Genomic DNA, 56,555 nt, shown 5'->3' with positions numbered 1-56,555 from the left:
CTTGAATTGAGCCGCCAGGGCGACCGCTACCGGGTCGAAGCCTATGCGGTAGAACCGCTGCCCGCCAACGCGGTGGCCGAGAAGAATATTGCCGAGCTCGAAGGCGTGGGCCAGGCACTCACGCGCGTGTTGCTCAAGGCCCGGACCGGCCTGAGGAATGTCGCGGTGGCCGTGGCCGGGTCGGCGGTGATCACCAAGACCATCGAGATGGACGCCGGACTTTCCGATGACGACATGGAAAACCAGCTGAAGATCGAGGCCGACCAGTACATCCCTTATCCGCTCGACGAAGTGGCCATCGACTTCGAGGTCCAGGGCACGTCCGCGCGCAACCCCGAGCGAGTGAACGTGCTGCTGGCAGCCTGCCGCAAGGAAAACGTCGAAGTCCGCGAAGCGGCCCTCGCGCTGGCCGGGCTGACCGCCCGGGTGGTCGATGTCGAAGCCTACGCACTGGAACGCGCCTTCGGTTTGCTGACCGGGCAGCTGGCCGCTTCCCAGGCGCAACTGACCGTGGCCGTGGTCGACATCGGCGCAACCATGACCACCCTCAGCGTCCTGCACAACGGCCGCATCATCTACACCCGCGAACAATTGTTCGGCGGGCGCCAGTTGACCGAAGAGATCCAGCGTCGTTACGGTCTGACCTTCGAGCAGGCGGGCCTGGCCAAGAAGCAGGGCGGTCTGCCGGACGATTACGTCAGCGAAGTCCTGCAGCCGTTCCGTGATGCGCTGGTGCAGCAAGTGTCCCGTTCCTTGCAGTTCTTCTTCGCCTCCGGCCAGTACAATGCCGTCGATCACATCCTGTTGGCCGGCGGCACCGCATCGGTGCCAGGCCTGGATCGCCTGATCGAACAGCGCCTCGGCACGCCGACCCAGGTGGCCAACCCCTTCTCGAACATGGCCCTGAGCAGCAAGGTCAATGCCGGTGCGCTGGCCAGCGATGCACCGGCGCTGATGATCGCTTGCGGACTGGCACTCAGGAGTTTCGACTGATGGCGCGGATCAACCTTTTACCCTGGCGCGAAGAGCTGCGCGAGCATCGCCGCAAGCGTTTCCTGCTGGCGCTGGCCGGTGTGGTGGTGGGGTCGGTCGGGGCCGTACTGATTGCCAGTCAGGCCATCACTGGCGCCATCGATCGCCAGATTGCCCGCAACGATTACATCAGCCAGCACATTGTCGGGGTCGACGAGCGGATCAAGCAGATCAGTGATCTCAAGGCCCGCCGCCAGCAACTGCTGGAACGCATGCGCATCATCCAGGACCTGCAGGGCAATCGCCCGATCAGCGGGCGTATCTTCGACCAGTTGGCGCGAACCCTGCCAGAAGGGGTGTATTTCACCGAGGTGAAAATGGAGGGCAAGACCCTGTCCATTGTCGGCGCGGCAGAATCGAACAACCGCGTATCCGACCTGATGCGCAACCTGGATGCGTCGGACTGGTTCGATGCACCCACCCTGACGGAGGTCAAGGCGACCACTGCAGGCCAACTGGATCAGGCCAATGTCTTCCAGTTGACCGTTCGTCAGACCCAGCCTGCTGCCGTGGAGGCTGTTCAATGAGCCTGGGGGAATGGTTCGAGGGTCTGCGCAAGATCGATATCAATGACCTGGACACCAACAACATGGGTTCCTGGCCTCCCGCCATCAAGGCCGTGGTTGGCATCCTGTTGATGGCCCTGGTGCTTGGGCTGGGTTACAACTTCTCCGTCAGCGATCTGGAAAATCAGCTGCAGCTCAAGCGTGAGGAGGAGTCGACGCTCAAGGAGCAGTTTGCCACCAAGGTGCACATGGCCGCGAACCTGGAGCTGTATGTCCAGCAGATGAAGGAGATGGAGAATTCCTTTGGCGTGCTGTTGCGGCAGTTGCCCAGCGATACCGAAGTGCCCGGCCTGCTGGAGGACATCACCCGAACCGGGTTGGGCAGCGGGCTGGAGTTCGAGGAAATCAAGCTGCTGCCCGAAGTCACCCAGCAGTTCTACATCGAACTGCCGATCCAGATTACCGTCACGGGTGCTTATCACGACCTCGCCACCTTCGTCAGCGGGGTGGCCGGCTTGCCGCGAATCGTCACCCTGCATGACTTCGAGATCGCACCGGTCGACCCCGAGGGTGGTCCGAAATTGCGCATGAGCATCCTGGCCAAGACCTATCGCTACAACGACAAGGGGCTGCAAAAATGAGCCCGATCCGTACAGCTCTTATGATCGCGACGCTGGTTGTCCTGGCAGGATGTGGCAATGGCGGTGATTTCCACGACCTCGATGCCTACATGAACGAAATGCGTCTGCGCGCGCCTGGCAAGATTGAACCAACGCCGACGTTCCGGTCTTACCCCACGTTCACCTACAACGCGTCGAATCTGCGAAGCCCGTTTTCCCGGCAGGTCAGGGCCGATCTGGCGGGTCGGCAACAGGGTTCGCGCAACGTCAAGCCCGACCCCAGTCGGGTGAAACAGTACCTTGAAGGTTTCAACATCGAGCAGTTTGAAATGGTCGGCACCCTCTCCAATGCCACGGGGTCCTTTGCGCTGCTGCGCGGGGCGGGTGGTGTGCATAGGTTGAAAGTCGGTGATTACCTGGGGCGTAACGATGGACGGATTGTCGCCATCAGCAGCTCGCAAGTCGATGTGGTCGAAATCGTTCCCGATGGCCAGGGCGCCTGGCTGGAGCGGCCGCGGACCATTCCTTTGAAAGAGCACTCATAGTGGAACTCGAATAATGAACAGGATTTTCGCAACCTTCGGAATTTCGCTATGGATAGCGTTGATGTCACCGATGGTACAGGCGGCCAACCTCAAGGCGCTGGACGTGGCGGCGCTGCCGGGTGACCGTATCGAGTTGAAATTGTCTTTCGATGGGGCGCCCCCACAGCCCGAGGGCTATACGACCGAACAGCCGGCAAGGATTGCCCTGGACCTGCCCGGCGTCGTCAGCCAGCTGGCGAGCAAGACCCGTGACCTGGGCAGCGGCAATGCCCGCAGCGCCACAGTGGTCGAAGCCAAGGGGCGCACCCGGCTGATCATCAACCTGACCCAGTTGACGCCCTACACCGCCAGGGTCGAAGGTCATCAGGTGGTTGTGGTGATCGGGCGGGGTGCCAATACCCAGGCCGCTGCCCCCGCCGCCAGGCCCTCGCGGGCCGCCACGGCCACGGCGGCGCCGGCCAGAAACCCTGCGCCGGTGAGCAAGGCGATTCGCGGCGTGGATTTCCAGCGCGGCACCCAGGGCGAGGGCAACGTCGTCATCGACCTGTCCGATCCGTCCATCGCCCCGGACATCCAGGAGCGCGAGGGCAAGATTGTTCTGGGCTTCGCCAGGACCCAGCTGCCGGAACCCTTGCGGGTGCGCCTGGACGTCAAGGATTTCGCCACGCCTGTGCAATTCGTCAACGCCAGCGCCACGGGCGACCGGGCGAACATCGTCATCGAGCCCAGCGGGGCGTTCGACTATTCGACCTATCAGACCGACAACAAGCTGACCGTCAGCATCCGCCCGATGACTGTCGATGATTTGCAGAAGCGCAACGCCGAGCGTTTTGCCTATAGCGGCGAAAAGCTCTCGCTGAATTTCCAGGACATCGACGTGCGCTCGGTGCTGCAACTGATCGCCGACTTCACCAACCTCAACCTGGTCGCCAGCGATACGGTGCAGGGCGGTATCACCCTGCGCCTGCAGAACGTGCCCTGGGATCAGGCGCTCGACCTGGTGCTCAAGACCAAGGGGCTGGACAAGCGCAAGATCGGTAATGTGTTGCTGGTGGCCCCGGCCGACGAGATTGCCGCCCGCGAGCGCCAGGAGCTGGAGTCGCAAAAGCAGATCGCCGAGCTGGCGCCGTTGCGTCGGGAGCTGCTGCAGGTCAATTACGCCAAGGCGGCGGATATCGCCAAGTTGTTCCAGTCGGTGACCAGTGCCGAGGCAAAGGTCGACGAGCGTGGATCGATCACCGTCGACGAGCGGACCAACAACATCATTGCCTACCAGACCCAGGACCGTCTCGACGAACTGCGAAGGATCGTTGCGCAACTGGATATCCCGGTGCGCCAGGTCATGATCGAGGCCCGGATCGTCGAAGCCAACGTCGACTACGACAAGAGCCTGGGCGTGCGCTGGGGTGGCTCGGTGCAGAACAAGGGTAACTGGAACACGTCCGGTGTCAGCAATGGTGCCAATGCCTCGTCGACCATCGGCACGCCGGGCAGCACCAGCACCAATTCGCCGTTCGTCGACATGGGCACTTCGGCCAACACTTCGGGGATCGGCATCGCCTTCATCACCGATAACGTGCTGTTGGACCTCGAACTGACCGCCATGGAAAAAACCGGCAACGGCGAAATCGTCTCCCAGCCCAAGGTGGTCACGTCCGACAAGGAGACCGCGAAAATCCTCAAGGGTACCGAGATTCCTTACCAGGAGGCCGCTTCCAGCGGTGCCACCTCGGTATCGTTCAAGGAGGCCTCGCTGTCGCTGGAAGTGACGCCGCAGATCACGCCGGACAACCGGATCATCATGGAGGTCAAGGTCACCAAGGACGAACCGGACTACCTCAACAAAGTGCAGGATGTACCGCCGATCAAGAAAAACGAGGTCAACGCCAAGGTTCTGGTCAACGACGGCGAGACCATCGTGATCGGTGGGGTTTTCTCAAATACTCAGAGCAAGGTCGTAGATAAGGTGCCATTTCTTGGCGATGTGCCGTATCTTGGCCGCCTTTTCCGGCGTGACGTGGTTTCGGAGAAAAAATCCGAGCTGCTGGTCTTTCTCACTCCGCGTATCATGAACAATCAGGCGATTGCTGTGAGTCATTGATTCTGTGCGAAATTTGATTCTTGTTGGACCGATGGGGGCTGGAAAGAGCACCATCGGCCGGTTGCTGGCCAAAGAGCTGCGCCTGCCGTTCAAAGATTCCGATAAGGAAATTGAATTGCGCACGGGCGCGAATATCCCGTGGATTTTCGACAAGGAAGGCGAACCGGGCTTCCGCGACCGCGAGCAGGCGATGATTGCCGAGCTGTGTGGCTGCGATGGCGTGGTGCTGGCGACCGGCGGCGGTGCCGTCATGCGTGAAGCCAATCGTCGGGCGCTGCATGCCGGTGGTCGGGTGGTGTATCTGCATGCGTCGGTCGAGCAGCAGGTCGGTCGCACGGCCCGGGATCGCAATCGACCCCTGCTGCGTACCGCCGATCCGGCCAAGACCCTGCGGGATTTACTGGAGTTGCGCGATCCGCTGTACCGGGAGATTGCTGACCTGGTGGTGGAAACCGACGAGCGACCACCGCGAATGGTCGTACTCGACATTCTCGAGCGCCTGAACCAGCTACCGCCCCGTTAAAGCGCAGCGCGAAATGCGCTATCCTCGGCGTCCTGCCGCGACCACCGGGTTGTGGCGCACGGCTACCAAACGGCGTCACACCAGCAGATGCCGTGGACATTCGATAACAACAGGCAGGACGCCTGATTCCATCTTCACTGTGGGGACACATGCAGACACTCAAGGTCGATCTAGGCGAGCGCAGCTACCCGATTCACATTGGCGAAGGTTTGTTGGATCAACCCGAGCTGCTGGCCCCGCATATTCGCGGACGGCAAGTGGCGATCATCTCCAACGAAACCGTTGCGCCGCTCTATCTCGAACGTCTGACCCGCAGCCTGGCACAGTTCTCGGTCATTTCGGTGGTGTTGCCCGATGGCGAAGCCTTCAAGAACTGGGAAACCCTGCAACTGATTTTCGATGGCCTGTTGACCGCGCGCCATGATCGCCGCACCACGGTCATCGCCCTCGGCGGCGGCGTGATCGGTGACATGGCCGGCTTTGCTGCCGCCTGCTACCAGCGTGGCGTCGACTTCATCCAGGTCCCGACCACGCTGCTGTCGCAGGTCGACTCGTCGGTGGGCGGCAAGACCGGGATCAACCATCCGCTGGGCAAGAACATGGTCGGGGCTTTCTATCAGCCGAATGTGGTGCTGATCGATACCGCCTCCCTCAATACCTTGCCGGCCCGCGAGTTGTCCGCCGGCTTGGCGGAGGTCATCAAGTACGGGCTGATTTGCGACGAGCCGTTCCTGGCCTGGCTGGAAGAGAATATCGACCGCCTGCGCGCCCTGGACCAGGTCGCGTTGACCTATGCGATCGAGCGTTCCTGCGCGGCCAAGGCGGCCGTGGTCGGTGCCGATGAGAAGGAAACCGGCGTTCGTGCCACGTTGAACCTCGGCCACACCTTCGGCCACGCCATCGAAACCCACATGGGGTATGGTGTGTGGCTGCATGGCGAGGCCGTCGCTGCTGGCACCGTAATGGCGTTGGAGATGTCCGCGCGCCTGGGCTGGATCAGCGAGCAGGAGCGCGATCGCGGCATCCGCCTGTTCCAGCGAGCCGGCCTGCCGGTCATCCCGCCAGAAGAGATGACTGAAGCCGATTTTCTCGAACACATGGCAATTGACAAGAAAGTGATCGACGGTCGTTTGCGCCTGGTGCTGCTGCGCCACATGGGCGAAGCGGTGGTGACCGACGATTATCCGAAAGAGGTTCTACAGGCCACGCTGGGAGCGGATTACCGCGCCCTGGCTCAGCTTAAAGGTTGATAAGATCCCGATGACCAGTTTGCATGCCGACGAGGCTTTCCTCGGCCATTACCAGTTAAGTCACGACCCTTTCGCGCCACGGGTGCCTGGCTTCAAGTTTTTCCCGGCCCAACGCAAGCCGGTGCTGGGCCAATTGCACCACCTGGCCCGCTACAGCCAGTTGTTGCTGGTGGTCACCGGGCCGCAGGGCAGCGGTAAAACCCTGCTGCGCCAGGCGCTGGTGGCCAGCACGAACAAGCAGTCGGTGCAGAGCGTGGTGGTTTCCGCGCGCGGTGCCGGCGATGCGGCGGGCGTGCTGCGCCAGGTGGCGCAGGCGCTGAATGTCGAGCAGGCCGAGATCGGCCCGATCCTGGCTCAGGTCGTGCAGTTGGCGCTGACCGGACAGGAAGTCTACTTGCTGGTGGATGACGCCGAGCAGCTCGACGAATCCGCGCTGGAGGCCTTGATGGAGCTGGCGGCGGGTGCTCCCGAGGGGCGACCGCACGTGTTCCTGTTCGGCGAGTCATCGCTGATTGCCCAGCTTGAGTCGTTGAACCTCGAAGAAGAGCGCTTTCACGTCATCGAACTGCAGCCTTACACCGAAGAAGAGACGCGCGAGTATCTGGACCAGCGGCTTGAGGGCGCGGGGCGCGGCGTCGAACTTTTCACCGCCGATCAGATCTCTGATATTCACGAAAGCTCCGACGGTTGGCCTGGCAACATCAATCAGGTCGCCCGCGATGCAATGATCGAAGCCATGATTGCCAGCCGCTCAGCGGTGAAGCGTCCAACGATGGGGTTCAACATGCCGAAGAAACACGTATTGGCGATTTCCGCCGTCGTCGTGGTTGCGGTGGCCGCCGCCTGGTTGATGCCAGGTCGCAGCAAGGCACCGACCACCGGCGCACCCGCCAACGAACAGGCGCAACTGCCACTCGGCCAGGGTACGCCGCAACCCAACGGTGGCGGTGCGCCCGCCGTTGAATTCGCCGGTAACTCGCAACCGATGCCATTGCCGTTGGTCGGTAATTCGCAACCGGTCATGCGCGGCCCGCTCGCCGAAGCGGCCGGCGGTATTACCGAAGGCGACGATGGCGTGCCGGTCGAGGGCTCCAGCAACACGCCGCCGACCGTGACCACCACCGCGCCGCCTGAAGGTGTCCCGGCAGGTCCTGCACCGACACCGACCGCCAAGCCGTTGCCTGCGCCGACCCAGGTGGCAACCGCCAAGCCGGTGCCGACCGCCCCTGCCGCCAAGCCGGCGCCTGCTCCAGCCAAGCCAGCCGCTGTCGCCACGGCCAAGCCGGCCGAGAAACCGGTCGCCACCGCCAAGGCGGCAGGCGGCTCCTGGTACGCCGGCCAGCCGACCAGCAATTACGTGGTGCAGATCCTGGGCACCAGTTCCGAAGCGACCGCGCAAAACTTCGTCAAGGAGCAGGGCGGCGAGTACCGTTATTTCAAGAAAGTCCTCAACGGCAAGCCGCTTTATGTGATCACCTACGGCAACTTCGCCAACCGCGATGCAGCCGTATCTGCCATCAAGGCCTTGCCAGCGAAGGTTCAGGCTGGTAAACCTTGGCCTCGGACTGTCGCCAGCGTCCAACAGGAACTGGCTGCAACTCGCTGATGATTCGGCGGCCTTACCCAGGCCGCCTCTCCCGGCACCTCAAAATTTCTGCAAGCGCGCGCGCTGGCCCTGGAGGCCGCGTGCCTTGTGGTGTCTGCGTCACAGTAGTCTTTGAGTCAGTGCGGTCGAAATTAAAAAAGTTTTGACTAGCACAGCATATCGTTTTAAACCTTTCACAAATGCGACATAGATTTGCGACATTTCGTCGTCAAATTTGTGAGCCTCCGTGTCGGTGTGTACAATGACCTCCCTTTTGCCCCTGCAAAGCTGGCGTACGTTCGGCGCGGATGGCAAGTGGTTGAATTGAAAAGAAATTTGCTTCGTCAAGAGGCAGCCTGGTGAGAAAGTGTCTATGAAAGCAGGTCTGTACCAACCAGATGAATTCAAGGATAACTGTGGTTTCGGCCTGATAGCCCATATGCAGGGCGAGCCCAGTCATACCCTTTTGCAAACGGCCATCGAGGCCCTGACCTGCATGACCCACCGCGGTGGGATCAACGCCGACGGCAAGACCGGTGACGGTTGCGGTCTGCTGATTCAAAAGCCGGATGTGTTCCTGCGCGCGACCGCCCAGGAAGCCTTCGGCGTCGAACTGCCCAAGCAATATGCCGTGGGCATGGTCTTCTTCAACCAGGACCCTGCACGCGCCGAAGCCGCTCGCGAGAACATGAACCGCGAGATCCTGGCCGAAGGCCTGACGCTGATCGGCTGGCGCAAAGTGCCGATCGATACCAGCGTGCTCGGCCGCCTGGCCCTTGAGCGCCTGCCGCAGATCGAGCAGGTATTCATCGGCGGTGAAGGCCTGAACGACCAGGACATGGCGGTCAAGCTGTTCAGCGCCCGTCGTCGTTCGTCCGTTGCCAACGCCGCTGACGTCGATCACTACATCTGCAGCTTTTCCCACAAGACCATCATTTACAAAGGCCTGATGATGCCGGCGGATTTGACCGCCTTCTATCCGGACCTCAGCGATGAGCGCCTGCAAACCTCGATTTGCGTTTTCCACCAGCGCTTTTCCACCAACACCCTGCCGAAATGGCCGCTGGCTCAGCCATTCCGCTTCCTCGCTCACAACGGCGAGATCAACACCATTACCGGCAACCGCAACTGGGCCCAGGCCCGTCGCACCAAGTTCACCAATGATCTGATGGATCTGGAAGAACTCGGCCCGCTGGTCAACCGCGTCGGTTCCGACTCATCGAGCATGGACAACATGCTCGAACTGATGGTCACCGGTGGCATCGACCTGTTCCGTGGCGTGCGGATGATCATTCCGCCAGCGTGGCAGAACGTCGAAACCATGGACCCGGACCTGCGCGCGTTCTACGAATACAACTCGATGCACATGGAGCCGTGGGACGGTCCGGCCGGCGTGGTCATGACCGACGGTCGCTACGCCGTGTGCCTGCTCGACCGTAACGGTCTGCGCCCGGCGCGCTGGGTCACCACCAAGAACGGTTTCATCACCCTGGCTTCGGAAATCGGTGTCTGGAACTACCAGCCTGAAGACGTGATCGCCAAAGGTCGTGTCGGTCCTGGCCAGATCTTTGCCGTAGACACCGAAACCGGGCAGATCCTCGACACCGACGCCATCGACAACCGCCTGAAGTCCCGTCATCCGTACAAGCAATGGCTGCGCAAGAACGCCCTGCGCATCCAGGCCACCATGGAAGACAACGACCACGGTTCGGCTTTCTACGATGTCGACCAGCTCAAGCAGTACATGAAGATGTACCAGGTCACGTTCGAAGAGCGCGACCAGGTACTGCGTCCGCTCGGCGAGCAGGGCTACGAAGCCGTGGGTTCGATGGGCGACGATACGCCGATGGCCGTGCTGTCCCAGCGCGTGCGCACGCCGTACGACTATTTCCGCCAGCAGTTCGCCCAGGTCACCAACCCGCCGATCGACCCGCTGCGTGAAGCCATCGTCATGTCGCTGGAGATCTGCCTCGGTGCCGAGCGCAACATCTTCCAGGAGTCGCCGGAACACGCCTCGCGCGTGATTCTCAGCTCGCCGGTCATTTCCCCGGCCAAGTGGCGCTCGCTGATGAACCTCGATCGTCCGGGCTTCGAACGCCAGATCATCGACCTCAACTACGACGAGAGCGTCGGTCTCGAAGCGGCCGTGCGCAACGTCGCCGATCAGGCCGAGGAAGCCGTGCGGGCCGGTCGTACCCAGATCGTCCTGAGCGACCGCCACATCGCACCGGGCAAGTTGCCGATCCACGCGTCCCTGGCGACCGGCGCGGTGCACCACCGCCTGACCGAAAAAGGCCTGCGTTGCGATTCCAACATCCTGGTGGAAACCGCGACCGCTCGCGATCCGCACCACTTTGCCGTGCTGATCGGTTTCGGCGCCTCGGCGGTGTACCCGTTCCTGGCTTACGAAGTGCTGGGCGACCTGATCCGTACCGGTGAAGTGCTGGGCGACCTCTATGAGGTGTTCAAGAACTACCGCAAAGGCATCACCAAGGGCCTGTTGAAGATCCTGTCGAAGATGGGCATCTCGACCATCGCCTCGTACCGTGGCGCTCAGCTGTTCGAAGCCATCGGCCTGTCCGAAGAAGTGTGCGACCTGAGCTTCCGTGGCGTGCCAAGCCGCATCAAGGGCGCGCGTTTCGTCGACATCGAGGCCGAGCAGAAAGCCCTGGCGGTCGAAGCCTGGAGCCCGCGCAAGCCGATCCAGCAGGGCGGCCTGCTGAAGTTCGTCCACGGTGGCGAGTACCACGCGTACAACCCGGACGTGGTCAACACCCTGCAAGCCGCTGTGCAGCAGGGCGACTACAGCAAGTTCAAGGAATACACGACGCTGGTGGACAATCGTCCGGTGTCGATGATCCGCGACCTGTTCAAGGTCAAAACCCTGGACACGCCGCTGGACATCAGCGAGGTCGAGCCGCTGGAGTCGGTGCTCAAGCGCTTCGATTCCGCAGGCATCTCCCTGGGCGCCCTGTCGCCGGAAGCCCACGAAGCCCTGGCCGAAGCCATGAACCGCCTCGGTGCGCGTTCCAACTCCGGTGAAGGCGGCGAAGACCCGGCCCGCTACGGCACCATCAAGAGCTCGAAAATCAAACAGGTCGCCACCGGCCGCTTCGGTGTGACCCCGGAATACCTGGTCAATGCCGAAGTGCTGCAGATCAAGGTTGCCCAGGGCGCCAAGCCCGGCGAAGGCGGTCAACTGCCAGGCGGCAAGGTCAACGGCCTGATTGCCAAGCTGCGTTATGCGGTACCGGGCGTGACCCTGATTTCGCCACCGCCGCACCACGACATCTACTCCATCGAAGACTTGTCGCAGCTGATTTTCGACCTGAAACAGGTCAATCCGCAGGCGCTGGTCTCGGTGAAGCTGGTGGCTGAAGCCGGTGTCGGCACCATCGCTGCCGGTGTGGCCAAGGCCTACGCGGACTTGATCACCATCTCCGGCTATGACGGCGGCACCGGCGCTTCGCCACTGACCTCGATCAAATACGCCGGCGCACCGTGGGAGCTCGGCCTGGCCGAAACCCACCAGACCCTGCGTGGCAACGACCTGCGCGGCAAGGTGCGGGTGCAGACCGACGGAGGCCTGAAAACCGGCCTCGACGTGATCAAGGCTGCGATCCTCGGTGCGGAAAGCTTCGGTTTCGGCACCGCACCCATGATCGCGCTGGGCTGCAAATACCTGCGTATCTGTCACCTGAACAACTGCGCCACCGGCGTCGCGACCCAGAACGACAAGCTGCGCAAGGATCACTACATCGGTACCGTCGACATGGTGGTGAACTTCTTCACTTATGTCGCCGAAGAAACCCGTGAGTGGCTGGCCAAGCTGGGCGTGCGCTCCCTCGAAGAGCTGATCGGTCGTACCGATCTGCTGGAAGTTCTCGAAGGCCAGACCGCCAAGCAGCATCACCTGGACCTGACGCCGTTGCTCGGCAGTGACCATGTCCCGGCGGACAAGCCGCAGTTCTGTGGTGTGGAACGCAACCCGCCGTTCGACAAGGGCCTGCTGGCTGAAAAAATGGTCGAGATGGCCACTTCGGCCATCAACGACAAGAGCGGCGCCGAGTTCTCGCTGGATATCTGCAACTGCGACCGTTCCATCGGTGCACGGATCTCCGGTGAAATCGCGCGCAAGTACGGCAACCAGGGCATGGCCAGCGCGCCGATCACCTTCCGCTTCAAGGGCACGGCCGGCCAGAGTTTCGGCGTGTGGAACGCCGGCGGCCTGAACCTGTACCTGGAAGGCGACGCCAACGACTATGTCGGCAAGGGCATGACGGGCGGCAAGCTGGTCATCGTTCCGCCGAAGGGCAGCGCCTACCGGACTCAGGACAGTGCCATCGTCGGCAACACCTGCCTGTACGGCGCCACGGGCGGAAAGCTGTTCGCCGCCGGTACTGCAGGCGAGCGTTTCGCGGTGCGTAACTCCGGCGCCCACACCGTGGTCGAAGGCACGGGTGATCACTGCTGCGAGTACATGACCGGTGGTTTCGTCTGCGTTCTGGGCAAGACCGGTTACAACTTTGGTTCTGGCATGACCGGTGGTTTCGCCTACGTGCTCGACCAGGACAACACCTTCGTTGACCGGGTCAACCACGAACTGGTGGAAATCCAGCGGATCAGCGGTGAAGCGATGGAAGCCTATCGCAGCCACCTGCAGCACGTGCTGAACGAGTACGTCGAAGAGACCGATAGCGAGTGGGGTCGTGAACTCGCCGAGAACCTCGATGATTACTTGCGTCGTTTCTGGCTGGTCAAGCCGAAGGCGGCCAACCTGAAATCGCTGCTTTCCAGCACCCGTGCCAACCCGCAGTGATATGCGCCTGAAGAGTTTGATGAGGTTTTAACAATGGCTGAACGTCTGAGTAACGACTTCCAGTTCATCGATGTCGGGCGCAAAGATCCGAAGAAGAAACTGTTGCGTCAACGCAAGAAAGAGTTCGTGGAGATCTACGAACCCTTCAAACCCCAGCAGTCGGCCGATCAGGCCCACCGCTGCCTGGGGTGTGGCAACCCGTATTGCGAATGGAAGTGCCCGGTGCACAACTTCATTCCGAACTGGCTGAAACTGGTGGCCGAGGGCAACATCCTCCAGGCGGCCGAGCTGTCGCACCAGACCAACACCCTGCCGGAAGTCTGCGGCCGGGTGTGCCCGCAGGATCGACTGTGCGAGGGTGCCTGCACCCTCAACGACGGTTTTGGCGCGGTGACCATCGGTTCGGTCGAGAAGTACATCACCGACACCGCGTTCGCCATGGGCTGGCGCCCGGACATGTCCAAGGTCAAGCCGACCGGCAAGCGCGTCGCGATCATCGGTGCGGGCCCGGCGGGCCTGGGCTGTGCCGACGTGCTGGTGCGCGGCGGCGTGACCCCGGTGGTGTTCGACAAGAACCCGGAAATCGGCGGTCTGCTGACCTTCGGCATCCCTGAGTTCAAGCTGGAAAAGACCGTGCTGAGCAATCGCCGCGAAGTCTTCAGCGGCATGGGCATCGAATTCCGCCTCAACACCGAGGTCGGCAAGGACGTGACCATGGAGCAACTGCTCGAAGAATACGATGCCGTGTTCATGGGCATGGGCACCTACACCTACATGAAGGGCGGCTTTGCCGGTGAGGACCTGCCGGGGGTGTACGACGCCCTGGATTTCCTGATCGCCAACGTCAACCGCAATCTGGGCTTTGAGAAGTCGCCGGAAGACTTCGTCGACATGAAAGGCAAGAAGGTGGTGGTGCTCGGTGGCGGCGATACGGCGATGGACTGCAACCGTACTTCGATCCGCCAGGGTGCCAAATCGGTGACCTGTGCCTATCGTCGTGACGAAGCGAACATGCCCGGCTCGCGCAAGGAAGTGAAGAACGCCAAGGAAGAGGGCGTGAAGTTCCTCTACAACCGTCAGCCGATCGCCATCGTCGGTGAAGACAAGGTCGAGGGCGTGAAAGTGGTCGAGACCCGTCTCGGCGAGCCGGATGCCCGTGGCCGTCGCAGCCCCGAGCCGATCCCGGGTTCCGAAGAGATCATCCCGGCCGACGCCGTGGTCATCGCGTTCGGCTTCCGCCCGAGCCCGGCGCCGTGGTTCGAGCAGTTCAGCATCCAGACCGACAGCCAGGGCCGCGTCGTGGCACCGGAGCAGGGTCAGTACAAGCACCAGACCAGCAACCCGAAAATCTTCGCCGGTGGCGACATGGTGCGCGGGTCCGACCTGGTGGTGACGGCGATCTTCGAGGGCCGCAATGCGGCTGAAGGGATTCTGGATTACCTGGGCGTTTAAGCCTCGACTGCAGTAACCCTGTGGGAGCGGGCTTGCTCGCGAAGGCGGCGTATCAGTCACCCGATGTGTTGATCGATATGTCGCATTCGCGAGCAAGCCCGCTCCCACATTGGTTTTGCAGTGGCTGTAAAAACCGCGACAAATTGCCCCTATAGACAAAAGGCGCCGCTCTTGCCGTGCCTTTTGCGTCAAGCTCTGAGAAAATGCCCGCACTTTTTTTCCGGATGCCGACATGACTGCCCTGAAGAACGACCGTTTCCTTCGCGCCCTGCTCAAGCAACCCGTAGACGTCACGCCTGTGTGGATGATGCGTCAGGCCGGTCGCTACCTGCCTGAATACCGCGCCAGCCGAGCCCAGGCCGGTGACTTCATGAGCCTGTGCATGAACCCGGCGTTCGCTTGCGAAGTCACGCTGCAACCGCTCGACCGTTACCCGCAACTGGACGCGGCGATCCTGTTCTCCGACATCCTCACCATTCCGGATGCCATGGGCCAAGGCCTGTATTTCGAAACCGGCGAGGGCCCGCGCTTCAAGAAAGTCGTCAGTACCCTGGCCGACATCGAAGCCTTGCCGATTCCTGATCCGCACAAGGACCTCGGCTACGTTATGGACGCGGTCAGCACCATCCGCCGTGAACTCAACGGTCGTGTGCCGCTGATCGGTTTCTCCGGCAGCCCCTGGACCCTGGCCACCTACATGGTCGAAGGCGGCTCGTCGAAAGACTTCCGCAAGACCAAGGCCATGCTCTACGACAACCCGCACGCCATGCACCTGCTGCTGGACAAGCTCGCGCAGTCGGTCACCAGCTACCTCAACGGTCAGATCAAGGCCGGCGCGCAGGCCGTGCAGATTTTCGACACCTGGGGCGGCAACCTGTCGGCGGCGGCCTACCAGGAGTTCTCCCTGGCCTACATGAAAAAAATCGTCAGCGGCCTGATCCGCGAGCACGAAGGTCGCAAGGTGCCGGTGATCCTGTTCACCAAAAACGGTGGCCTGTGGCTGGAAAGCATTGCCGACGCCGGTGCCGACGCGCTGGGTCTGGACTGGACGTGCGACATCGGCAACGCCCGTGCCCGTGTTGGCGACAAGGTTGCCCTGCAAGGCAACATGGACCCGACCGTGCTGTACGCCAAGCCTGAGGCGATTCGCACCGAAGTCGGCCGCATCCTGGCCAGCTACGGCAAGGGCAGCGGCCACGTGTTCAACCTCGGTCACGGCATCACCCCGGAAGTCGATCCGGAGCATGCGGGCGCGTTCCTGCGCGCGGTGCACGAGTTGTCGGCGCAGTATCACGAGTAGTTCGTTCTTGTGACGAAAAAGCCTGTCCTGGTTTGCGCCGGACAGGCTTTTTTGTGTCTGCCGCCGTCGCATACACCTGTAGGAGCGAGCATGCTCGCTCCTACAGGGACGGGGTGTGTCGAACAAGCAGATCAATTCCCTGAACGCACAGATTTGTCCTACATAGAAACCCGGTCCGCCTCGTTAAGGTTCCAGATTCTTGTCCTGAGCAGTCTGGAACCCAATGATGAAAACAACGATTTACAAGCGCGGCACGTTCTCGGCGTGCACGTCTTCAATGGTCCTGTTATCGGCAATGCTGGCGTCTCAAACCGTTTCAGCCCATGGCTATCTTGAAGTGCCGCCTTCGCGTGCGCTGCTTTGCCAGAAAGGCTTGAACACCAACTGTGGTGGCGCTCAATACGAACCGCAAAGTGTGGGCGAAACCTTCAAAGGGTTCCCTGCCGGTGTGGGTGGAGCGCCTAACCAGGGGCCGGTCGACGGCAAGATCGCGAGCGGCGGCCACGCCCTGTTCTCGGCGCTGGATGCGCAGTCGGCCACCCGCTGGCACCTGAACGAAATCAAGGACCGCAACCTTGATTTCCAGTGGCGCTACACCGCTTCTCACCCGGCCACCAAGCATGAGTATTTCATCACTCGCAACGGGTGGAACCCCAACGAGTCGCTGCAACGCGCGACCTTCGAAAGCACCCCGTTCTGCACCGTCGATGGCTGGCATCAACTGCCGGTGTCGGGCGCCAAGCACAACTGCAATATTCCGGCGGACAAATCCGGCCAGCATGTGATTCTGGCGATCTGGACGGTCGGCGATACCGACGCGGCGTTCTACAACGCGACGGACGTGAACATCATCGCTGAAGCCGAGTTGCCGGGTGGCTGGTCTTCCGTGGGCGGCATTGCACCCTCGACGACACTGCTGGTCGGCGACAAGGTCAAGGCCCGGGCGTTTTCGGCCAGCGGCGAGAGTTCGGATTACAGCGTTGAAATCTCTATCGATACGGCCGAGGAAGGCAAGCCGAACAACTGGTCGTTCAAACTGGCAGAGAAGATCAACAAGGCACACACGCTGATCCGCGCGGGTATCCGTGATGATAACGGCAGCATCGAGCCGGTCCGTGGCAACAACACCCTGTACGCCCAGAAGGACAGTGGCGTGACCCGTTACGAAGTGCAACTGGACATGAAGGAAGACACGGCGGCGCGCATGTCGGTGGCTTCCCAGCAAGCCGAATACGTTCTGGTGAAAGGTTCGGCGAAGGTCGATTTCGGCATGATCACCAACCGCAAGATGAACGTCGAAGCGACCCTGTTCGACGAGAACAACAAGCCTGTCGGATCGACTTCGGCGCAGGTCGAAAACGGTGGAACGACCCTGACCCTGGATGTGCGCAGCAACCCGGGCAAGCACACCCTGACACTGGTCGGCACCACCCTGGATGGTCGCACCACTCGCCAGGACACCCAGACCACCATCATGACCGGCGAAGGCGCTGGCGCCGAGCATGACTTCGTGTTCCCCGATGGCCTCGGCGAGTACACCGCCGGGACCAAGGTGCTGCAACCCAAGACCAATGAGGTCTTCCAGTGCAAGCCATTCCCCGAGTCCGGTTATTGCAAGCAGTACAGCCCGTCGGCCAACGGCTTCGAGCCAGGTGTCGGTGCTCACTGGCACATGAGCTGGAACAAGCTGTAAACCCTCGTCGCAGCACTTCAGGCGCAACCTTCGGGTTGCGCTTGAAGTGAACCGTTTGCTGAATTCGAGCCGAATCATCGGCCCATACGGTTTCGTGTTCCTCATGCCCGTCCCGCGAGCATGAGGTTTTTTGCTTCTGTGGAAGAACGCCCATGGCTGGCTTTTACTTTGGAATTTATCGATGTTTCGGCGCCTTTTTTCCATCGGTTTGTTGATGTTGTGCATGGGTTACGCAGCCTTCCTGGCGTGGCAGGAGCGGGGTTATCGCGAGGGACTCGCGGCGCCCTTGCCGGCTGCTGCCCCTGCGTCGGTACCGGCCGTGCCTGCGCCGCTGGACACCACCGCCGTTGCCACCGTGCTCGGCCTGGCGGCCGCCACCCCAATGCAGCCCAGTGCCGAGGCCCTGTCGTTGCAGGCCAGCTTCGTTTCTGCCGACGGACTCTCCAAGGCGTTGCTGGCCGGTGCTGAGGGCGCGCGGATTTACACCGTCGGCGATGAGTTGCCGGGCGGCAGCGTGCTGCGCCGTGTCGAGGCGAATCGAGTGGTGCTGTGGAACAAGGGGCGCGAAGAAGTGCTGACGTTGCAGACGTCGGCCGTGCGATTCCTGCATCGCGCCGAGGATCAACCCGAGGCCCCCGCTCCTTCTACACGTTACCTACGCCCGCGTGTCGGGCAGCCAGAGTGAATACCCGATGAACAGCTTCACCAGCACGCCTGTCTTGCGTGCTCTTCTCTTCCTCGCCTGCCTGGCGACCGCGCTTTTTCACGGCGAGCTGCAGGCCGGGGAGGAAAAATGGCAACTGGCGATGAACAATGCCGAACTGCGGGACATCGTCGAAGAAATCTCGAGCATTCTGGGCACCACCGTGGTGCTCGATCCACGCGTCTCGGGACGCATCACCGTACTGTCTCGCCAGGCCCTCGATCGCGAAGGCGTACGTCGGCTGTTTTACTCGGTGCTCGATGCCCACAATTTCACGGTCATCGACGAGGGTGACCGGATTCTCATCACCCCGGTGACCGAAGCGAAAACCCGTGCCGGTCAGAGCACGGCAAAAAACACCACAGGGTCGCAGTTCATCACCCAGGTGATCGAACTCAACACCAGCCACGCCGCCGACCTGGCCGGTCTGGTGCGACCGCTGGTCTCGGCCAACGGTTATGTCGGCCCGTCTGTGTCGGCCAATGCGCTGGTGGTCACGGACACGTCAGCCAATGTGGCGCGTATTGCCAAGGTGGTGCGTCAACTGGATTCGGGCCAGAACAACCTGCATTCGGTCATGCAACTGCAGCATGCCCAGGCCGCCGACGTCCTGACGATCATCGAGTCGTCGCTGGGCAAGCGCAATGCCGAGGCGGCCATCCAGGTGCTCGCCGACAGCCGCACCAACCGCCTGATCTTCGTCGGCCCGCCAGCGGTTCGTCAGCGCCTGCTCGACCTGGGCCGCAGCCTGGACACGCCCGCCACGGCCTCCGTCGACAACGCCCGGGTGATTCGCCTGCGTCACAGCGACGCCAAGCAACTGGCCGAGATCCTCGACATGATGGGGCAGACCCGGAAACAGGCCTCGAGCCTGGGCAGCGCCAAGGACAACCCGGCCAGTGCGGCGTTCATGATCAAGGCGGACGAGAGCCAGAACGCGCTGGTGCTGATCGCCGAGCCGGCGCACATCCGAATGGTCGAGAACATCGTCGCTCAACTGGACCAGCCGCGTGCGCAGGTGCTGATCCACGCCGCCATCGTCGAGATTTCCGGGGATATCAGCGAAGCCGTCGGTGTGCAGTGGGGGCTCAATACGGGCGACGCCAAGGGGTTCATCAATTTCTCCCGCACCGATCTCCCGATCGTCGGCGGCTTGAATTTCAATGAAAAGAAATCCGCCCCGGACGGCGCGATACTGCACCTGGGCAGTGACCGCTTCGGCGCATTGATCACCGCGCTGGCCAGCAATACCCACAGCAATCTGCTGTCCACCCCGAGCCTGTTGACCCTGGACAATCAGCAAGCGGAAATCATCGTCGGCCAGAACGTGCCGTTCAAGACCGGCTCCTACGCCACCAACAGCAGCGGCGCGGACAACCCCTTCACCACGGTCGAGCGCAAGGATGTCGGCATCAGCCTGAAGATCAAGCCCTACATCAACGAAGGCGCGACCTTGCGCCTGGAGGTGGAGCAGGAAGTCTCGGACATTGCTCCGTCGGCCACCGGTATCGCTTCTTCCGACCTGATCACCAACAAGCGTGCCCTCAAGAGCACCATCCTGGCGGATGATGGCGAGATCATTGTCATCGGTGGCCTGATCCGCGACAGCGTCAACACCCAGCGCAGCGGCGTGCCACTGCTGCGCGATATTCCCTACCTGGGTGCGCTGTTTCGCTGGAGCCGCGATACGCACATCAAAAGCAACCTGATGGTGTTCCTGCGCCCGACCATCGTGCGCAGCAAGGAAGACCTGGCCGGGGTCAGCCAGCAGCGTTACAACGCACTGCGCACGTTGAGCCAGCCAGGCGCGCACGAAAACAATTCGCTGCTGCTGCCGGCCGAGGCGCGCCAGTTGTTCGACCAGCCCGCTGAATCGCCGGTGTTCGATTTGCGCAAGCCGGGGGCGAGCAAACCATGAGCGAAGTCATCGACCCGCTGCCGTTCGGTTTCGCCCGGCGTTTCGGCGTTTTGCTGGCGTGCGAGGACACCGTGCCGAGCCTGGTGCTGCGAGCCGATGCGCCGCTGACGGCGCTGTCGGAAGCGCGACGGCGGTGTGGAAGGGACCTGCCGATCCGTGTGCTGGAGGCCGAAGCGTTCGCCGCGCGCCTGGCTACCGTTTACCGTGACGGCCAGAGCGCGGCGAAGCAGGTGGCTCAGGGGCTCGATGACGAACTCGATCTGCTGCGCCTGGTCGATCAGGTGCCACAAACCGCCGACTTGCTGGAGCAGCAGGGCGATGCGCCAATCATCCGCCTGATCAACGCGCTGCTCAGCGAAGCGGTGCGCGAACAGGCCTCCGACGTGCACCTGGAAACTTTCGAGCAGGCGCTGTCGGTGCGCATGCGCATCGACGGTCAATTGCGTGAAGTGCTCAGGCCGCGACGGGAACTGGCGACCTTGCTGGTGTCGCGGATCAAGGTCATGGCACGTCTGGATATCGCCGAAAAACGCATTCCCCAGGATGGTCGGATGGCCCTGCGCCTGGCCGGGCATGAAGTGGATGTACGGGTCTCGACCCTGCCGTCTGCCCATGGCGAGCGGGTGGTGCTGCGTTTGCTCGACAAGCAGGCCGGACGCCTGGATCTGCAACGCCTGGGCATGCCGGATGACACCTTGGTCGCCTTGCGTCAACTGCTGGCCAGGCCCCACGGCATTCTGTTGGTGACCGGCCCCACCGGTTCGGGAAAGACCACCAGCCTCTACGCCGCGTTGAGCAGCCTGAACGACCAGACACGCAACATTCTCACGGTCGAAGACCCCATCGAATATCACCTGCCGGGTGTGGGGCAGATGCCGGTCAATCCGAAAGTGGACATGACCTTCGCCCGTGGCTTGCGCGCCATTCTGCGCCAGGACCCGGACGTGGTGATGGTCGGTGAAATCCGTGATCGCGAGACCGCGCAAATCGCGGTTCAGGCCTCGTTGACCGGGCATCTGGTGCTCTCGACCTTGCACACCAACAGCGCCGCTGGCGCGGTGACTCGGCTGCTGGACATGGGCGTGGATGCCTACCTGCTGGCGTCGTCACTGGTGGGCATTCTGGCCCAGCGTCTGCTGCGCACCCTGTGCCCGCAGTGCAAGGCGCCGTACGACGCCGATGCCGACACCTGTCAGCGCCTGGGGTTGGAGGCGATGGCATCTGTGCAACTGTTCCGCGCCGTGGGCTGCGAGCACTGCCAGCATGGTTATCGCGGGCGAATCGGTATCTATGAATTGCTCAGTGTCAGCCCGGCGGTGTCGGCGCTGATCCACCGAGGCGCCGGTGAGCGGGCCTTGATCGAGCAGGCGCGGCAGGTGTCACGCAGCCTGTTCCAGGATGGACGGCAACGGGTACTCGACGGCGTGACCAGCGTCGACGAGCTGCTGCGCGTCACCCGGGAGGATTGATCCGTGCCGACCTTCGACTACCAGGCTGAAGATGCTCAGGGCTCGCGCTGCAAGGGGCGGCTGGAGGCCGACAGTCCGAGGCATGCCCGCCAGCTGATGCGCGAGCGTGGCTTGTGGCCGCGTGAATTGAATGAAGTGCGCGTGGGGATCGTCAGGGGTGCGCAACCCCGTGGCGCAGGCCTGAGCGCGGCTGAACTGGCACTGTTGACCTTGCAATTGTCGACCCTGGTGCAGGCCGGTCTGCCCCTGGAGGAGGCACTGCAAGCCGTCACCCGACAAAGTGCCAGGCGCAGGGTCGCGGGCCTGTTGTCGTCGGTCCGCAGCCGGGTCATGGAAGGGCATGCACTGTCCACCGCGCTGGGGCAGTTTCCCAAGGCATTTCCCGAACTGTATTGCGCCACCGTCGCTGCGGGCGAGCGTTCGGGACACCTGGGCCAGGTGCTGGAGCAATTGGCGGGCTACACCCAGGCGCGTCAGGCCTCGCGCCAGAAAATCCAGATGGCGCTGGTGTACCCGCTGATCCTGATGCTGGCCAGTGTGGCGATCGTTGGTTTTCTGCTCGGTTACGTGGTGCCGGACGTGGTGAAGATCTTTATCGACAGCGGCCAGCCGCTGCCCTGGCTGACGCAGGCGCTGATCGGCGCAAGCGACGGTCTGCGTGAACATTTCCTGGCCCTGATTGCCGGGCTGGCGCTGTCGATCGGTGTGTGTCGCTGGAGTGTACGCCAGCCGCTCTGGCGCCTGCGCTGGCACCGACTGGCGTTGCAACTGCCGGTAGCTGGCGACGTGTTGCGGGCGATGGAGGCCGCGCGGTTCGCCAGTACCCTGGCGATCCTTGGCAAAAGTGCCGTGCCGCTGGTGGACGCGCTGGAAATCGCTGCGGCCGTCATCGGCAACCTGACCATCAGGGCGCGCATGGCCGACGTTGCCCGTTCGGTACGCGAGGGCGGGACCTTGACCCGGGGCCTGGAACTCAGCGGCGACATCCCGCCGATGATGCTGCACATGATCGCCAGCGGTGAACGCGCCGGCGAACTCGATCGCATGCTGGTGCAGGCCGCCGAACAACAGGAAAACACCCTGGCGGCGCGTATCGCACTGGTCGTGAGTTTATTCGAGCCGGCCATGCTGGTGCTGATGGGTGGCGTCGTGCTGCTGATCGTGATGGCCATTCTTCTACCGATTCTCAGCCTCAACCAATGGGTGAATTGATCCATGCAACGTTTACATAACCGCTCGTCCCGCAGGCAACGTGGTTTTACCCTGATCGAAATCATGGTGGTGGTCGTGATCATCGGCGTGCTCGGGGCCATCGTGGTGCCGCAGTTCATGAGTCGTCCCGATCAGGCCAAGGTCACCGCCGCGAAGATCGACATCCAGGCCATTTCCACCGCGCTGGAAATATACCGCCTCGACAACTTTCAATACCCGTCGACGCAACAGGGCCTGATGGCCTTGAGCAAACCTCCCTCGGGTCTGCCGGCGGCCAGAAACTGGAACCCCCAGGGTTACCTGAAAAACCTGCCGGTCGACCCCTGGGGTTCGCCTTACCAGTTCCTCAACCCTGGCGTGCAGTCGGGCGAGGGCGGCTTCGACTTGTACTCCCTGGGTTCCGATGGCGTGGTCGGTGGCGAAGGGCATGCGGCTGATATCGGCAATTGGACGGCTGACTGATTCATGCGCCTGGGGTGTCGGGGGTTCACTTTGCTCGAAATGATGATCGTGATCGTGCTGATCGGCGCGCTGCTGGGCATGGTCAGGCTTGCCACGGGGCCGGATCCGCAGCGTCAGGCCCGCTATCAGGTGCAGGCGCTGGCGGGGATGATCGAACAACTGCGCGAACGGGCCGTGCGGGACGGTCAGGAATACGGCATACGCCTGAGCGACAGCGGCTATCGCGCGATGCGTCTCGAGGCACGGGAATGGAAGCCGATGGCCGCGCTTGAGCGATGGCCCGACGGTCTGCGCGTGGAACTTGATCAGGACGGGTTTCCCCTGAAGCTGGGCGCTGATGCAGGATTGCCGCAAGTGCTGATGCTCAGCAGCGATGAAACCAGCGTCTTCAACCTGACCTTCAGGGTTCGGGGGCGCACACTCCTGCGCCTGTCCAGCGATGGCCCGGGAGAGGTGGTCATCGATGGTTGAGGGCGGGTCGTGGGCGCGTCGACGCGGTTTCACCCTGCTCGAAATCATGGTCGCCCTGGCAGTCTTCTCTACGCTCGCGGCCGCCGTGTTGTCCGCCAGCCAGTACGTCGTGAAGCAAACGGGCGCGGTCGAGGAACGGCTCTTCGCCGCCTGGCTGGCCGATAACCTGCTCAACGAACTGCGCTTGCAGCCCACGTTGCCTATGGGCCAACAGCAACGTGTCGTGTCCATGGATCGTCGCGACTGGCGGCTGCGCCAGCACGTCAGTGCATCGGCTGACGCGCAACTGTTGACGGTCGATATCGAGGTCAGCGGGCTCGGGCCAATCCTGCACCAGACCCGTGGCTGGATACCCGTTCGTCATGAATAGGCAGAGCGGTTTCACCTTGCTGGAGCTGGTGATCGCCCTGGCGATCTTTGCCTTGCTTGGTCTGGCCAGTTGGGGCTTGTTCGACGGTGTGGTACGCGTACAGCAAGGCACCACCGCCCACGAACGTGAATTCAGACGTCTGCAGCGGGCGGTGGCGGTGATCGAGCGCGACCTGATTCAAGTGACCGCGCAGCAGGTCGCGCTGGGACAGGGACAGTTGCAGTTTCAGCGCAGCCATTGGCGCAATCCGCTGGACCAACCCCGCAGCGAGCGACAGACCCTGACCTACCGGCTCGACAACGGCGTGCTGTGGCGTGAGAGCCTGGGTGAGGGCTCGCCGATCCTGCAGCGGCAGAAACTGTTCGAGGATGTTCGGGTGCTGAGCTGGCGTGTGTTCGATCCTCGAGTCGGCTGGCGCAGTGAGTGGCCGTCCGCTGGCGAGGGGAATGCACCGCTGGCCGTGGAGCTGCACCTGTCGGTGGGGCGGTTCGACGGGATCAGGCGAGTGCTGCTGTTGCCGGGAGCGTTGCCATGAGCCGGCGCCAACGGGGGATCGCCCTGGTCAGTGTGCTGCTGGTCATGAGCCTGGCCCTGCTGATGACCAGCGGTTTGCTGCGCAGCCATCGGCTGTCGCTGCAAAACACTGGCCTCGCAGTGCAGCAGGTTCACGTGCGCCAACTCGCGGTGGCCGGGGAAGCCTGGGCCCTTTTGCAACTGCAGGCGGCGGCGCGCAGCTCGGAAAAAACCGTCGACCTGACCCAGGACTGGGCCCGAAAGACGCCCGACTTCGACGTCGGCGACGCTCAACTGCATGTCGCCATCGAAGACCTTGCCGGGCGCTTCAACCTCAACGCCCTGTTGAACCAGGGCCGAATTGATCCGATCACCCTCAAGCGCTGGGAGCGCTTGCTTGAACGGCTCGATCTGGCGCCGCTGTCCCTCGATCAGGTCGGCCCCCTGAACGAGCTGAGCCAGTTGCGGCTGCTGCCGGGGGTCGACGGCCACCTGCTGCGTCAACTGGAACCCTGGGTCGCCGTGCTGCCCACCGACGCCGCGCTGAACATCAACACCGCTCCGGCGTTGCTGCTCAGAGCGCTGGATGACGTGGAAGCCGCGACGGTCGAGGCGCTTGTTCGCCAGCGTTCGACCCAAGCCTGGCCCAGCGCTCAGGCCTTTGCCCACGATCCGTTGCTCGCCGGCACAGGCCTGAGCAGTCATGGGCTGGGGGTCGGCAGTCGCTGGTTTCGCATCACCGTGCAGGTCACCCGAGGGCAGAGCCGGCTGCGGCTGGCCACCGATGTCGAACGCGACAGCGATACGCCGCGATTCAAGGTCCTGCAACGACGACTTCTTCCTTCGAACGCCGACGAGACACCGCGATGAACACCTGGCTTTACCTGACCACCGAAGGCCTGCCCCATGCTTCGATCGACTGGCCAGCCTGCTGCTGGTCGGCGACCGGACAACGCCAGTTCATGCCGTTGAGCCAGGCTGCGCAAGCACTGAGCGGACGAGCGATCGATCTGATATTGCCCATGGAACTGTGCAGTTGGGTGCGCACCGAACCCTGGCCGTCCAGACGCCAACCGGGGGCGCAGGCCATTGCGTATGCGGTGGAAGATCAACTGGCCGACGCGCTGGAAAACGTCCACCTGGGCATAGGGGCGCGTGGCAAGGACGGGCGTTATCCAGTGATGGTGATCGACCGCGCACGCTTTGCGTCGGTGCTGGAGTTGCTGGCGCAAGTTGGCATCAAGGTTCGTTCGGTCTTTGTCGATGCGGATGTGTTGCCCGGGGCCGAGCCGATGGCCGTCCGCTGGTTCGGCCGATGGCTGATCGGCGGTGGGCAACCGGCTCGCGTGGCGTTCTCGGATGAGGGGATTTCACTGCACAAGCCGCTGCTGCCGGCGGATACCCGCTGGATCGATGAACGCCACGAAGCGGTCGCCATCGATCCGAGCCTGACCTTGCATCGTTCCCAGGCCATCAACCTGCTGCAAGGTGACTTCGCCGTGCGCAATCGTCGTCTGCCCTGGCGTTTCGGCGGTGGCGTTTTGCTGGTGCTGCTATTGCTGACCTGGGGCGCCAGCGTGATGCGAATCGATTTCCTCGAAGGCGAAATTCGTCGGCTGCACGGCGACAACGAGCAACGGTTCAGGACGCTTTTCCCTGACCAGACCCACATCGTCGATCTGGCGGCGCAGCTCAAGGGGTTGCAGAGCCAGACGGTTGAACCGCAGAGGACCCGCATCGTCGGTCTGGTGAGCCTGATCGAGCAAACCATCGGTGCGAGCCCTGTGGACGTTCGGCGCATCGAGTTTCGGGCGGGCGAGGGCTGGAGGATCCAGTTGACCTCCAACAGTTTTGCCGAGCTTGAACAATTGCGCGAACGCGGTCGACAGCAAGGCATGCCGATCAGGCTCGACAGTGCGAGCAAGGAGCGTGATCGCGTGCTGGCGACGCTGACCCTGGAGGACAAGACATGAAGGCTGCCTGGCAACGCCTGTCCATTCGCGAGCGGCGCCTGCTTCTGGCCATGGTTTCCCTGGTGCTGGGCGCGCTGGCGTTCAGCCTGATATGGCAACCCGTTCGCCAGCGTCTGCCAGTCGTCGAGCGCCAGTATCAGCAACAGGTGGCCCTGGCGAACCAATTGCAACGCGCACAGCCGCAGCATTTGGTTGCGCAGGTCTCCGATCAGCCGTTGTCATTGCGCATCAGTGACAGCGCTGCGGCGGCGGGGCTCGAACTGCAACAGATGGACAGCGACAGCGAGCTGTTGCGTCTGACTGTCAGCGGGGACGTCACCAAATTGCTGCATTGGCTGGATCATGCCGAGCGTCATGGCGCCGCCCTGCAGTCCCTCACCCTGGAAAAACGCGACGCGGTGCTGGAGGCGCGGGTGGTGTTCAGGTAACCCGATCGCCCGGCAAAGCCGTCGCTAAACCGGCGCGGCTCCCGGCAGCGGCGGCAATTTCGCCAGTTTCACGGCGATCAGCAGCGCCACCACCAGCAACGCACCGATGAACAGGCCGATGCCGTTCCAGCCGCCGAGGTGCCAGAACACGCCGCCAGCGGTCCCGGCGACGCTTGAACCGGCGTAGTAGCTGAACAGGTACAGCGATGATGCCTGGCCTTTGGCCTTGATGGCGCGGCGGCCGATCCAGCTGCTGGCCACCGAATGCGCGCCGAAGAAACCGAAGGTGAAAATCAGCATGCCAATGATGACCACGGGCACCGGCGTGAACAGGGTCAGGGCGAGGCCGACGAGCATCAGCACGATGGTCGCCCAGAGCACCTGGCGCCGGCCCAGCTTGTCCGCCAGGGCGCCAATTTTTGCCGAGCTGTAGATGCCCGACAGGTACACCACCGAGAGCAGCCCGACGTAGGCCTGGTCCATATGGTAGGGCGCGGCTAGCAGGCGATAACCGATGTAGTTGAACAGGGTGACGAACGCGCCCATCAGGACAAAGGCTTCGAGAAACAACAGCGGCAAGCCGGCATCGCGAAAGTGCTGGGTGAAACCCTCCAGCAGGCTGCGCGGGTGTAGCGAACGGGTACGGAAGTTGCGCGATTCGGGGAGGATTTTCCAGAACACCGCCGCCGCGATCAGCGCCAGGCCGCCGACCACCAGCATCGCCGTGTGCCAGCTGACGAAGTCGATCAGCACACCGGTGATCAGGCGTCCGCTCATGCCGCCGATGGCGTTGCCGCTGATGTACAGGCCCATCGCCAGGCCAATGTGGTTGGGATGGATCTCCTCGCTCAGGTACGTCATGGCCACCGCCGCCAGGCCGCTCAACGACAAGCCGATCAAGGCACGCATCAGCAGCACGCCCTGCCAGCTCGGCATCATCGCACTGAAGAGGGTGCACAGAGCGGCCGCCGTCAGCGCCATCACCATCACCGGTTTGCGGCCGACACGGTCGGAGATCGGGCCGGTTATCAGCAGGCCGATGGCGAGCATGCCGGTGGCCACCGACAGGATCAGGCTGCTTTGCGCCGCATTGATCGAGTATTCGTGGGACAGCAGCGGCATCATCGGTTGCACGCAATACAGCAGGGCAAACGTGGCAAAGCCGCCGCAGAACAGCGCCAGCACCGTACGCATGAAGGCGGGCGTGCCTTTTTTGATGTAGATATCGTTGAGCTCGGCGGCAACGTCACCCGGGGCGGCGGGAGGAACTTCGTGGGCGAGTGGAGCGACAGCAGTTTTCACTTCGGACCTCGTGGGAGACGCAGCCGGTCAGGCAATGAAAAAAGCATATAGCTGGCTAATGATTCAATCCAATATATTGTTCGACCTGTTTGATAGGTTTTACGACCTAATGGAGTTTTCATGGAATTGCGCCACCTGCGCTACTTCATCGCCGTGGCCGAGGAACTGCACTTCGGCCGTGCTGCCCAGATATTGGGTATCTCCCAGCCGCCGCTGAGCCAGCAGATCCAGGCCCTGGAACAGCAGGTCGGCGCCCGGCTGTTCGAGCGCACCAATCGTCGGGTCGAACTAAGCGAAGCGGGGCGGCTGTTCCTGCAAGAGGCGCGGCTGGTATTGGCGCAGGTCGACAAAGCCACCGAGGTGGCGCGGCGGGCGCAGCTGGGTGAACTGGGCGAATTGAAGATGGGGTTCACCTCGTCGGCGCCTTTCAACTCGACCATCCCCCAGGCGATTTTTACCTTTCGTCAGCGCTTCCCGGCGGTGCACCTGACCCTGCGGGAAATGAGCAGCACCCAGGTGGCCGAGGCGCTGGTGGATGAATCGATTGAAGTCGGCATCATGCGACCGCTGGATTTGCCGGACTCGCTCAGCGTGGTGGAATTGATGAGCGAACCCCTGGTAGCGGTGCTCAATGCCAAGCATCCATTGGCGCTTGGCAGTGAAGACGGTCTGTTTCTCTCAGCCCTGGCGCACGAGCCCTTTGTCTTTTTCCCCCGCAGCTACGGCAGTGGCTTGTATGCGCAGTTGCTGGCCCTGACCCGGGATGCAGGGTTCAGCCCGAACTTCGCGCAAGAAGCAGGCGAGGCGATGACCATCATCGGGCTGGTGGCTGCAGGGCTCGGCGTCTCGGTGTTGCCCGCCTCCTACCAGCGGGTGCGCATCGACGGCGTGGTTTACCGACGCCTGCTCGACCCGGCAGCGGTCTCGGCGGTGTGGCTGGTGCAGCGCAAGGATCAGAAATCGCCGATGGCCAAGGCGTTTGTGGCGTTGTTGACGAGCAAGGGTGAGGGTGGTTGACCGTGGGCAAACAGATGCGTTCGAGGCAATCGAGGTCGCAGTGCGCAGTGCGCTGGGTGTGAAGGTTTGAAGCCGACCTGATTGTGAAGGGGCGCCGAAAGGCGCCCTTTGTCGTTGTGGCCCTATTGCTATCGGCTATGACCAGCGCCGAAAAATCAACGACGTGTTCACTCCGCCAAAGGCGAAGTTGTTGTTCATCACGTACTCGTTGTGCATCTGCCGAAATTCGCCGCGCAGGTAGTCGAGCTTGCCGCAATGCGGGTCGACGGCATCGAGATTGAGGGTGTGGACGTACAGGTCGCGATTGAGCATTTCGATGCTGAACCAGGACTCCAGCGCACCGCAGGCGCCGAGGGTGTGCCCCAGGAAGCTCTTTTGCGAACTGATCGGCATGCGCTCGCCGAACAGGGCGCTGGTCGCCAGGGTTTCGGCGATGTCGCCTTGCTCGGTGGCGGTGCCATGCCCGTTGACGTAGCCGATGTCCGATGGCTGCAAGTGGGCGTCTTCCAGTGCCAGCTCCATGGCGCGGCGCATGGTCACCTGTTCCGGACGGGTGGTGTGCTGGCCATCGGCATTGCTGCCGAAGCCGACGATTTCAGCGTGAATATGCGCACCCCGCGCCAAGGCGTGTTCGAGTTCTTCGAGCACCAGCATTCCGCCACCTTCCCCGATCACCAGGCCGTCGCGAGCGCTGTCGTAGGGCCGTGGTGATGTCTGTGGCGCATCGTTTTTCAGGCTGGTGGCGTATAGCGCATCGAAGACCATGGCTTCGGTGGGGCACAGTTCCTCGGCGCCGCCAGCGAGCATCAGGGGCAAGCGGCCGAACTTGATCGCTTCATAGGCATAACCGATGCCCTGGCTGCCGCTGGTGCAGGCGCTGGAGGTGGGGATCAGCCGGCCGGTCAGGCCGAAAAAGATGCTGATATTCGCCGCCGTGGTGTGCGGCATCATGCGCACGTAGGAGTTGGCGTTGAGACCTTCGGCCACGGAGTTGAGCAGCATGTTGCCGAACGCCTTGATCTCGTCGGTGCTGCCGGTGGAGGAGCCGCAGGCGACGCCCATGCGGCCGTCCTTGATCGACTCGTCACCCAGCAAGCCGGCGTCGGCCAGAGCCTGCTCCGCCGCACCGACAGCCAGGCGCGAGACGCGGCCCATGCTGCGCAGTTGCTTGCGGGTCCAGTGACTCGGCACCTTGAAGTCGTCGATCGGCCCGGCCAGGCGGGTGTTGAGTTCCGTGAAACGATCCCACTCGTCCATCCGACGGATGCCGCTTCGGTTGACGCGAAAGTTGGCAGCAATGGTGTCCCAGTCGCTCCCCAGCGAGGTAATGCCGGCCATGCCGGTGACGACGACGCGTTTCATCAGCACAAGCCTCCGTTGACGGCCAGCACCTGTCGGGTGATGTACGACGCTTCCGCCGACATCAGGAAGTTGACCGCGCCGGCCACTTCTTCAGGGGTGCCCATGCGTTGTGCAGGAATCATTTTCATCAGTTCTTCCACTGGCACGTTTTCGTCGAGCATGGCCGTGTCGATCAGGCCTGGGGCGACACAGTTGACGGTGATCCTGCGTTTGCCCAGTTCGATCGCCAACGCCTTGGCCGCGCCGATCAGGCCGGCCTTGGAGGCGCTGTAGTTGACCTGGCCGCGATTGCCGATCAAACCCGATACCGAGGTGATGCAGACGATCCGCCCGGCCGCGCGCCGACGGATCATCGGCATCATGACCGGGTGCAGCACGTTGTAGAAACCGTCGAGGTTGGTGCGCATCACCACATCCCAATCATCCTCGCTCAACGCCGGAAATGCACCGTCACGCGTCAGGCCGGCATTGAGCACCACCCCGTAGTAAGCGCCGTGGGTGTCCACGTCGGCTTCCAGGATGGCCTTGCAAGCGGCACGGTCGGACACGTCGAATTGCAGGACGCGGGCGTGACGGCCCAGCGCTTCGATGTCGGCCTTTACAGCCTCGGCGTCGGCGAGGCCGCTGCGGCAATGCAGCACGATGTCGTAGCCGGCCTGGGCCAGACGCAAGGCGATGGCGCGGCCGATGCCACGGCTGGATCCGGTGACCAGTACGGATTCAGTCATGCCGGCTGTCCTTGTGAAGTGTCTTGTGAAGCGCTGTGTGAAGTTTCATGCAGGTATTGAGCGGCCTGTGGTGGGCGGAACACATTCAGACGAGCGGTGGCGTGAATGCCAGGCGCGTTGATGTGGCATTCGAACACACCCATGCCGTTATCGTCTTCCAGTGAACGAATCCCGTGGATGCTCAACTCGGTACCGACGGGAAAATGATCGACGTTGCATTCGAACTTGCGGGTGCCGAGCAGGAAACCCAGTTCCACCGCATCGCCGCGCTGTCGCGCATGGCACCCGGCGTAGGCGGCTACGCTCTGGGCCATCAATTCGATGCCGACCCATGCCGGCAGGCCGCCGTCGGGGCGATTGAACAGGCCGTCGGGCCTGACGGTGAGGCGGGTATGAATCTGCTCGTCATCGAACGCCAGGACCTGATCGATGAGGATCATGTCGCCGGCGTGGGGCAGCAGTTCGGCGAGCGGCCAGTCAATCATGGGGCGTCTCCGATAATCAGGCTGACGTTATTGCCACCGAAGGCAAAGGAATTGCTCATCAGGTAGCGAGGTGCAATGGACGTCAGGTGATCGCTTGTGGTCACCCACTTCAAGGACGGCAGGTCGGGATCCGGCTCGCCGTCCCAGACATGGGGCGGCAGCGCGTGCCGCGGGTTGTCCGCGCTCAGGCTCAGCCAGCAGAACGCCGCTTCCAGCGCGCCGGCGGCGCCAAGGGTGTGGCCGGTCATGGGTTTGGTCGACGAGCACGGCACGCCCTGGGCAAACAGCGCCGCGACGGCCAGGCTTTCCATGGCATCGTTGTGTGGGGTGGCGGTGCCATGCAGGTTCAGGTAGCTGATCTGTTCAGGTTGCAGCTGTGCCCGGCCCAGGGCTTTGCGCATCGCTTGCAGGGCGCCCCGGCCGGTTGGCTCCGGGGCCGAAATGTGGTGGGCATCGGAGCTGGCGCCGCTGCCGAGCAGGGCAATCGACCGCGTGTCGTTTGCCTGTCGGGTCATCAGAAACAGCGCCGCCGCTTCACCGATGTTGATCCCGTTGCGGTTCACCGAGAAGGGGTTGCAGCGTTGTCCCGACACGGCTTCCAGCGCTGAAAAGCCGTTGAGGGTCAGTTTGCACAGGGTGTCCACGCCCCCGCACAGCACGGCGTCGCACAGGCCAAGGTCCAGCAGGCGTTGCGCGCTCATCAGGGCCCGGGCGCTGGAGGTGCAGGCGGTGGAAATCACGTAGGCCGGACCGCTCAGTTGCAGCCAGTCGGCGAGGAAATTGGCCGGCGCTCCGAGCTCCTGCTGCTGGTAGCTGTACTCGGCCGGAAACTGTTGTTCGCGGATGTAATGGGCCAGGCCACGGCTGGCTTCGTCGATGCCCGATGTGCTGGTGCCCAGGACCACGCCGATCCGGTCGCGGCCGTAGGTGTGGATGGCGCGCTCGATGTCGTCGTGGATCTGCAATGCCGCTTCCAGCAGCAGCTGGTTGTTGCGGCTGCCTTGCCGTGACAGTTCAGACGGAATCGGCGTCAGGTCACCGCGCACGGCCGCCACGGGTATCGAACGCTCCGGCACCCAGCCGGCCTCGCTGCGCATGCCCGAGCAATCGCCGGCAAACAGGTTGCGTGCCACCTGCTGCTTGTCACGGCCCAGGGCGCAGATCACCCCGAGGGCGTTGAGGTAGGCAGTCATGGTGTTTCACCGGTCAGGGGCGTGACTTGATACGTGGGGCCCTTGGGCAGTTTGAGTTCAAAGTTCAACGGTTGGGCGTAGCGCACATCCCAATGCTCGGGCAGCGAGCGCTGGGCGCCATGTTGCCAGGCTTGCGGGTAGTTGACCGACAATTCGTTCCCGGGTGTCAGGGCGAACAGCAACGCGGCGAACAACGTCCGTGCTTCCGGGTTCGGGGGTAGCAAGCCGTCAGCCTGCCACTGGCCGTCGATCAGTTTCTGGCGCGCCTGGGGGATGCCCAGCAAGTCCATCATCGACCAGCGAATGCCCGAGCCTTCCGGGGCGATCACCAGCACCCAGTCCTGACGTTGGCCGTCCAGCAGGCGCTGGATGTGCAATTGTTGGGGCAGCGGCAGGGTCGGTGCCTGTACGGGCAACGGCGCCTGGCTGGCGCAAGCGCTCAACAACAGCAAAGTTGCGAACATCAATCCTGCAGGAGCAAGCCTGCTCGCGAAGCGCTGCCAGGCACCGCGCGCATTCAGAACGCCAGCGTTATCGTTGACGACCATCGCGAGCAAGCTCGCTCCTGCAGAGGCGGGACGGTTGAGCATCAGATAACCCTTTCAAACGGCTTGCGCGCCACCACGTTGACCAGGGTTTCTTCCCGCTGGCCAAAAGGTTTCGGCTGGCGCAGGCCCAGGCGTTCGAGCAGGCCGAAATCCTTCGAACGGCTCCACCACAAATACGGATAAGACACGTTGTGCGGCTCGAATTCAAAGCCCTGGTGGCGAATCATGTCGAGGTACTGGGCGGCGCTTTTCTGCACGTGCATGGGGTGGCGGAACAACCAGCGGATGACCCAGGTATCGATGTAAGCCTCGGTGGATTCAGCGAACAGCAGGTAGCCACCCGGCTTGAGCACCCGGTAGAACTCGGCCATGGCCTTTTCCTGCTCCACCAGATGATGGAATGTCTGGTGACAGAACAACAGGTCGACGCTGGCATCCGGTACGGGCAGGGTGGCGCAGTCACCGCCCAGCAGCTCGACGTCGATGCCCTGGCGCATGGCTTCAGCGTGGCTCTGCTCGAGGCTGTGCGGGTCGGCATCGACACCGAGCAGGCGCTGTGGGGCAAAGGTCTGGCGCAGGTGCTGAAAGGACTTGCCCTGGCCGCAACCGGCATCGAGCAGCACGGGACGGTCCGGCAAGGGTTCGCTGAACAGGCTGCGCAGATCATTGATCGCCACCCGCAACACATGATGCTGCCAGGTATGGCTGCGCAGGAACCAGAGACCGAAGCGAGTCTCCTCGACGTAGTGGTCGCTCAAGTAATTCATCTTGCATCTCTTGCACAGAGTTCTGACAGCATTCGCAGTCGCCGTTTGGGTTCGGCGACAAAGGGGTTGCGCTCATCCCAGGCGTAGCCGGCGAGAATCGAGCTGATCATGCGGCGGATATCCGGCGAGCTGTCCGGATGATAAATCACATCCTGGAACGTGCCGGCATACCAGCCTTCGACGTAACACCGGAACGTATCGACACCGCGCTTGAGCGGTTCGGCGAAATCGCGCTGCCAGTCGACAGCCTCCCCTTGCAATTGGCGGTGCAGAACCTCGGCGGCCATGCTCGCCGAGCGCATGGCGATGGTCACGCCGGAGGAGAACACCGGGTCGAGAAATTCCGCCGCGTTGCCCAGCAAGGCAAAGCCCGGACCATGCAGGGTCTTGACGTTGGCCGAATAGCCGCCGATGGCGCGAGCCGGGGTGTCCCACACGGCATTGCCCAGCACGCGGCTGAGGCTGGGGGTCTGGGCAACGAAACCGCGCAGGCAGTCGTCCAGGTTCTCGCTGCACCCCTGAAAATGCTCCGCTGCCGCCACCACGCCCAGCGAGCAGCGGCCATTACTGAACGGGATGGTCCAGAACCAGACATCGCGCTGGGTCGGATGAGTGGTGATGAGGATTTTCGTGCGGTCGAAACCCGGCTGGTCGATATGGTCTTCGATGTGGGTGAACACCGCCTGGCGCACCGGGAAGTTCGACGGTGCCTCAAGGTCGAGCAAGCGCGGCAGGACGCGGCCGTAGCCGCTGGCATCGAGCATGAAATCGGCTTCGATGCGGTACTCGCTGCCGTCTTCGCGTTGTACGCCGAGCTCTGGTTTCACCCTGGCATTATCGACACTGACGATGGTTTCGCCGTAGCGGATGTCCACACCTTGCAGCGCGGCCTGGTCCGCCAGCAGCTTGTCGAAATCCGCCCGCAGGACCTGGAAGGTCGTCGGTTTGCCCTGGCTGAAGGTGTCGCCAAAGTCGAAGCTGGTGTACTGCTCGCCCCAGGCGAACGCCGCGCCGGTTTTCAGCTGGAACCCGGCGGCGTTGACCGCATCGAGCATGCCGGCTTCCTCGACGAAGTCCAGGCAATGGGACAACAGGCTTTCGCCGATGGAAAACCGTGGGAAGTGCTGGCGTTCGATCACCAGCACGTCATGCCCTTTGCGCTTGAGCAGGGCGGCGGCGATGGCACCCGAAGGGCCGGCCCCGATGATCACGACCTGACGACGTTCCATTTCAGCGATTGGCATGGGAATTCCTTTGCGGCGTGGCGGCTTCCAGAGGGGTTCGATGCAGGCCGATCAGGGCCGGCATCAGGGTCGCGATCAGGCCCATCAGCATCAGCGCAAAGTACAGCGGCGGGCTGATGAGTTGCTGTTGCAACAGCAGGTTGAGAAAGACGATCTCGCTCAAGCCGCGAATATTGAGCAGCACACTTTCGCGCCAGCGGCTGGCGCCAGCGAACGAAGCGCCGGCCCAGCCCAGGCCGAGCCAGTTGCCCAGCAGTTTGCTGGCCACCGGCAGCAGCAACAGCGCGCTCAGTTGCAGCCAGCCGAGGTCGTCCATGGCGCTGTGGACGTTGATCTGGACGATGCCGAATGTGAGGATCAACGGAATCGCGACCCAGGTCTGCAAGCCGGTGATCCAGCGCGTTGGCAGCGGCAGTACCAGCGGCACGTTCAGTGCGGCCATGCACAGCAGATAGCCGATACCGACGATCAATGCGTTGAGCCTGTAGTGCTCGGCCACTACCAGCAAGGCAAAGAAGCAGATGCTGTACAACCGCGGCCGCCGCCCCGCGAGCACCCGCAGCAACAAGGGTACGCCGGCACAGGCCAGCGGCAACAGCAGGCTGCTCAGGCTCAGGCTGCCCTGGGCAATGGCGAAGACCGTCCAGCAGGTGAGGTCGATCAGGATCGCGGTCTGCACCAGTCGCCGGGTGGCCGCAGTCGGATAACCGATGTGCCGCAGATACAGGTACAGCACCGGAATCGCGGTGATGGCGAACAGCAGGCCAACCGCCAGGGAGCTGATCCACGGCTGTGGCGGCAGTAGCCAGACGGCGGTCGCGAGCCCGCAGGCAAACGGCACGCAGAAGCTCGGCAGGGCGATTTTCAGGCTCTGGCGATCGGGTTTCAGGTCGATCACGTCGCTGAGGATGAAGCCCAGCAACAAGGCGAAACTCAGGCTGTAGAGGTTTTTCAGCCAGAGCGGCGCCACCAGCGTTGCCCCGTTCAATTGCCATTGCGGTTCGATCCAGAAGAACATCAGCACCGGCAGACCGAGGGTGGCGAGCAGCAACTGGCTGACGATGGGGATCAGCCCGAAGTGCCGCCCCACCCGCGTGGCCATGGCGAACAACGCCAGGGCCATGGCCCAGAACAGTGCGACCATCATGTGACCGACTCCACCGCTGTCGCCGCGTGCACCTGGCGCCCGGCCCATGGCGCGAGCAGGAAGCTGAAGGCCAGGCCGAGGGTCACCGACAGTCCGAAGTTGCTCACCGCCGGGGTGCTGGACACCGCCAGCAGGCCGAACGACAGCCAGGTGGTCAGTGCCGCCAGCAAGGTGCCCAGCAGACTCACGGCGGCACCGCCGACCTGCTCGCGCATGAGAATGGCGTAATCGACGCTGATCGCCGTCACCAGCAACAGGCCGAACAGGCTGAACAGGGTCAGCGGCTGGCCGAGCCACCCCAGGCTGGCCAGGCTGCACACGGCCGCCAGCAGCGGCAGGGCGACGATGCGCAGCGCGCCACCGAGGCCGAACGGCAGCATCAGCACCAGCACGATCAATACGCAGGAGGCGAGTTTCAGTTCAGCGGCGCTGATCTGTGTCTGGGCAAAGACCTTGTTCAAGTCGCCCAGTCGATCCACCAGTTCCACGCCCGGCAAATCCTGCACCTGAAGCCGCAGCAGTGCAGAGTCGTTCAGCCCCTGCAGGCTGACCATCGCCGCCACGCCGTCATCGGTCGAACCCAGCCACAGTGGGCGATAGGGTTCGGCCAACGGCCCGCTCAGCGCATTGTCGATGTCTTCGGTGGGCAGCGCCTGCAGGGTCGCCAGTTCGGCTTTCAATGCCGCAAGCGGCACGCCGACGGCCAGCAGCGGCTGCCAGAACTGCGGCAGCCTGCCCAGCGCTTCACGCGTGCGCTGTTGTTCGGCGGGCGGGCTGACCAACTGGTTGAGCGACAGATAGCCGTTGAGCTTGTCCAGGTTCACCAACTGTTCCAGGCGTTCGCTCAGTGCCGTCTGGCGCTCCAGCAATTGCGACTGATTGGCCGCCCGTACCAGGAAAAACTGGCTGGTGGGTTGATAGCCGGTGATGCGCGCAATGGTCTGGGCTTCATCGGTCAATTGCTGCGGCGCGCCGATCCACTGGCGGATATCGTTTTTGCTCTCCAGTTGCAGCAGGCCGCCGACACAGAAGGCGACCAGCAACGCCAGCAGCACGGGCGTGCGCACGATGGCGAGCAGCGCCTCGCGCCGGTCCAGCAGGAACTCGGACACCCGCAACGGCCAGTGCGCCGGGCGCAGGTCCGCACCCTTGAGCAGTGCAGGCAACAGGCACACGGCCGACAGATAGGCGCCCAGCAGGCCGGCGGCGGAGAACACGGCGATCTGGGTCAGCGCCGGGAACGGCGTCCAGGCCAGGGCCAGGTAGCCGATGCAACTGGTGACCAGGCTCAGCGTCAGGCCGGGCAGGGTCAGGCGCAAGGCGGGCCAGCTGTGCCAGGGTTTCAGGCTCCAGCTCTTGGACAGATAGTGCAGCGGGTAATCGACCGCGACCCCGATCAGGCTCGATCCGAGCACCAGGGTCATCACATGCATGCGGCCGAACAGCGCCACGCAAGCCACCGCACCGAACAGCATGCCCACCAGCACCGGGACGAAGGCCAGCAGCACCCGCCAGCGGCGGAAGGCCAACAGCAACAGCAGCAGAATGCCGAGGGTAGCACCGCCGCCCACCCAGGTGATCTCGCGGCTGGCCTGTTGCTGACCATTCGCGGCGTAGAGCAGGCCGCTGGCGGCGAGCAACTGCACGTCGGAGCGTGCGGCTTGTTCGCGGCTGTGCTTGAGCAGGTCGGCTACCTGCAGTGGCAGGTTCATGTCGAAGGCATTGCCGGTGGTGCGGGCCCGCAGCAACACCCAGCTCTTGCCGTCGGCATCGGCGACCAGTGCGCCGCTGCCGATGTCCAGTTGCACCGCCCCGTGCTGTGGCTGGCTGTTCTGGATCCGCGTGGTCAAGCCCAGCCAGTCATCCTGGCTTGGCACCAGACTGAAGCCGGTGAAGGGATCAAACAGTGCCTGCACCCGTTGTTGGATAAAGGCCTCGGGGTGTTCGATCAGTTGCTGGCGATCCTGTGGCGAGAGCATCGCCAGTCGGCCTTGCAACAATTGCGTGCGCAGGGCTGGCAAATCGGCCTGCAGGGTCCACTGGACCTTTTCGAACAGGCCGCTGGCCTGCCATTGCTCGCCCAGTTGTCGGGCCATGGCGACGGCCTGCTGGCGATCCTGGTGGCCGACCAGCACCAGCATTTCGCGGTTCAGCGGTTCCTGCATGCGTTGTTCGGCGCGCAGCTCCAGCGCATCCGGCGCAGTGCCCGGGACCAGTTCCATGAGGTTGGCCGACAGCGGGGCGCCGTTACGCCATTGCCAGCCGGCGAGCGCGAGCACTGCCAGCAGCAGGAGCACAAACAGGCGTGGCATCAGGCGTTCACTCGGCAAAGTCTTGTTGCTCCGCATCGCTCAAGGGTGAAGTGCTGGTGCTGTCCTGCATGCGCATCAGCGTGCGGTCGCCTTGGGTTTCCAGCAGTTCGATGCTGTGCACCAAGGCGCCACCGCTGATGTTGATCTGGTTGAAAACCTGCTTGAGCAACAGCGAGCGTGGGATCAAGGCCAGGGTCCAGTTTTGCGCATCGCCGCTCAGAGTCAGTTCGAAGTCCCGTTGCAGCCCGCTGCTGTCGCCCTGCAGCACGGCCAGGAACAGACGGTTCTGCTCGGCGCCGGCGCTCTTGCCAGGCAGCATTTGCCATCCGCCGGCATCGCGTCGGGCGATGCCTTTGGCGGTGATGCGGTAGTCCTGTTGCAGCGGGGTTTTGAGCAGCCACAGCAATCCGTGGTTTTTCGCCAGGACGAATGTGCCCTGGCTGGTCAGTGGCTGGGGCAACGCACGCAGATGTTTTTCCTGGATGAAATGGCCGTGAATGACGTCGGGCTTGGCCAGTTGATCGCTGAGCTGTTGCAGGTCGAAGGCGTGGGCAAGGCCTGGAATGGTCAGTAACACACAGCACACTGCAGGAGCGAGCTTGCTCGCGAAAAACCTGAGCGCGCGGCGCAGTGTCAGAAGCCTGGTGTAATCGTTCACGACCTTCGCGAGCAAGCTCGCTCCTACAGGGGAAATCATGGCAGGGCCCTTTCTACGGCGTCAGTGAAGACCATCGGCGAGGCCAACTGCATTTCGCGGCTGCTGATGTCGACCGCCACCTGCACCGAGCTGGCGCGGGTCAGGCGCTCCCCGGTCTGCACATCGCTGATCAGGTAATGGATCTTCAGGCGGTTCTCCCACTCCACCAGGCTGGCCCGCACGTTGAGCGTCTGCCCGAACACGGCGGCACGCACGTAGCGCAACTGCAAGTCGATCACCGGCCAGGCATAACCGGACTCGACCATCGCATTGTAGTTGTGACCGATCCTGTCCAGCAGCGCACAGCGGGCGACTTCCAGGTACTTCACGTAATGGCCGTGCCAGACGACGTTCATGCTGTCGACGTCGAAGAACGGCACGAGGATTTCCGTATCGGTGTGAAGAACGCCCTGGCTACGCATGCAGCCTCCAGTGTTGTTCGGCGATCCGTTGCAGGCACAGGCGCAATTCGCCTTCCAGCGCGCGGTCCTCGGTGACCGGTGCGAAGTCCCTGGCCAATGCCTCGTGCATGGCGGCCAGCGCCGGCGGCAATGGCCGTGCATCCTCGGCCTGGCTGCGCAGCCACACGCCCTGATTGGCCGCCAGCAGCGTGGCGGCGGCGACCTGTTCGGTCAGCTCCAGCACCCGGATCGCGTCGCGGGCGGCGATGGTGCCCATGCTCACCTTGTCCTGGTTGTGGCATTCGGTGGAACGTGAGAACACGCTGGCCGGCATGGTGTTTTTCAGTGCTTCGGCGGTCCAGGCGCTGGTGCCGATCTGCACGGCCTTGAAGCCGTGGTTGAGCATGGCGCGATCGGCTGTGGCGCCGGACAGGTTGCTCGGCAAACCATGGTTGTAGCGCTCATCCACCAGCAGCGCGAGTTGCCGGTCGAGCAGGTCGGCGACGTTGGCCACCAGGTTTTTCAGGCTGTCCATGGCGAACGCGATGTGCCCGCCATAGAAATGGCCGCCGTGCAGCACGCGTTCGGCTTCGGCGTCGATGATCGGGTTGTCGTTGGCGCTGTTCAACTCGGTTTCGATGAACGCACGCAGCCAGTTCAGGCTATCGGCCAGCACGCCGAGGACATGGGGTGCGCAGCGCAGGGAATAACGGTCTTGCAGACGATGCAGGGGCGCAGTGGGGGCGTCGATGGCCAGGTCCTGGCGCAGCCACGCGGCCACTTGCATCTGCCCCGGATGGGGTTTGGTGGCAAACAGGCGCTCGTCGAAGTGCTCCGGGTTGCCCTGCAACGCAACGACGTTCAGCGCGGTGATGCGCGTGGCCAGTTGCAGCAGGTAATCGGCGCGGGCGAATGCCAGGCAGGCGAGGCCGGTCATGACAGCGGTGCCGTTCATCAGCGCCAGTGCCTCCTTGGGGCGCAGTACCAGCGGTTGCCAGCCGAGTTCGCGGTGCACATCGGCGGCCTGGCGACGTTCGCCGCGATACATCACTTCGCGCTCGCCGGACAGGGTCGCGGCCACGTACGACAGCGGCGTCAGGTCGCCGCTGGCACCCACCGAGCCTTCCTCGGGGATCAGCGGCAGGATGTCGTGTTCGAGGAATGCCTGCAGGCGCTCCAGCAGCTCGATGCGCACCCCGGACACGCCGTGGCACAGCGACTGCAAGCGTGCCGCGAGCACCGCACGGGTGGCTTGGGGGTCGAGCAGCTTGCCCAGGCCGCAGCCGTGGAAGGTATACAGATGACGCGGCAAGGCTTCGACGTGATGCAGCGGCACCGCAACCACGCAGGAATCGCCGTAGCCGGTGGTCACGCCGTAGATCACGCCTTCCTTGTCCAGCAGCGAGTCGAGAAAGCGTGCGCCCTTGGCGATGCGCTCGCGATAGGCGGGGTCGTCCTGCAATTGCGTCGGCACCTGGCGGCTGGCCAGGGCGCGCACGTCTTCGATGCGCAAGGGGCGTTCGCCGAAGGTTACCGGTTCAAGCGTGGGCGTCGTCATCGGTCTTCCAGAAAGGGTAAAAGTTGAACCATTGTTGAGGCGCTTCAAGGCAATAGTGGCCCAGGCGTTCGGCGTAGCGGGTCGCCCACTGATGAATGACCTGTTCGCGGTCGCTGCGTTTCCAGGCGATCGCGTCGGCGAACGGTTCGAGGGTCAGTCGATAGTCGCCATCGGGCTTCTTCAGGCACAGCAGCAGGTTGACCGGGCATTTCAGCAGCCCGGCCAGCAGCCAGGGCCCTTGCGGGAACCGGGCCGGATGGCCGAGGAAGTCCACGGTCAGGCTGCGCCCGCCGTGCAAGGGCACGCGATCACCGGCAATGGCCAGCCATTCGCCACGCTCCAGGCGCTCATGCAGTTGCAACATGATCACCGGGTCGAGCTCGCTGACCTGAATCAAGCGCAGATTGGTCGCGCCGGCTTCACCCAGCAGGCGGTTGAACTGCTCGGCGTGCTTGGTGTGCACCAGCACGTTCATCGTGACCTTTTCACCGATCTCCGCCAGTGCCCGGCAGACTTCGAGGTTGCCCAAGTGGGCGCCCACCAGCAGTTGTCCACGGCTCCCGCGCAACTGGTTGCGCAATAACGCCGGGTCGATGATTTCGATCTGCTCGATGCTCAGCTTGCCGTTCCAGACATCGAGTTTGTCGAGCATCGAATCGGCGAAGGCCATGAACTGGCCGAACACCCGCCAGTGGCTGGGGCGCAATTCGTGGCGGCCACTCCAGTCGGCGAGACGTTGCTGGTATTGCCAGGCACTGTGCCGGGCCGTGCGGCCGAACAGGAAAAAGTACAGGACGATCCCATACAGCAGAGGACTGAGCAGCCGGCGTCCGAGCACCCTGGCCGCGAAGGCGGTGAGCTTCATCAGCCAGAAACTGCCGCGCTCCTGGCGATCGGCCCAGTGTTGCTTGTCGAGGTCAGCGCTCATGCTCTCCACCGCCGCCAGAGGATCACCGGAGCGCGAAGCAACATGCCGAAGAACAGCCGGGTGTGCATGCCCGAAATCAGTACATTGTCGTGAAACAGGCGAAAGTGCGACACGCCGTCCAGCGGGTAATGCACCTTGGTCGGCAGCCACTGCATCGGCTGGTTGCGCCAGGCCAGGCGCACCAGAACGTCCGAGTCGAAGTCCATGCGCTTGCCGATCCGCGTCGAGTCGATCAGCGCCAGCACCGGCGGCAATGGATAGACGCGAAAACCGCACATGGAATCGCGGATCTGCAGGGACAGCGTGTTGATCCAGACCATGACGTGGGTCAGGTAGCGTGCGTACAGGCGACCTTTCGGCACGCTGGCGTCGTATTGCGGGTAGCCGCAGATCAGTGCCAGGGGATGGGCCCGGGATTGGGCGATGAAGGTCGTGACGTCCTGCAGGTCGTGCTGGCCGTCGGCATCCACCTGCAAGGCGTGGCTGAACCCCAGGCGCGAGGCTTCGCGCAAACCGGTCATGACGGCGCCACCCTTGCCCTGATTGGCAGCGAGGCGAACCAGGTAGACCTTTTCACGCTGGGCCAGTTGGTCCAGTACCACCGCGCAGGGCTTGTCGCTGGCGTCGTCGACCAGAATGCACGGCAGGCCGCAGGCGATCAGTGCCTCGACGACGGTGGTGATGGCCGTTTCATGGTTGTAGACGGGGATCACGGCGCAAGGGTTATGCATCACCCAAAGCCTCCAGCAGAATCCGCCCACTGGAGCAGGTGGCCGTCTCGTTGCGATAGGCGAAATACACCTTGGCGCGAACCGGATCGAAACGCAGGTGCAGTTGGACCTCATCGCCCGGGCGCACCAGTTGCTGGAACTTCAGCACTTCCATGCCGGCGAATTTCTCGGGCAGGTCCATCAGTTGCTGGCCCAATTGCAGGGCCCACTCCACCTGCACCACGCCGGGCAGAACCGGGGCCTGGGGAAAGTGGCCACTGAAATAGGCAAGGTCCGGCGGAATCGCCAGTTGAAGGCTCCATTCGCCGTCGGTTTCGACCTGTTCGAGAATTTCCGGAGTTTTTGGCCGCGGCGCCACCAGCAACGCTTCCACTTCCGCCTGGGGCAGCTTGCCCTGCGGGTTCAGCGGCAGTTGCCGCAGCAGGCGCCAGCGGCGCGGCAGGGCGAGGGTTTCGCAATGCTGGGTCAGGTGCTGGCGCAATGCCTGGGTGAGGGCGCGTCGGCCCTGGTTGCGCAATGCATGCAGGCCCGGCTCGCTGAGGACCAGCAGCGCACCCAATGAAGCGCGGTTCTCCCGGACCACGCCCAGGCGCGCTTCGGCGACCCATTGATGGTCCGTCAGCGCCTGTTCCAGCATGGGCAGCGAAATACGTTTTTCTTCCAGTTTGACGATCCGGTCCAGCCGTCCCAGCAGCTCGAAACGCCCGTCGGCGTCGATTCGCGCCGCATCCGCCGTGTGCTCGACATGGCCCGGCGGCAGGTACGGCGATGCGATGAGCAGCGCACCATGCTGGTCCTGGCTCAATTCGACACCGGCAAACACCTGCCAGAGCGGGTCGCCCTGGCGCCAGGCAATGCCGCCGGTTTCCGAGCTGCCCAGGATTTCCGTCGGCCATTGTTGCAGGCGCTGCTGCAGGCCCTGCGCCGCGGCGGCCGGCAAGGCGCCACCGGAAGAAAACACCCGGCGAACCGCGCTCAAGGCCGGCCAGTCGAGGTTGTCGCCCATGCGCTTGAGCAACGCCGGGCTGGCGACCCAGGCGAACGCCGGGTGCTCGCGGCTGGCACGCTGCAGATCCTCAGGGAAGGCCAGTTGCTTGCGCACGAACGGCCGACCGGCGCACAGCGGCCACAGCACCCGAAACAGCAGGCCGTAGATATGCTGGGTGGCGACGCTGCCGATGATCCAGGCTTCGCCCAGGTCGGCGCCCCAAAGCTGTTCCAGCGCCTCGACTTCGTTGGCCAGTTGGCGCAGGGTTTTATCGATGCGCTTGGGTTCTCCGCTGGAGCCGGACGTGCACAGGCTCAGCGTGCAGCGATCCAGGTCGAGGCTGACGGGCGTGGCGGGCACCTGGCGATAGTCAGCCAGGTGAGCGTCACCGGCCTGATCGGTCAGCCACAGGTCGACTTCGTTCGACCAGCGCTGGCGGGTCTGCGGTTGCAGGTCAGCCGGCAGCAGCACGCTGACCCCGGCACGCCAGGCGCCCAGCACCGCAATCGCCAGGTCGGCGGCGTCTTCAAGGTGCACCGCCATGCGTCGCACTCCGTGCGCCTGCAAGCCAGCCGCCAGGCTCAGGGCCTGTTCGCATAATTGTGCGTGATCCAGCGCCGGCCCGGCCGTCACGCGACGTTGCGGTTGCGCCTCGAGCAACAGCCGCTCAAGTTTCATCCAGTTCATGGGCGGCCTCTTACCCGTTGTCGTATGAGCCATTCAATGGCAAACATCAGGCCGATCAACCCGTAGGAGATCAGGCCGGTGTACAACATCCACCAACTCAGCGGCGCCCAGAGGGTCAGGGCCGCGGCACACAATCCATTGCAGAGAAAAAACACACACCAGGCGACGGTGACCTGGCGCGTATAGCGAATCGCCCTGGCGGGCAAACGGGGTTCGCGCAACCGGGCCAGGCGCTCGATCATCGGCGGACCGTATTTCAGGCTCACGCCAAACAGCACCAGCATGAAGCCACTGATCAGCACCGGATACCAGCGCAGCATGGCGGGGCTGTCGAACAGCGCGAGCAGCAGGCAGAACAGGATGGCGACAGCGGCCATCCACAGGCTGCCTGGCTTGCGGACACCGGTCAGTGCCCGCGCCAGCCACAGGCTGCCCAGCAGCAGGCCGAATTGCCAGGGTGCGAAGTGCTCCATGCCGAAATACACCGCGAAGGGATACAGCAGGCCCGCCAGCAGCAGGCCGAGGCCGATCAGTCGCCTCATGCGGCCGGTTGAACCAGTCGATAGACCGCCTCGACCACATCGTTGACGGTGCGCACCGACTTGAACTCTTCGGCGGCGATTTTCTTGCCGGTCTGACGCTTGATGTGGTCGATCAGGTCGACCGCGTCGATGCTGTCGATTTCCAGGTCCTGATACAGGTTGGAGTCAAGGCTTACGCGTTCACGGTCCAGTTCGAAGAGTTCGACCAAGGCATCGCGCAGGGTGTTGAAAATGTCTTCACGAGTTTGCATGGTCCGGTCTCAAGCTGCCTGTTTTGCAGTGACGAACGCCGCAAGGCTCGCCACGTTGCTGAAGTGGTTACGGGTGTCCTTGGCGTCGGCGTCGATCTTGATGCCGTATTTTTTCTGGATCGCCAGGCCCAGTTCCAGGGCGTCGACGGAATCCAGGCCGAGGCCTTCGCCGAACAGCGTCTGGTTGTCGCCGATGTCCTGGACACTGATGTCTTCAAGGCCCAGGGCATCGATGATCAGTTCTTTGATTTCACGGTGTAGATCGCTCATCTTCGGCGAGCTCCTGAGTAAAGTAGTGATGCAGGTAATCGTTGAGCTTGCGCGAGGCTTGAGGTGCCGGGCCTTGCGCGGAGAAGGCCTGTGGGTCTATATCGGCGCCTACCTGAAAACTGAAGTGCACGCGTCTTTTGGGAATCCGGTACCAGGGGTCGGCCTTGGTCAGGGTGGTCGGGTTGACCTTGATGACCACCGGGGTGAGGATTTTCGCACCCCGCAGGGCGATCGACGCGGCCCCCCGATGAAAGGAAGGCGCTTTGCCCGGCTCGGTGCGGGTGCCTTCGGGGAAGATGATCAGGGTCTGGCCGCTTTTCAGCGCATCGGCGGCGGCGTCGAGCATGTCCATGCTGCCGTCGTTGCTGATGTATTGGGTGCGCCGCAGCGGGCCGCGGGTGAACGGGTTTTCCCAGAGGCTGCTCTTGACCACGCAGTTGGCATGGCGCACCAGGCCGATCAGGAACACCACGTCGATCAGCGAGGGGTGATTGGCGATGATCATCTGGCCAGGACGACCCAGTTTGTCCGCGCCTTGAATGTCGTAGGTCAACACGCCACTACGGGCCATGATCCGGATGAACAGCCAGAAACAGCGACTGACGGTTCGTCGCGCACGCAGACGGTGGGTCTCGGCGCTCCCTGGCAGGCAGCTCAATAGCGGCAATATCACCAGGCGCAGGCACAGCCCGGCAAGCCCGAAAAGGGCGAAGCTCGCAGCAGTGGCCAGCCAGCGCCAGTAATAGGCGTCGCGGTTTTTCTCGGTCACGGATTGCGTTGCCAGGTCCATACACGATTTTTCCAGGCATGTTGGCAGGTGGTGTGCTGGCCGAGCAGGGCAGGCAGGAGATTCAGGGCATGCGGCCACTGGGCTTTGGACAGCGTATCAGGGGTGCTGTTCAGGGACAGCTGCCAGTCGTTGCCGGATGTCAGCAACAAGCCGACCGCGTAGGGAAAGGGCACATCGTCGATGCAGTTCGAGTAGGCCTCGGGAGGTTGCTCCTCGGTGACCACCAGCAGCACCGCAGGCGCGCCTTCGGCGAGCAGCGCGGCCGCCTCCAGCATGCCGTGCTCCAGCCCGTCGCCGGCGGCGGCCAGGGCCGTCATTTCGCTCGTTTCGCCGCGCATGATCGACCATAGGCCGATGACTGCGTTATGCACCGAGAGGCTGAACTGAGTGGGCGACAGCGGCTGCCCGGCCGCGAGGTCGCTGAGAATGTCGAAGGTGCGCGGGGTTTCGCCGTGACGGGAAACAAAGACCAACGGTAAATCGGTTCGACCCTCGGCCAACGGCCAGCCGACGCTGAACGCCATCCGCGCCAGACGACTGAGCCGCCGCCGTTGCATGGCCGGTAGAAACGAGACATCAGGGGCGGCATCGCTCCTTTGCGGCGCGACCGGTTGTCGGCTCCAGGCTTGCCAGTCTTCGGCGCTTTCCAGCCCGGGAGCCCAGGCGCGCCATTGGACGATGTTGAAATTGATCACAGGCATTTCATCCCGCCCCTGCGGGCTTTCTTGACACGGCAAGTCGAAAGACAGCGGTTTGACGCCGAGCGCCGAGTGGCGCGCATTATCCCGGTGCGGCGTGCACCTAGCAAATGCTGGTTACATTTTGCACAACGATCCGGCGGGTGAGCGGCTGTCGTTCGGCGATTATCCATGATGAGCCGTCGGTTTCTGTCGGCTCCAAAGGCGTTTTCAGAGTGAGATTTCGGCTTTTACAGTCAGGGTTAGTACAGGACGGTGTAGTCCTTCCGACAGGGAGGTAGCAAAGCGACGCCGGGGACTACTACACTCGGTCATTCTTTAGATACACGGAGGTTTTGACATGCGGCGCGTGGTGTTCAATCAGAAAGGCGGCGTGGGCAAATCCAGCATTGCCTGCAACCTGGCGGCAGTCAGTGCCAGCGAAGGGTATCGCACCCTGCTGGTGGACCTCGATGCCCAGGCCAATTCGACCCAGTACCTCACCGGGCTCACAGGTGAAGAAATCCCCATGGGGATCGCCGAGTTTTTCAAGCAGACACTGTCTTCGGGGCCCTTCTCGAAGAAAAACCGGGTCGACATCTACGAAACACCCTTCGACAACCTCCATGTCATCACGGCGACCGCCGAGCTGGCCGACTTGCAGCCAAAACTCGAGGCCAAGCACAAGATCAACAAGCTGCGCAAACTGCTTGAGGATCTGGACGGCGAATACGACCGTATCTACCTCGATACACCGCCGGCGCTGAATTTTTACGCAGTCTCTGCATTGATCGCCGCTGATCGTGTGCTGATTCCCTTCGATTGCGACAGCTTCTCACGCCAGGCGCTGTATGGCCTGCTGTCGGAAATCGAAGAATTGAAGGAAGACCACAATGAAGGGCTGGAGGTTGAAGGCATCGTGGTCAACCAGTTCCAGGCCCGCGCCAGCCTGCCCCAGCAAATGCTCGACGAGTTGATTGCCGAAGGCCTGCCGGTGTTGCCGGTGTACCTGGGCTCCTCGGTGCGCATGCGCGAATCCCACGAAGCCAGCACGCCGCTGATCCACCTGGATCCACGGCACAAATTGACCCAGCAGTTCCGTGACCTGCACAACCTGCTGGAAAGCGCCTGACGTTTACCTGCCCCTGTGGGAGCGAGCAGGCTCGCTTCCACACTCAATGGCGTGATTTCAGAGGCCCTGACTGCGCAACCAGCTCATCAACTGCGGCAGTGGAAACGCTCCGCTCTGGCGCGCCACCTCCCGGCCGTTCCTGAACAGGATCAGGCTCGGAATCGAGCGGATCCCCAGTTGTGCAGACAATTGCGGGTTCGCTTCGCTGTCCAGCTTGGCCAGCCTGCATTTTCCCGCCAATTGCGCCGCCGCTTGCTCGAATACTGGCGCGAACGACTTGCACGGCCCGCACCAGTCCGCCCAAACGTCCACCAGCAACGGCAGGTCGCCCTTGATCTGGCTGGCGTAATCGCCCTGTGTCAGCTCGAAAGGCTTGTTCAGCAGGACTTCGCCCTTGCAGCGACCGCATTTCGGCTGGTCGCCCAGACGCTCGGCGGGGATGCGGTTGAGGCCGTTGCAGTGAGGGCAGGGGATGAGGAGTGGGTCGGTCATGATCGAGCTCTTGGGGTTGGCTAATTACACGGATGATCTGGAGTCCGAATACGGCTTTATCAAGTGCGTCGCCACCGCAGATGGAGGATGTTGCAATCGCTCAAATTTTTCCCGGCGCGTGGCGGTGGTCAGTGGCTAGGCTTGAAGCAACTCCAACACCGTTCGATGCTCAGAGGGCTTCGCTTTGTTATCTACCGCGTGCTACTTTTGTTGCACTTATCGAGAGATCGATGCCCTGTTATTGCCGGATAGGAGTTATCCCATGTCCGTGACATCCAAGATACGCCGCCAGGGAGGTGCAGCAGTGATTACGATCGCGCCTACATTGCTCAAGCTTTTGCAACTGGAAGTGGGCGCGCAACTGGAGCTCAATGTGGTTGACGGTGAATTGATTGCGCGCCCGGTCAAGCCAGAGCGTCCGAAGCGTTACAGCCTTGCGCAATTATTGGAGGGCGCTGAAGAAATGTCTGAGCTGAACGCACAGACTGCAGCTGCGCGAGAAGGTGATCGCGTTGGCCGGGAGCTGATTTGATGGTCCGTCGCAGTGCTCCGCAGCGAGGGGATGTGTACTGGATTGATCCGAATCCTGTCGCGGGCCGCGAGATGATGAACCGACACCGTTTTGTGGTGATCACGCCGAGAGAAATCAACGCGCTGGGCGTCAGCATGACTGTACCGGTCACCAGCGGCGGCAATTTCAGTCGAAACGTGGGCCTGGCAGTCAGTGTCTCGGGGCACGAAACGAACGGTGTCGCGGTCTGCAATCAGGTGCGCAGCTTTGACATCCAGGAGCGCGTTCTCAATGGCTCGGCCAAGTTCATCGAGCGCCTGGATGATGTCACGGTTGCGGACATCGTCGCGCGAGTGATCAGTGCAATCGATCCGTTGGATTGAAGGCTCACGACGAACAACTGATCTCCAGATGCTTGCCCCACTCCGGTGGCCGTTCGGCATAACTTTCCATGCCCGCTTGCTCTTCGAACGGATTGCTCAGCACCTTGTGCAGTTGGCGCACTTCTGAATAATCGCCACGTTCAGCCGCATCGATGGCTTTCTGCGCCAGGTAGTTGCGCAGGATGTACAGCGGATTGACCGCGTGCATCCGTTGCTGGCGTGCCTTCTGATCCTGCTCGCCGTCACGCCCGACCCTTGCAACGTAACGTTCGGCCCAGGCATCGAACCCCCTGATGTCGACAAAGTCATCGCGCAAACGGGCCACCGCCGCGTGCGGGGCTTCTTCGCCGAGACGGCGGAAGAACAGGCTGTAGTCGACGCCGCTGTTCTGCATCAGTTGCAGCAGTTGTTCCAGCAGTGGCTGGTCATCGTCCTCGGCCGTGGTGAATCCGAGGCGGCGGCGCATCAGGTCCAGGTAGTGGGCCTGGAACAACGGCAGGTACAGGCCCAGGGTTTCGCGCAGCGCTTCGACGCTGATGAAGGGGGTCAGGGCCTGGGCCAGAGCGCTGAGATTCCACTGGCCGATCGGCACCTGGTTGCTGAACGAGTAGCGGCCCTGGTCGTCGGAGTGGTTGCAGATGAAATTGGCATCGAAATCGTCGAGGAAGGCGAAGGGGCCGAAATCGAAGGTGATGCCCAGGATCGACATGTTGTCGGTGTTCATCACGCCGTGGCAGAAACCGTAGGCCTGCCACTTGGCGATCAGCTCGGCATTGCGCTCGACGATTTCGCGGAACATCGCCAGATACGGTTCCGGCTGCTCGCGGCATTCGGGAAAGTGCATCGCCAGCACGTGCTCGCCGAGTATTTTCTGCTGTTCCGGGCGTTTGGTGTAATAGAAGTATTCGAAGTGGCCGAAGCGCACATGGCTGGGGGCCAGGCGCAGGACCATGGCCGCGCGTTCCTGTTTCTCGCGCCACACCGGGGTGTCGGAGCCGATCACGCACAACGCCCGGGTGGTCGGGATGTTCAGCGCATGCAGGGCTTCGGAAGCGAGAAACTCGCGGATCGACGAGCGCAGCACGGCCCGCCCGTCGCCCATGCGCGAGAAGGGCGTCTGGCCAGCGCCCTTGAGGTGCAGGTCCCAGTGCTCGCCCGCCTGGTTGTAGACCTCGCCCAGCAACAGGCCGCGTCCATCGCCCAGTTGAGGGTTGTAGGAGCCGAACTGGTGACCTGAGTAGACCATCGCCCTGGGCACGGCGTCGGCCCAGAGCTTGTGGCCACTGAACAACTCGGCGAACTCCTGAGTTTCAGCCACGGCCGGGTCAAGATCGAGCAGCGCCATGGCGGCCGGGCTCGATACCACCAGGCGTGGGTTGTCGATCGGCTCAGGGAGTACATGGGCGGAAAAAGCATCGCCCAGGCGATCGAAGCGGTTATCGAAGGTCAGTTCGTCGAGGGCTTTCACCGGCCATCTCCAGCAGAATGTCCGAGCATTCTGCTAGGGATAGCGCGGTTAGTCGAGTTTGGCGGGCGGCGGCTCTTGCATCGGTTTGCCATCGGCGAGCGGCACGATGGTTTTGTTCTCCGGCTCGATGGGCACCATTTTGTATTCCTGGCCGTGCAGGTTCTTCAGATAAACCTCCATCTGCCGGAACGAGATGTTGATGTGCTGCTTCTTGAATTCGCGGTTGATGAAACGGTTGACCTCGTCGAGCACCGGGTTGCGGTCGCCGAGGTCGCGCACGTGCATGCGCAGCTCGTGGTCGAGGGTGCTTTCGCCAAAGTTCAGGAAGTACACGTGGGGTTCCGGCTCCTTGAGCACTCGCGGGTTTTCCCGCGCGGCCTTGAGCAGCAGTTCCTTGACCAGGTCCAGGTCCGAACCGTAGTCGACGCCGAGTTTGAGCGTGACCCGGGTGATGGTGTCGGTCAGGGACCAGTTGATCAGTTGCCCGGTGATGAACGTCTTGTTCGGGACGATGATGTCCTTGCGGTCGAAGTCGGTGATGGTCGTGGCGCGAATGCGGATCTTGCTCACCGTGCCCGACAGGTTGCCGATGGTGATGGTGTCGCCGATGCGCACCGGGCGTTCGAACAGGATCATGATCCCGGAGATGAAGTTGGCGAAGATCTCCTGCATGCCGAAGCCGAGTCCGACGGACAGCGCCGCCACCAGCCATTGCAACTTGTCCCAGCTCACGCCCAGGGTCGACAGGGTCGAAACGAAACCGACGCCGGCAATCACGTAAGACAGCAATGTGGTCGTGGCATAGGCGCTGCCCTGAGCCAGGTCCAGCTTGGACAACACAAAGACTTCCAGCAGGCCCGGAAGGTTGCGCGCCAGGGCAAAGGTGATGCCGATGATGATCAGCGCGCCGAGCATGTCGCCGATGCTGATCGGCACCATGCTCATGTTGGCGCCGGTGCCGCTGGTGTATTCGTAGAGGGTGACGTTGTCCAGGTAGGAGAAGACCGAGATCAGGTCCGACCAGACCCAGTACAGCGCCGCGATGAAACCGCCGAGCAAGGCCAGGCGAATCAGGCGCAGGGACTGTTCGTTGACCTTCTCGATGTCCAGGGTCGGTTCTTCGATCACCGCCTCGCCGTCGCCGGCCTCTTTGGCGGCCTGCCGTTTGGCCAGTGCGCGCTGGTAAGCCAGGCGCCGCGCCGCCACGCTGAGCCCGCGCACGAAGGTGGCTTCGATCACCAGCCAGAACATCAGCAGGTACAGGGTATTGATCAATCGGTCGCTGAGCTTCAGCGCGGTGTAGTAGTAGCCGAAGCACACCGCCACGAACAACGCGATCGGCAGGGCGGTAAACATCACGCCCACGGCCTTGCGGAACAGTGAAGTGTTCCTGTGGGTCGGGCTGCTGATCAGCAGGCGGCTGAGCAACAGGGCCATCAGGGCGTAGCAGGTCAGCACCACTGGCATGCCGAGCACGTCGTCGGCCAGTGCCGCCGGTTGCAGTTCCGCGACCGCCACCACGGCCACCAGGGCCATGACCACCAGTCCGAGCCGACGAATCCAGGCTTGCAGGAACTCGACCTGGGGTTTTTCCCAGCGGAAATGCAGTTCGGCCACACCGCCCGGCGCGAGGATCCGGTAGGCGGTGTAGAACACCAGCCAGGCCATTGCCATTTGCAGCAGCGCGGCACCCATGTTGGCGTTTTGTCCGCGGGCGTCGAACTGCAGCGCCAGCCCGCACAGGGCCAGGCCCAACGCGACGGGCATCGCCAGCAGAATATTGATCAGGATCGCCTGGGGCGTGTGCAACTGGCTGTCGCGCTTGAAGTGACCAATGTCCTGGTGGACCTTGTTCAGTCGGGCATACAGGGCCTTGCGTCGCCACAGCAGGGCGCCGATCAACAGCACCAGCGGCAGGAACAGCAGCGGACGCTGAGTCAGGCCGTCGGACAGCTCGCTGAAGCTCGAGGCCAGCGGCAGGGTCGCGATCTGACGTTGCAGGCGTTCCGGCACGCCACGCATCCACTCCGGGTCCAGTGGCTTGTTGCTCGGAATCCAGAACATCTGCTCGTCGAGGGTCGCGCGCAGGCTTTGCGCGGTACTCAGCAGTTGCTTCTGGTTGAGTTGCAGGGTGATGGATTCGTTGAGCACCGCGCTGAGTTCGCGGTTCAGGCGTTCCAGCAGGTCGGCGCGGGTGTTGGCCAGTTCCAGCAAACTTTTGCGCAGTTGCGGGGTGACTTGCTCGGGCGGCTGGGTCGACAGCAGGTTATCGACATAGGTCGTCGGATTGCTGAGCAGTTCGCGCTGCTGGCTGACTTCGAATTGATACAGGCGAATGTCGGCGATCTGGTCGGCCAGGTCGCGGTCGACCTTCAGGCGTGGCAGGCCCTGTTTCTGTTTGTAGAGAATCTTGGACAGCAGCAGGCTGCCCTTGAGCACGTTGATCTGCTCGTCCAGGGCCGAATCGCTCTGGGTCACGTTGTCCAGTTGCTGCTTGGTCTGCAGGTTCTGCTGGGTGACGACGTTCAGGCGGTCGGTGCTTTTGAGCAGGTAGTCGGAGAGCTTCAGGTTGGCCGCGCTTTCGGTGGCCAGCAGCGCGCTGCTGCCGGATTTTTGCGCTTCGATCGACTGCTGCGTCACGGTCTCCTGGGACTGGGCGAGACGCTTCTGGTTGATCAGGGTTTGCAGCTCCTGGATTTCCTGATCCAGGCGATCGGATTTTTCCGTCAGCAAGTCGTGCTGGCTGTTGCCCAGGTCCTGCAACTGGCTGTTGCCGGCCAGTTCCTGGCGGCGCAGCGGGATCAGTGCATTGAGCGCCGCCAGCTCGGCGTTCAGCAGGTCGCGCTGTTCGCTGCTCAAGGCCTTGCCGGCATCTTTACCGGCCTTGAGGATGTTGTTGATCTGCTGGATGCGGGTCTGGCTGCTGGAAATTTCTGCCTGGGCGCGTTCCGGACGGGTCTGGGCGGTGATGACCAGGCTGTTCGCGTCGGCGAGGGCTTTTTGCAGGTCGCTCTGCTGGGTCGCGCGCTCGGTGAGCATCTGCTCCAGCTGCGCGATGGATTCCTTGGTGTAGCGCTGCGCCACTGGCGTCACGCTGCTGGCCTTGAGCCGGGTCAGCTCGCGCTGGTTCTCAATTGTCTGTTTGGGGGCGTTGGCCAGTTGCTGCTTGATATCGGCAAGCTTCTGCTCATAGTCACGCTGGTTGCCGAGCTGGGTCAGGGTGTTTTGCAGGACGGTCTGCAAAGCCTTTTGATCGGCTTCTGGCAGTTTGCGATCGGCGATCTTGTCCAGGCTCGCCTGCACGGCTTCTCGGGACGGCGGTTCGGCCGCTTGCAACGTTCCGACGGACAGACTCAGGCCCAGCAGGGCCGTGATGAAAAAGGTGCGCAGGGTTGACATAGATTTCGATCGGAGACAAAAGGCGAAGTGTGGAGTTTAGAGGAAGAGTCCGGGACCCGGGCGACTTCCTTCGGGGAATCTGACGCCCACTTTGCCGATCTTGTTCCCGTCCATGACCGCAACCGTCCACAGGGTGTTGTTCCACTCCACCTGGTCGCCGACCACGGGTGCACCGCCCACTTTCTGCGCAATGAACCGACCCAGGGACATGTCGGGGTCGATGCCTTCGACCTTCAACCCGTACAGGGCAGCAACCGCAGCCAGCTGGGCATCTCCCTCGAGTACGAAGTCGCCGAAGAAGCGTAGATCCAGGCCCCGTTGCGGCGCCTGGCTGAACAGTTTTCCGAGGGCCGGCAGGTTGTATTCATGGCCGATTACGCAGAGCAAATCATCGACTTCCAGCACCGTACTACCCGACGGATGGAGCAATTGTTGACCGCGAAACAGGGCGGCGATCCGGGTGCCTTCGGGCATTTTCAACTCGCGAAGGGGCGAACCGATGCACCATTTCTCGGCGCCGAGGCGGTAAACGAACAGTTCCCACTCGCTGGTGACGTGGACTTCCAGGGCGGCGCGGGAGATGGGCGCCGGCTCCGGTGGGACGGTCACCTTCAACAGCTTGGCCACCCAGGGCAGGCTGGTGCCCTGGACCAGCAGCGAGACCAGCACGATAAAGAAGGCAAGGTTGAAATAAAGCTGGGCATTGGGCAGCCCCGCCATCAGCGGGAACACCGCGAGAATGATCGGCACCGCCCCCCGCAGGCCGACCCAGGAAATAAAGGCTTTTTCACGGCCATGGAACGCCTTGAACGGCAGCAGGCCGACGATCACCGACAGCGGGCGAGCCACAAGAATCATCCACAGCGCCAGGCCCAGTGCGGGCACGGCAATGGGCAGCAGGTCGTGCGGCGTCACCAGCAGGCCCAGCACCAGGAACATGCCGATCTGCGCCAGCCACGCCATGCCGTCGAGCATGTGCAGGATGCCGTGGCGGCTGCGCACCGGACGGTTGCCGATCACCAGGCCGCACAGGTAGACGGCGAGGAAGCCACTGCCGTGCAGGGCGTTGGTCAGGGCGAACACCAACAGCCCGCCGGCGATCACCAGGATCGGGTACAGGCCGGTGGCCAGGTTGATGCGGTTGACCAGTTGCAACATCAGCCAGCCGCCGCCGAGCCCGATCACGCCGCCGATGCCGAATTCGCGCACCAGGTGCAACAGCAGGTCCCAGTGCAGGCCGGTCTGGCCGCTGGCGAGCATGTCGATCAAGGTCACGGTGAGGAACACCGCCATCGGGTCGTTGCTGCCGGATTCGATCTCCAGGCTGGCGGTCACCCGTTCATTGAGCCCCTTGCCGCCCAGCAGCGAGAACACCGCTGCGGCGTCCGTGGAGCCGACGATGGCGCCGATCAACAGGCCCTGGATGAGGTTCAGGTCGAACAGCCACGCCGCCACCATGCCGGTCAGACCGGTGGTGATCAGTACCCCGACCGTGGCCAGCGAGAGCGCCGGCCATAACGCCACGCGAAAGCTCGACACCCGGGTGCGCAAACCGCCGTCGAGCAGGATGACCGCCAGCGCGAGGTTGCCGACCAGATAC

General features: G+C 62.8%; 52 protein-coding genes (2 of these 52 running past the window's edge). 27 read left to right on the top strand and 25 right to left on the bottom strand.

The window, feature by feature from the left end; genetic code table 11:
* From QIW53_RS14730 to gspM, 23 genes are all read left to right on the top strand, one after another.
* Positions 1–993: the 3' portion of a pilus assembly protein PilM gene (locus tag QIW53_RS14730; protein WP_371050339.1), read on the top strand. The gene continues 72 nt to the left of window position 1, outside the view; only the last 993 of its 1,065 coding nucleotides appear in the window; its start codon lies beyond the left edge, outside the window; the stop codon is at positions 991–993.
* A complete protein-coding gene (locus QIW53_RS14725) occupies positions 993–1,559 on the top strand; it encodes a PilN domain-containing protein (RefSeq protein ID WP_371050338.1) in 567 nt (188 codons plus the stop codon). The genes QIW53_RS14730 and QIW53_RS14725 overlap by 1 nt, the downstream gene beginning before the upstream one ends.
* On the top strand, positions 1,556–2,179 hold the full coding sequence (pilO, locus tag QIW53_RS14720) for a type 4a pilus biogenesis protein PilO (RefSeq protein ID WP_371050337.1): 624 nt from the start codon (positions 1,556–1,558) through the stop codon (positions 2,177–2,179). The genes QIW53_RS14725 and pilO overlap by 4 nt, the downstream gene beginning before the upstream one ends.
* Positions 2,176–2,703 (top strand): pilus assembly protein PilP, encoded by a 528-nt coding sequence (locus QIW53_RS14715; protein WP_371050336.1) that lies wholly within the window; start codon positions 2,176–2,178, stop codon positions 2,701–2,703. The genes pilO and QIW53_RS14715 overlap by 4 nt, the downstream gene beginning before the upstream one ends.
* Before the next feature lie 13 nt (positions 2,704–2,716).
* Positions 2,717–4,804: a type IV pilus secretin PilQ gene (gene pilQ / locus QIW53_RS14710; RefSeq protein ID WP_371050334.1), complete on the top strand. Its 2,088-nt coding sequence runs from the start codon at positions 2,717–2,719 to the stop codon at positions 4,802–4,804.
* A gap of 4 nt (positions 4,805–4,808) precedes the next feature.
* Entirely contained in the window at positions 4,809–5,327 is a 519-nt protein-coding gene (aroK, locus tag QIW53_RS14705; RefSeq protein WP_368556639.1) for a shikimate kinase AroK, read from the top strand.
* Positions 5,328–5,476: 149 nt separating this feature from the next.
* Positions 5,477–6,577 (top strand): 3-dehydroquinate synthase, encoded by a 1,101-nt coding sequence (gene aroB, locus QIW53_RS14700; RefSeq protein WP_371050332.1) that lies wholly within the window; start codon positions 5,477–5,479, stop codon positions 6,575–6,577.
* A 10-nt stretch (positions 6,578–6,587) separates the two neighbouring features.
* A complete protein-coding gene (locus QIW53_RS14695; RefSeq protein ID WP_371050331.1) occupies positions 6,588–8,183 on the top strand; it encodes an AAA family ATPase in 1,596 nt (531 codons plus the stop codon).
* A 352-nt stretch (positions 8,184–8,535) separates the two neighbouring features.
* The gene (gene gltB, locus QIW53_RS14690) at positions 8,536–12,981 is read left to right on the top strand and encodes a glutamate synthase large subunit (protein ID WP_371050329.1); all 4,446 of its coding nucleotides are present in this window, start codon (positions 8,536–8,538) and stop codon (positions 12,979–12,981) included.
* Between the two features lie 33 nt (positions 12,982–13,014).
* Positions 13,015–14,433: an FAD-dependent oxidoreductase gene (locus QIW53_RS14685; RefSeq protein ID WP_371050328.1), complete on the top strand. Its 1,419-nt coding sequence runs from the start codon at positions 13,015–13,017 to the stop codon at positions 14,431–14,433.
* A 232-nt stretch (positions 14,434–14,665) separates the two neighbouring features.
* Positions 14,666–15,733, top strand: coding sequence for a uroporphyrinogen decarboxylase (gene hemE, locus QIW53_RS14680; protein WP_371050327.1), 1,068 nt, complete (start codon positions 14,666–14,668; stop codon positions 15,731–15,733).
* Between the two features lie 226 nt (positions 15,734–15,959).
* Complete coding sequence (gene gbpA / locus QIW53_RS14675; protein WP_371050326.1) at positions 15,960–17,426, top strand: N-acetylglucosamine-binding protein GbpA; 1,467 nt, start codon at positions 15,960–15,962, stop codon at positions 17,424–17,426.
* 181 nt (positions 17,427–17,607) lie between these two features.
* Positions 17,608–18,111: a type II secretion system protein N gene (locus QIW53_RS14670; protein ID WP_371050324.1), complete on the top strand. Its 504-nt coding sequence runs from the start codon at positions 17,608–17,610 to the stop codon at positions 18,109–18,111.
* 7 nt (positions 18,112–18,118) lie between these two features.
* On the top strand, positions 18,119–20,047 hold the full coding sequence (gspD, locus tag QIW53_RS14665) for a type II secretion system secretin GspD (RefSeq protein ID WP_371050323.1): 1,929 nt from the start codon (positions 18,119–18,121) through the stop codon (positions 20,045–20,047).
* A complete protein-coding gene (gspE, locus tag QIW53_RS14660) occupies positions 20,044–21,516 on the top strand; it encodes a type II secretion system ATPase GspE (protein ID WP_371050322.1) in 1,473 nt (490 codons plus the stop codon). The genes gspD and gspE overlap by 4 nt, the downstream gene beginning before the upstream one ends.
* A gap of 3 nt (positions 21,517–21,519) precedes the next feature.
* Positions 21,520–22,728: a type II secretion system inner membrane protein GspF gene (gspF, locus tag QIW53_RS14655; RefSeq protein ID WP_371050321.1), complete on the top strand. Its 1,209-nt coding sequence runs from the start codon at positions 21,520–21,522 to the stop codon at positions 22,726–22,728.
* A gap of 3 nt (positions 22,729–22,731) precedes the next feature.
* Positions 22,732–23,190 (top strand): type II secretion system major pseudopilin GspG, encoded by a 459-nt coding sequence (gene gspG, locus QIW53_RS14650; protein ID WP_371050320.1) that lies wholly within the window; start codon positions 22,732–22,734, stop codon positions 23,188–23,190.
* Positions 23,191–23,193: 3 nt separating this feature from the next.
* The gene (gene gspH / locus QIW53_RS14645; protein WP_371050319.1) at positions 23,194–23,661 is read left to right on the top strand and encodes a type II secretion system minor pseudopilin GspH; all 468 of its coding nucleotides are present in this window, start codon (positions 23,194–23,196) and stop codon (positions 23,659–23,661) included.
* Entirely contained in the window at positions 23,654–24,031 is a 378-nt protein-coding gene (gene gspI / locus QIW53_RS14640) for a type II secretion system minor pseudopilin GspI (protein ID WP_371050318.1), read from the top strand. The genes gspH and gspI overlap by 8 nt, the downstream gene beginning before the upstream one ends.
* Complete coding sequence (locus tag QIW53_RS14635) at positions 24,024–24,566, top strand: type II secretion system protein GspJ (RefSeq protein ID WP_371050317.1); 543 nt, start codon at positions 24,024–24,026, stop codon at positions 24,564–24,566. Before gspI ends, QIW53_RS14635 begins: the two co-directional genes overlap by 8 nt.
* A complete protein-coding gene (locus QIW53_RS14630; protein ID WP_371050316.1) occupies positions 24,563–25,414 on the top strand; it encodes a type II secretion system protein GspK in 852 nt (283 codons plus the stop codon). Before QIW53_RS14635 ends, QIW53_RS14630 begins: the two co-directional genes overlap by 4 nt.
* Positions 25,411–26,517, top strand: coding sequence for a type II secretion system protein GspL (gene gspL, locus QIW53_RS14625; RefSeq protein ID WP_371050315.1), 1,107 nt, complete (start codon positions 25,411–25,413; stop codon positions 26,515–26,517). Before QIW53_RS14630 ends, gspL begins: the two co-directional genes overlap by 4 nt.
* Positions 26,514–26,945 (top strand): type II secretion system protein GspM, encoded by a 432-nt coding sequence (gene gspM, locus QIW53_RS14620; protein ID WP_371050314.1) that lies wholly within the window; start codon positions 26,514–26,516, stop codon positions 26,943–26,945. Before gspL ends, gspM begins: the two co-directional genes overlap by 4 nt.
* Before the next feature lie 24 nt (positions 26,946–26,969).
* On the opposite strand, the gene QIW53_RS14615 is transcribed toward gspM, so the two are convergent.
* Positions 26,970–28,247 carry an MFS transporter gene (locus QIW53_RS14615; RefSeq protein WP_371050313.1) on the bottom strand — a complete coding sequence of 426 codons (1,278 nt, stop codon included), beginning with the start codon at positions 28,245–28,247 and terminating at the stop codon, positions 26,970–26,972.
* Between the two features lie 120 nt (positions 28,248–28,367).
* On the opposite strand from QIW53_RS14615, the gene QIW53_RS14610 reads away from it, so the two are divergent.
* Positions 28,368–29,264 (top strand): LysR family transcriptional regulator, encoded by an 897-nt coding sequence (locus QIW53_RS14610; protein WP_371050312.1) that lies wholly within the window; start codon positions 28,368–28,370, stop codon positions 29,262–29,264.
* A 135-nt stretch (positions 29,265–29,399) separates the two neighbouring features.
* On the opposite strand, the gene QIW53_RS14605 is transcribed toward QIW53_RS14610, so the two are convergent.
* The 20 genes from QIW53_RS14605 to QIW53_RS14510 form a co-directional block, all read right to left on the bottom strand.
* A complete protein-coding gene (locus QIW53_RS14605; protein WP_371050311.1) occupies positions 29,400–30,626 on the bottom strand; it encodes a beta-ketoacyl-ACP synthase in 1,227 nt (408 codons plus the stop codon).
* Entirely contained in the window at positions 30,626–31,354 is a 729-nt protein-coding gene (gene fabG, locus QIW53_RS14600) for a 3-oxoacyl-ACP reductase FabG (protein ID WP_371050309.1), read from the bottom strand. The genes QIW53_RS14605 and fabG overlap by 1 nt, the downstream gene beginning before the upstream one ends.
* Positions 31,351–31,839, bottom strand: coding sequence for an ApeP family dehydratase (locus tag QIW53_RS14595; protein ID WP_371050308.1), 489 nt, complete (start codon positions 31,837–31,839; stop codon positions 31,351–31,353). Before QIW53_RS14595 ends, fabG begins: the two co-directional genes overlap by 4 nt.
* Positions 31,836–33,032, bottom strand: coding sequence for a beta-ketoacyl-[acyl-carrier-protein] synthase family protein (locus QIW53_RS14590; RefSeq protein WP_371050307.1), 1,197 nt, complete (start codon positions 33,030–33,032; stop codon positions 31,836–31,838). The genes QIW53_RS14595 and QIW53_RS14590 overlap by 4 nt, the downstream gene beginning before the upstream one ends.
* The gene (locus QIW53_RS14585; protein ID WP_371050306.1) at positions 33,029–33,496 is read right to left on the bottom strand and encodes a hypothetical protein; all 468 of its coding nucleotides are present in this window, start codon (positions 33,494–33,496) and stop codon (positions 33,029–33,031) included. The genes QIW53_RS14590 and QIW53_RS14585 overlap by 4 nt, the downstream gene beginning before the upstream one ends.
* A gap of 125 nt (positions 33,497–33,621) precedes the next feature.
* Positions 33,622–34,347 (bottom strand): class I SAM-dependent methyltransferase, encoded by a 726-nt coding sequence (locus QIW53_RS14580; protein WP_371050305.1) that lies wholly within the window; start codon positions 34,345–34,347, stop codon positions 33,622–33,624.
* Entirely contained in the window at positions 34,344–35,591 is a 1,248-nt protein-coding gene (locus tag QIW53_RS14575) for an NAD(P)/FAD-dependent oxidoreductase (RefSeq protein ID WP_371050304.1), read from the bottom strand. Before QIW53_RS14575 ends, QIW53_RS14580 begins: the two co-directional genes overlap by 4 nt.
* Entirely contained in the window at positions 35,578–36,738 is a 1,161-nt protein-coding gene (locus tag QIW53_RS14570) for a sodium:proton antiporter (protein ID WP_371050303.1), read from the bottom strand. Before QIW53_RS14570 ends, QIW53_RS14575 begins: the two co-directional genes overlap by 14 nt.
* Entirely contained in the window at positions 36,735–39,086 is a 2,352-nt protein-coding gene (locus QIW53_RS14565) for an MMPL family transporter (protein WP_371050302.1), read from the bottom strand. Before QIW53_RS14565 ends, QIW53_RS14570 begins: the two co-directional genes overlap by 4 nt.
* On the bottom strand, positions 39,058–39,747 hold the full coding sequence (locus QIW53_RS14560) for an outer membrane lipoprotein carrier protein LolA (RefSeq protein ID WP_371050300.1): 690 nt from the start codon (positions 39,745–39,747) through the stop codon (positions 39,058–39,060). The genes QIW53_RS14565 and QIW53_RS14560 overlap by 29 nt, the downstream gene beginning before the upstream one ends.
* On the bottom strand, positions 39,744–40,169 hold the full coding sequence (locus QIW53_RS14555) for an acyl-CoA thioesterase (protein WP_371050299.1): 426 nt from the start codon (positions 40,167–40,169) through the stop codon (positions 39,744–39,746). The genes QIW53_RS14560 and QIW53_RS14555 overlap by 4 nt, the downstream gene beginning before the upstream one ends.
* A complete protein-coding gene (locus tag QIW53_RS14550) occupies positions 40,162–41,706 on the bottom strand; it encodes an HAL/PAL/TAL family ammonia-lyase (protein WP_371050298.1) in 1,545 nt (514 codons plus the stop codon). The genes QIW53_RS14555 and QIW53_RS14550 overlap by 8 nt, the downstream gene beginning before the upstream one ends.
* Positions 41,687–42,634 (bottom strand): LpxL/LpxP family acyltransferase, encoded by a 948-nt coding sequence (locus QIW53_RS14545; protein ID WP_371050297.1) that lies wholly within the window; start codon positions 42,632–42,634, stop codon positions 41,687–41,689. Before QIW53_RS14545 ends, QIW53_RS14550 begins: the two co-directional genes overlap by 20 nt.
* Positions 42,631–43,365 (bottom strand): glycosyltransferase family 2 protein, encoded by a 735-nt coding sequence (locus QIW53_RS14540; RefSeq protein WP_371050296.1) that lies wholly within the window; start codon positions 43,363–43,365, stop codon positions 42,631–42,633. Before QIW53_RS14540 ends, QIW53_RS14545 begins: the two co-directional genes overlap by 4 nt.
* Complete coding sequence (locus QIW53_RS14535; RefSeq protein WP_371050295.1) at positions 43,358–45,040, bottom strand: AMP-binding protein; 1,683 nt, start codon at positions 45,038–45,040, stop codon at positions 43,358–43,360. The genes QIW53_RS14540 and QIW53_RS14535 overlap by 8 nt, the downstream gene beginning before the upstream one ends.
* A complete protein-coding gene (locus QIW53_RS14530) occupies positions 45,037–45,582 on the bottom strand; it encodes a hypothetical protein (RefSeq protein WP_371050294.1) in 546 nt (181 codons plus the stop codon). Before QIW53_RS14530 ends, QIW53_RS14535 begins: the two co-directional genes overlap by 4 nt.
* The gene (locus QIW53_RS14525) at positions 45,579–45,833 is read right to left on the bottom strand and encodes an acyl carrier protein (protein WP_368556674.1); all 255 of its coding nucleotides are present in this window, start codon (positions 45,831–45,833) and stop codon (positions 45,579–45,581) included. The genes QIW53_RS14530 and QIW53_RS14525 overlap by 4 nt, the downstream gene beginning before the upstream one ends.
* 9 nt (positions 45,834–45,842) lie before the next feature.
* Positions 45,843–46,103 carry a phosphopantetheine-binding protein gene (locus QIW53_RS14520; RefSeq protein ID WP_371050293.1) on the bottom strand — a complete coding sequence of 87 codons (261 nt, stop codon included), beginning with the start codon at positions 46,101–46,103 and terminating at the stop codon, positions 45,843–45,845.
* Entirely contained in the window at positions 46,084–46,893 is an 810-nt protein-coding gene (locus tag QIW53_RS14515) for a lysophospholipid acyltransferase family protein (protein ID WP_371050292.1), read from the bottom strand. The genes QIW53_RS14520 and QIW53_RS14515 overlap by 20 nt, the downstream gene beginning before the upstream one ends.
* Positions 46,869–47,594, bottom strand: coding sequence for a beta-ketoacyl synthase chain length factor (locus QIW53_RS14510; protein ID WP_371050291.1), 726 nt, complete (start codon positions 47,592–47,594; stop codon positions 46,869–46,871). The genes QIW53_RS14515 and QIW53_RS14510 overlap by 25 nt, the downstream gene beginning before the upstream one ends.
* Before the next feature lie 337 nt (positions 47,595–47,931).
* On the opposite strand from QIW53_RS14510, the gene QIW53_RS14505 reads away from it, so the two are divergent.
* Entirely contained in the window at positions 47,932–48,702 is a 771-nt protein-coding gene (locus QIW53_RS14505) for a ParA family protein (RefSeq protein WP_371050290.1), read from the top strand.
* Positions 48,703–48,759: 57 nt separating this feature from the next.
* Here the strand turns inward: QIW53_RS14505 and trxC are convergent, their stop codons facing one another.
* Complete coding sequence (trxC, locus tag QIW53_RS14500; RefSeq protein WP_371050289.1) at positions 48,760–49,194, bottom strand: thioredoxin TrxC; 435 nt, start codon at positions 49,192–49,194, stop codon at positions 48,760–48,762.
* 262 nt (positions 49,195–49,456) lie between these two features.
* Between trxC and QIW53_RS14495 the strand changes: the two genes are divergently transcribed.
* Both QIW53_RS14495 and QIW53_RS14490 read left to right on the top strand, forming a co-directional pair.
* On the top strand, positions 49,457–49,726 hold the full coding sequence (locus QIW53_RS14495) for an AbrB/MazE/SpoVT family DNA-binding domain-containing protein (protein ID WP_201193798.1): 270 nt from the start codon (positions 49,457–49,459) through the stop codon (positions 49,724–49,726).
* Positions 49,726–50,088 (top strand): type II toxin-antitoxin system PemK/MazF family toxin, encoded by a 363-nt coding sequence (locus QIW53_RS14490; protein WP_201193796.1) that lies wholly within the window; start codon positions 49,726–49,728, stop codon positions 50,086–50,088. Before QIW53_RS14495 ends, QIW53_RS14490 begins: the two co-directional genes overlap by 1 nt.
* 4 nt (positions 50,089–50,092) lie before the next feature.
* Here QIW53_RS14490 and selO read toward each other — a convergent pair whose 3' ends face one another.
* The 3 genes in view from selO to QIW53_RS14475 are tightly spaced (at most 48 nt apart) and all read right to left on the bottom strand, a layout consistent with a single transcriptional unit that may run on beyond the window.
* Positions 50,093–51,556 (bottom strand): protein adenylyltransferase SelO, encoded by a 1,464-nt coding sequence (gene selO / locus QIW53_RS14485; RefSeq protein WP_371050288.1) that lies wholly within the window; start codon positions 51,554–51,556, stop codon positions 50,093–50,095.
* Positions 51,557–51,604: 48 nt separating this feature from the next.
* Positions 51,605–54,955 (bottom strand): mechanosensitive channel MscK, encoded by a 3,351-nt coding sequence (gene mscK / locus QIW53_RS14480; RefSeq protein WP_371050287.1) that lies wholly within the window; start codon positions 54,953–54,955, stop codon positions 51,605–51,607.
* Between the two features lie 36 nt (positions 54,956–54,991).
* Positions 54,992–56,555, bottom strand: the 3' portion of a protein-coding gene (locus QIW53_RS14475) for a potassium/proton antiporter (RefSeq protein ID WP_371050286.1). 179 nt of this gene lie beyond the right edge of the window; 1,564 of the gene's 1,743 nt are visible here — the last part of the coding sequence; the start codon falls outside the window, past its right edge — the gene reads right to left on this strand; it ends in the stop codon at positions 54,992–54,994.

The organism is Pseudomonas fluorescens, assembly GCF_041354075.1.
GTDB classification, from domain to species: domain Bacteria; phylum Pseudomonadota; class Gammaproteobacteria; order Pseudomonadales; family Pseudomonadaceae; genus Aquipseudomonas; species Aquipseudomonas fluorescens_CE.
Note: the sequence above shows the minus strand (reverse complement) of the source record. Positions and strands in the feature narration are given on the sequence as shown.

What these genes read in the sequence shown, in the direction of transcription:
- QIW53_RS14725 (WP_371050338.1), top strand. Translation starts at nt 993, where the DNA reads ATGGCGCGGATCAACCTTTTACCCTGGCGCGAAGAGCTGCGCGAGCAT.
- pilO (WP_371050337.1), top strand. Translation starts at nt 1,556, where the DNA reads ATGAGCCTGGGGGAATGGTTCGAGGGTCTGCGCAAGATCGATATCAAT.
- QIW53_RS14715 (WP_371050336.1), top strand. Translation starts at nt 2,176, where the DNA reads ATGAGCCCGATCCGTACAGCTCTTATGATCGCGACGCTGGTTGTCCTG.
- pilQ (WP_371050334.1), top strand. Translation starts at nt 2,717, where the DNA reads ATGAACAGGATTTTCGCAACCTTCGGAATTTCGCTATGGATAGCGTTG.
- aroB (WP_371050332.1), top strand. Translation starts at nt 5,477, where the DNA reads ATGCAGACACTCAAGGTCGATCTAGGCGAGCGCAGCTACCCGATTCAC.
- QIW53_RS14695 (WP_371050331.1), top strand. Translation starts at nt 6,588, where the DNA reads ATGACCAGTTTGCATGCCGACGAGGCTTTCCTCGGCCATTACCAGTTA.
- gltB (WP_371050329.1), top strand. Translation starts at nt 8,536, where the DNA reads ATGAAAGCAGGTCTGTACCAACCAGATGAATTCAAGGATAACTGTGGT.
- QIW53_RS14685 (WP_371050328.1), top strand. Translation starts at nt 13,015, where the DNA reads ATGGCTGAACGTCTGAGTAACGACTTCCAGTTCATCGATGTCGGGCGC.
- hemE (WP_371050327.1), top strand. Translation starts at nt 14,666, where the DNA reads ATGACTGCCCTGAAGAACGACCGTTTCCTTCGCGCCCTGCTCAAGCAA.
- gbpA (WP_371050326.1), top strand. Translation starts at nt 15,960, where the DNA reads ATGAAAACAACGATTTACAAGCGCGGCACGTTCTCGGCGTGCACGTCT.
- QIW53_RS14670 (WP_371050324.1), top strand. Translation starts at nt 17,608, where the DNA reads ATGTTTCGGCGCCTTTTTTCCATCGGTTTGTTGATGTTGTGCATGGGT.
- gspD (WP_371050323.1), top strand. Translation starts at nt 18,119, where the DNA reads ATGAACAGCTTCACCAGCACGCCTGTCTTGCGTGCTCTTCTCTTCCTC.
- gspE (WP_371050322.1), top strand. Translation starts at nt 20,044, where the DNA reads ATGAGCGAAGTCATCGACCCGCTGCCGTTCGGTTTCGCCCGGCGTTTC.
- gspG (WP_371050320.1), top strand. Translation starts at nt 22,732, where the DNA reads ATGCAACGTTTACATAACCGCTCGTCCCGCAGGCAACGTGGTTTTACC.
- gspH (WP_371050319.1), top strand. Translation starts at nt 23,194, where the DNA reads ATGCGCCTGGGGTGTCGGGGGTTCACTTTGCTCGAAATGATGATCGTG.
- gspI (WP_371050318.1), top strand. Translation starts at nt 23,654, where the DNA reads ATGGTTGAGGGCGGGTCGTGGGCGCGTCGACGCGGTTTCACCCTGCTC.
- QIW53_RS14635 (WP_371050317.1), top strand. Translation starts at nt 24,024, where the DNA reads ATGAATAGGCAGAGCGGTTTCACCTTGCTGGAGCTGGTGATCGCCCTG.
- QIW53_RS14630 (WP_371050316.1), top strand. Translation starts at nt 24,563, where the DNA reads ATGAGCCGGCGCCAACGGGGGATCGCCCTGGTCAGTGTGCTGCTGGTC.
- gspL (WP_371050315.1), top strand. Translation starts at nt 25,411, where the DNA reads ATGAACACCTGGCTTTACCTGACCACCGAAGGCCTGCCCCATGCTTCG.
- gspM (WP_371050314.1), top strand. Translation starts at nt 26,514, where the DNA reads ATGAAGGCTGCCTGGCAACGCCTGTCCATTCGCGAGCGGCGCCTGCTT.
- QIW53_RS14610 (WP_371050312.1), top strand. Translation starts at nt 28,368, where the DNA reads ATGGAATTGCGCCACCTGCGCTACTTCATCGCCGTGGCCGAGGAACTG.
- QIW53_RS14605 (WP_371050311.1), bottom strand. Translation starts at nt 30,626, where the DNA reads ATGAAACGCGTCGTCGTCACCGGCATGGCCGGCATTACCTCGCTGGGG.
- fabG (WP_371050309.1), bottom strand. Translation starts at nt 31,354, where the DNA reads ATGACTGAATCCGTACTGGTCACCGGATCCAGCCGTGGCATCGGCCGC.
- QIW53_RS14595 (WP_371050308.1), bottom strand. Translation starts at nt 31,839, where the DNA reads ATGATTGACTGGCCGCTCGCCGAACTGCTGCCCCACGCCGGCGACATG.
- QIW53_RS14590 (WP_371050307.1), bottom strand. Translation starts at nt 33,032, where the DNA reads ATGACTGCCTACCTCAACGCCCTCGGGGTGATCTGCGCCCTGGGCCGT.
- QIW53_RS14585 (WP_371050306.1), bottom strand. Translation starts at nt 33,496, where the DNA reads ATGTTCGCAACTTTGCTGTTGTTGAGCGCTTGCGCCAGCCAGGCGCCG.
- QIW53_RS14580 (WP_371050305.1), bottom strand. Translation starts at nt 34,347, where the DNA reads ATGAATTACTTGAGCGACCACTACGTCGAGGAGACTCGCTTCGGTCTC.
- QIW53_RS14575 (WP_371050304.1), bottom strand. Translation starts at nt 35,591, where the DNA reads ATGCCAATCGCTGAAATGGAACGTCGTCAGGTCGTGATCATCGGGGCC.
- QIW53_RS14570 (WP_371050303.1), bottom strand. Translation starts at nt 36,738, where the DNA reads ATGATGGTCGCACTGTTCTGGGCCATGGCCCTGGCGTTGTTCGCCATG.
- QIW53_RS14565 (WP_371050302.1), bottom strand. Translation starts at nt 39,086, where the DNA reads ATGCGGAGCAACAAGACTTTGCCGAGTGAACGCCTGATGCCACGCCTG.
- QIW53_RS14560 (WP_371050300.1), bottom strand. Translation starts at nt 39,747, where the DNA reads ATGATTTCCCCTGTAGGAGCGAGCTTGCTCGCGAAGGTCGTGAACGAT.
- QIW53_RS14555 (WP_371050299.1), bottom strand. Translation starts at nt 40,169, where the DNA reads ATGCGTAGCCAGGGCGTTCTTCACACCGATACGGAAATCCTCGTGCCG.
- QIW53_RS14550 (WP_371050298.1), bottom strand. Translation starts at nt 41,706, where the DNA reads ATGACGACGCCCACGCTTGAACCGGTAACCTTCGGCGAACGCCCCTTG.
- QIW53_RS14545 (WP_371050297.1), bottom strand. Translation starts at nt 42,634, where the DNA reads ATGAGCGCTGACCTCGACAAGCAACACTGGGCCGATCGCCAGGAGCGC.
- QIW53_RS14540 (WP_371050296.1), bottom strand. Translation starts at nt 43,365, where the DNA reads ATGCATAACCCTTGCGCCGTGATCCCCGTCTACAACCATGAAACGGCC.
- QIW53_RS14535 (WP_371050295.1), bottom strand. Translation starts at nt 45,040, where the DNA reads ATGAACTGGATGAAACTTGAGCGGCTGTTGCTCGAGGCGCAACCGCAA.
- QIW53_RS14530 (WP_371050294.1), bottom strand. Translation starts at nt 45,582, where the DNA reads ATGAGGCGACTGATCGGCCTCGGCCTGCTGCTGGCGGGCCTGCTGTAT.
- QIW53_RS14525 (WP_368556674.1), bottom strand. Translation starts at nt 45,833, where the DNA reads ATGCAAACTCGTGAAGACATTTTCAACACCCTGCGCGATGCCTTGGTC.
- QIW53_RS14520 (WP_371050293.1), bottom strand. Translation starts at nt 46,103, where the DNA reads ATGAGCGATCTACACCGTGAAATCAAAGAACTGATCATCGATGCCCTG.
- QIW53_RS14515 (WP_371050292.1), bottom strand. Translation starts at nt 46,893, where the DNA reads ATGGACCTGGCAACGCAATCCGTGACCGAGAAAAACCGCGACGCCTAT.
- QIW53_RS14510 (WP_371050291.1), bottom strand. Translation starts at nt 47,594, where the DNA reads ATGCCTGTGATCAATTTCAACATCGTCCAATGGCGCGCCTGGGCTCCC.
- QIW53_RS14505 (WP_371050290.1), top strand. Translation starts at nt 47,932, where the DNA reads ATGCGGCGCGTGGTGTTCAATCAGAAAGGCGGCGTGGGCAAATCCAGC.
- trxC (WP_371050289.1), bottom strand. Translation starts at nt 49,194, where the DNA reads ATGACCGACCCACTCCTCATCCCCTGCCCTCACTGCAACGGCCTCAAC.
- QIW53_RS14495 (WP_201193798.1), top strand. Translation starts at nt 49,457, where the DNA reads ATGTCCGTGACATCCAAGATACGCCGCCAGGGAGGTGCAGCAGTGATT.
- QIW53_RS14490 (WP_201193796.1), top strand. Translation starts at nt 49,726, where the DNA reads ATGGTCCGTCGCAGTGCTCCGCAGCGAGGGGATGTGTACTGGATTGAT.
- mscK (WP_371050287.1), bottom strand. Translation starts at nt 54,955, where the DNA reads ATGTCAACCCTGCGCACCTTTTTCATCACGGCCCTGCTGGGCCTGAGT.